The sequence below is a fragment of the Providencia manganoxydans genome (assembly GCF_016618195.1).
GTDB classification, from domain to species: Bacteria; Pseudomonadota; Gammaproteobacteria; order Enterobacterales; family Enterobacteriaceae; genus Providencia; species Providencia manganoxydans.
This window is the reverse complement of sequence record NZ_CP067099.1, coordinates 3575630-3633300: the sequence shown is the minus strand read 5'-3', so window position 1 is coordinate 3633300 and position 57671 is coordinate 3575630. Positions and strand designations below refer to the sequence as shown.

Below are 57671 nucleotides of genomic sequence, written 5' to 3'. Positions count from 1 at the left end.
ACTCTTGTTGATCGTGATCTGACCCTATATGACCCACATATTATCATGGAATATCTTGATGAGCGTTTCCCTCATCCTCCATTGATGCCTGTCTATCCGGTTGCGCGAGGTACAAGTCGCCAACTGATGCATCGTATAGAAAAAGATTGGTACTCTTTGATGAGCAAAATTGAGAAGGGTACTGCACAAGAAGCGGATAATGCACGTCGCCAATTGGCTGAAGAACTCATCGCTGTTTCTCCTGTTTTTGCTGAAATGCCTTTCTTTATGAGTGATGAATTCAGCTTAGTTGATTGTTATTTAGCGCCACTATTATGGCGTTTGCCAGTACTTGGTATTGAGCTAAAACCATCTAGCAGCAAACATCTGCAAATGTATATGCAGCGCGTTTTCGAACGTGACGCATTCTTAGCTTCATTAACTGAATTAGAACGCGAAATGCGTCTTTCGGCACGAGGCTAAGTGGCATGATGGAAATGGCGCCTATGACACCTCGACGCCCTTATCTATTACGAGCACATTATGAATGGCTGCTCGATAATGATATGACACCGCATTTGGTGGTTGATGTCACAGTTCCAAATACCCTCGTTCCAATGGAATTTGCGCGTGATGGACAAATTGTTTTGAACGTCGCCCCACGTGCTGTAGGCAACTTTGAGATCACCAATGACGAAGTCCGCTTCAATGCGCGGTTTGGCGGCGTACCTCGTCAGGTATATGTTCCGATGGCCGCGATTATTGCAATTTATTCACGCGAAAACGGTGCGGGTATGATGTTTGAACCTGAAACCGCTTATGAAGAGCAACAATCTGCGGAGCTTGAAGTGGTTGAGAGCAATCCGGCAGAAGGTATCACGTTAGTTCATGAGTCTGAACCCGAGAGCGATGAACATTCATCATCTGATGATGAACCAACGCCACCCCCGAAAGGTCGGCCGTCTCTTCGAGTTATCAAGTAGTATTGGGTCTCAAAAATGTTAGGCAGAGGATACCCCTCTGCCTTTTTACGTTAAACACCCATAAAACACAATATACCATCAGCGGCTTTACGGCCTTCTGCAATCGCAGTCACCACTAAATCAGAGCCTCGAACGATATCACCACCAGCAAATATTTTCGGATTTGATGTTTGATAAGACATCAATTCATCACTATTGGCAATGATACGCCCTTGATTATCTAACTGAACGCCATGATCAGCGAGCCATGGCATCGCGTGTGGGCGGAAGCCAAATGCAGTGATGACGGCATCAGCAGGGAGTAAATATTCTGAGCCTTCAATAGCTTCTGCTTGGGCTCGTCCTCCGTTGGTGGTAACCATCTGTGTTTTGATGACCTTTACGCCACAGACATTCCCTTGTTGGTCAACTTCAATACTGATTGGCTGTAAGTTAAATAGAAATTCAGCACCTTCTTCACGGGCATTTTTCACTTCTCTTGGTGAGCCAGGCATGCTTGCTTCGTCACGACGATAGGCACAGCTGACTTTTTTAGCGCCTTGGCGAATAGCTGTTCTTACGCAATCCATCGCTGTGTCACCCCCTCCAAGTACGATAACTCGTTTATTTTTAAGGTCGATATAAGGCGCATCAGGTTGATTGTCGAATTCCATCAATTGACGTGTATTGGCAATAAGATAAGGTAAGGCATCATGAACACCTTTAGCATCTTCGTTAGCTAATTGTCCTTTAGTCGATTGATAAGTGCCTGTGCCAATAAATACCGCATCATATTCATCGATTAGGCTATTTAAAGAGATATCTTTTCCAACTTCAGTGTTGAGTTTGAATTCGATCCCCATTGAAGTAAAAATTTCTCTTCTGCGGATCATAATTTCCTTTTCGAGTTTGAACGCTGGAATACCAAAAGTGAGTAATCCACCGATTTCTGGGTGGCGATCATAGACCGTGGCTTGCACACCATTGCGCGCTAATACATCTGCACAAGCGAGCCCTGCGGGTCCTGCTCCAATGATTGCTACACGTTTGTTTACTGGGACAACATGGGATAGGTCTGGGCGCCAGCCCATAGCAAATGCGGTATCGTTTATATAACGTTCGATATTACCGATGGTAACAGCACCAAAGTCGTCATTTAACGTACAAGCACCTTCGCAGAGACGATCTTGGGGACACACTCGCCCACAGACTTCAGGTAAACTGTTTGTCTGATGAGAAAGCTCCGCAGCTTCGATAATACGTCCCTCATTCGCTAATTTGAGCCAATTAGGAATGTAGTTATGAACAGGACATTTCCATTCACAGTAAGGATTGCCACAGGAAAGGCAGCGATCGGCCTGTGTTTGTGCTTGAATGGCACTGAACGGTTCATAAATTTCAACAAATTCAATTTTGCGTACGTTCAACGTCTTTTTTGGCGGATCAACGCGCTGTAAGTCGATAAATTGATAAACATTTTGGCTCATTTTTCTCTCCTTACTGTGCTTGAACGCGTAATTCGGCGGCTGAACGACTACGGTGTCCAAGTAGTGCATTGACGTCACTTGATTTTGGTTTGACTAATGCAAAACGGCTTACCCAATTTTCCCAGTCCGCTAAAATGGTTTCACCACGAGCTGAGTGAGTTAAGCGAACGTGTTCGGTAATTAGCCCGCGTAGGTGTTCTGCATGGATGGGTAAATCATTCACTGATAATAACTCAACCATTTCATTATTGACTCTACGCGAAAAATTTTCTTCCTCATCAAGTACATAAGCAAAACCGCCAGTCATCCCTGCACCAAAGTTGATCCCCGTGTTTCCGAGTACACACACGATACCGCCTGTCATATATTCACAGCCATTATCGCCAATGCCTTCAATGACCGCGGTTGCACCTGAATTACGAACGGCAAAACGCTCGCCTGCCAGTCCAGCGGCATACAGTTTACCGCCTGTGGCACCATATAAACAGGTGTTACCTGCAATGGTGGTTTTATGGGTTGCAAATGAAGAACCAACCGGTGGGCGGATCGCGATTATTCCCCCTGTCATGCCTTTGCCTACATAGTCATTAGCATCACCGGTTAAAATCAGTTCAACACCACCTGCATTCCATACACCGAAACTTTGCCCTGCGGTACCTGTAAAACAAAATTGTAATGGCGATGCTGCAAAACCTTGATCACCAAAGCGGCGAGCGATTTCACCTGATAAGGCAGCACCGATTGAGCGGTCGGTATTCATAATGTCATAGAAAAAGGTTTTTGATTGTTTTTTATCCAAATAAGGTTTGGCATCATGCATAATGCGTTGATTAAGTCGCCCCTCATCAAAAGGAGGGTTGTTTTCGGTACAAAAAACGGCAGCGCCGGCATGAGGTTCACTAGTTTCTAATAGGCTCTGTAGGTTAATTTTGCTTTGTTTTGCCGTTGTGCCTTCAATAATTTCAAGCAAATCAGTACGACCGATTAAATCAGTGAGTTTGGTAACACCCAATTTAGCCATAAGTTCGCGTGTTTCTCTGGCAATAAAGCGGAAGTAGTTGATCACACGTTCAGGCAAGCCATGATAGTGGTGTTGGCGCAATGTATCATCTTGAGTTGCAACACCTGTAGCGCAGTTATTGAGATGGCAGATCCGTAAATATTTGCAACCAAGGGCAACCATTGGGCCAGTCCCGAAACCAAAACTTTCAGCACCTAAAATAGCCGCTTTGATGATATCTAACCCTGTTTTTAAGCCCCCGTCGGTTTGTAAACGGATTTTATGACGTAAGCCATTAGCGACTAATGCCTGCTGAGTTTCAACAAGGCCGAGTTCCCACGGGCATCCTGCATATTTAACGGATGATATAGGGCTAGCACCGGTTCCGCCATCGTAACCTGCAACAGTGATTAAGTCTGCATAGGCTTTTGCAACTCCTGTTGCAATAGTGCCGACACCTGGCTCAGATACCAGTTTTACGGAAATCAATGCATTAGGATTGACTTGTTTAAGGTCAAAAATCAGTTGTGCTAAGTCTTCGATTGAATAAATATCATGATGTGGTGGCGGTGATATTAATGTTACCCCCGGCACTGAGTAACGTAAACGTGCGATATAAGGGGTGACTTTATCACCGGGTAATTGACCGCCTTCACCCGGTTTTGCACCTTGTGCCACTTTAATTTGGATAACGTCTGCATTCACTAAATAGGCAGGGGTCACACCAAAGCGACCTGAAGCCACCTGTTTGATGCGTGAACGTTTTTGTGTGCCATAACGAGCAGGATCTTCACCACCTTCACCTGAATTGGAAAAGCCGCCCAGCGTATTCATTGCGATGGCTAATGCTTCATGCGCCTCTGGGCTTAGTGCACCAATCGACATCGCGGCAGTATCGAAACGTGAGAACAAGGCTTCTTCGGGTTCAACATCATCCAAAGAAATCGCCTTAGTGTTGGTTTTTAAGTTCAGTAGATCACGAAATGTCGCCGCAGGGCGGTTATTTACCAATTGTGCATATTTTAGATAATCAGCGTAATCGCCGCTATGCACAGCTTGTTGCAGCGTTTTCACGACATCAGGGTTATAAGCGTGGTACTCGCCATTATGCATATATTTGAGTAAGCCACCTTGTTCTATAGGTAGCCGTGGTAACCATGCTTTACGTGATAAATTAAATAAATCTAATTCAAAGTCACTAAAGCTAGCCCCACTAATTCGGCTAACAACGCCATCAAAACACAATTGGGTGACTTCTTCATGTAGCCCAACAGCCTCAAATAACTTAGCACAACGGTATGAAGCAATTGTCGAAATGCCCATTTTCGACATGATTTTATATAGTCCCTTGTTGATGCCATTGCGATAATTTAATAGCACTTTATTGAGTGGCTTATCAAATAATTGGCTTTCGGACATGGCAGCTAAGGATTCATAGGCTAAGTAAGGATAAATGGCAGTTGCACCAAAACCGAGCAGTACGGCGAAATGGTGCGGATCTCTCGCGCTGGCGGTTTCAACGATTAGGTTAGCATCACAGCGCAAATTATTTTCGACTAAACAATGCTGTATGGCTCCCACAGCCATAGCTGCTGGGATTGGTAGGCGTTCAGGCGAAATTTGGCGATCAGAAAGGACTAACATGACTGCGCCGTCTCGTACTTTTTGTTGCGCCTCTTGACAGAGTTGTTCAATCGCTTGTTTTAAAGAGTAAGCCGAAGGCTGATAAGTGATTTCAACCGTTTCTATTTTGTAATAACGGCTATCTTGTTGATGTAATTGTTGAAAATCAGAATAGAGTAAAATGGGAGATTTAAAACTGAGCCGATGAGTTTGACCTTCAGCTTCACAGAACACATTCATTTCACGACCAATACAAGTGGCAAGTGACATGACATGTGCTTCCCTTAGTGGATCTATCGGGGGATTGGTTACCTGAGCGAATAGCTGCCTAAAGTAGTCATAGAGTACACGGGGGCGCTGCGAGAGTACCGCGAAAGGTGTATCATCACCCATCGAACCAGTTGCTTCTTGACCATTTTCACCAAGCACCCGAATGACTTGCTCAAGTTCCTCGCTGGTATAGGCAAATTGTTTTTGATAAGTAGCCAGTGTTTGGTTATCCATCGAACGTTGCCCTACCGCATTTTGCTCTTGTTTCATTGATTCATATGGCGTTAAACGGATAACGTTTTTTTCTAGCCATAACTTATATGGATGGCGGCTTTTTAGATCATTATCTGTGTCTGCACTATGAAGGATCCGTCCTTCTTGGGTATCGATCAGCATGAGTTCACCGGGGCCAACTCGGCCTTTTTCAACCACCTCATCCGGTTGGTAATCCCAAATCCCGACTTCAGAAGCACAAGTGATGAGTCTATCTTTGGTGATCACATAGCGTGCTGGACGTAAGCCATTTCGGTCGAGGTTACAAGCAGCATAGCGCCCATCGGACATAACAAGACCCGCAGGGCCATCCCAAGGCTCCATATGCATTGAATTAAAATCAAAGAAAGCTTTGAGATCATCATCCATATCAGGGTTATTTTGCCAAGCGGGTGGAACTAATAAGCGAATAGCACGGATCAGATCCATTCCGCCGTTGAGTAGTAGCTCTAGCATGTTATCGAGAGAGCTGGAGTCCGAACCAGTTTCGTTAACAAAAGGCGCAGCTGTTTGTAAATCAGGGATCAGTGGCGTGCGAAATTTGTATGAACGCGCCCGTGCCCATTGGCGGTTACCTGTGATGGTATTGATTTCGCCATTATGTGCTAAGTAACGAAATGGCTGTGCAAGAGGCCAGCGTGGTACGGTATTGGTTGAAAAACGCTGATGGAATAGGCAAATCGCTGACTCCATGCGTAGATCAGCTAAATCAGGGAAAAAGCGAGGTAAGTCCGTCGCCATACACAGCCCTTTGTAAACCGTTACAAGGTTTGAGAGGCTGCAAATATAAAAATCGCTATCGGTGATCCGTTTTTCTATGCGACGACGAGCCACAAATAAGCGTCTTTCAAGATCACGAGGGCGCCAGCCTGCGGGCGCGTTAATAAATAATTGTTCTATCTTTGGAAGGCTAGATAGGGCGATACTCCCAAGGATATCTCGATTAATAGGAACCTCACGCCAGCCTACGATAGCAAGGGTTTCATCTAAAATTTCTTCTTCAATAATACGGCGGCAGTCAGCCGCAATGGTTTCATCTTGGCTGAGGAAGATCATACCTACGGCGTAGTTGCGCGCTAAACGCCAGCCATGTTCTTCAGCAACTAAGTGAAAGAAACGATCGGGTTTTTGTAATAGTAATCCACATCCATCACCGGTTTTTCCATCAGCAAGGATTGCTCCTCGATGCTGCATTCTAGCCAGAGCGTGGATCGCCGTTCTGACAATTTTATGACTAGGTTCGCCTTCTATATGAGCGATTAGGCCGAAACCGCAATTGTCTTTTTCTAGTTTTCGATTATACAGCATGTGAATCTTCTCCCATCGTCATCGCTTCTTGACTACAACATTGCTTATCCATTTATTTATTTGTTGACTATTAACCGTGGTCTATCTTCTGCGCACACCAAACAACAGCGTCAATAAGCCGCTGTTTTTCATTTTTAATAAAAATAAACAGTAGTGGGGATAATGATTATGTATACGTCATCATAAGAGAGGGCAGTACACGGTAAGGTTTTAAATTAGCGAGATTCTTTTTCTAGGTCAAATCATGCGTAATAAACATTATTTGCGATATAAAATAATGTCATTTGTTTGATTATGAAAGAAAAAGTCACTAAAAATGCTTTTGTGATAAAGGTCTTGTTTTCCGAAATACTGTGATACACATCACTATATAACTTAGGTTTTTTAATGCATCTCTATTGATTTTTACTTATTAATTAAGTTTATATGTTGTGTTTTTAATTTTAATTGGTTTTTTATTTTGTTTTTTGCTGTTTTATAAAATTAATAATACAGGTGATGGATATGAAAAATACTTATGCCATTGAAAGTTAAAAGATATCACCGTGTTATGATAGTCTATATGGGTTAAGTCATGTTAGGTAACGCCTTATTTTATTTTGGAATATAGACGTTCTTAATATCAGTTATATGAATCGAACATGGTTAAAGTGGGTATGGATAGCAAAAGTCCACCTTGATTGATGCGCAAGATCGACATTTTTTATCAACAGTTATTCGAGTTTGCGTTAATTGATATATGATTCAGCAAGGAACATATTGAGGGGTGGTTATGAAAGTGCTTCGTGGTCTTGCGCAGTATTATGTCGATCTCATGATGAAGCTTGGCTTAGTCAGGTTTTCTCTTTTGCTGGCATCTGCATTAGTTGTGCTGGCAATGATAATGCAAATGGCCGTCACAATTGTATTGCGAGGTCAAGTTGATAGCCTTGATTTGGTAGGCTCTATTTTCTTTGGTTTAATTATTACACCATTAGCCGTTTATTTTTTATCCGTAGTTGTCGAGCAACTTGAAGAGTCTCGGCAACGCCTCTCCCGCATGGTGGATAAATTAGAGGTGATGCGGAAACGTGATGCAGAACTGAATACCCAATTACAAGGAAATATTGAGCAATTAAATCAAGAAATTATTGAACGTGAAAAAGCTGAGAGCGCTCACCTCGAATTATTGGAACAACTGAAGCAGGAAATGAAGCATCGAGAGCAAACCCAAGTTGAGTTGGAGCAGCAATCGGTGCTGTTGCGCTCATTTCTTGATGCATCTCCTGATCTGGTTTATTACCGTAATGAAAATAATGAGTTTTCGGGGTGTAACCGTGCGATGGAGCTACTGACTGGTAAAAGTGAAAAACACCTTGTTGGTTTAACGCCATTGGATATTTACGATGTCGAAATTGCTTCCAAAGTTATGGAGACTGACGAAAAAGTCTTCCGTCACAATGTTTCGTTAACTTATGAGCAGTGGCTGGTTTATCCTGACGGGCGAAAAGCCTGTTTTGAATTACGTAAAGTGCCTTTTTATGATCGTGTAGGTAAACGACATGGGCTTATGGGCTTTGGGCGTGATATTACAGAGCGTAAGCGCTATCAAGAAGCGTTAGAGAACGCGAGTAGGGATAAAACCACCTTTATTTCCACCATCAGCCATGAGCTGCGTACGCCACTTAATGGCATTGTTGGGTTAAGCCGTATTTTGCTCGATACTGACCTGACAACTGAACAAATGAATTATTTAAAAACTATCCATGTCAGTGCAGTCACGTTAGGTAATATTTTTAATGACGTTATTGAAATGGATAAGATTGAACGTCGTAAAGTGCAATTGGATAATCAGCCTATTGCGTTACCTGAATTTGTTAATGATCTCGAAAACTTAAGTGGCCTTTTGGTACAACCGAAAGGGCTCAAATTTGTTATGGATGTGGCAGCTGGATTACCTGAAAAAGTGCTGACAGACGGTACACGTTTACGACAAATTTTATGGAATTTGATTGGTAATGCCGTCAAGTTTACTCAGCAAGGTGAAGTCAAATTAAGTATTTGGCGGGAAGGAGAGAATAAACTGTTTTTCCGTGTTCAAGACAGTGGTATTGGTATCCCAAAAGATGAGCTGGATAAGATTTTTGCTATGTATTATCAAGTGACTGATAGTGCTGGTGGTAAACCTGCAACAGGAACGGGAATCGGTTTATCGGTATCACGTCGCTTAGCACAAAATATGGGTGGAGACATTCAAGTCGAGAGTGAGATTGGCGAAGGTTCAACGTTTACCCTTTCGATTGTCGCGCCAGTGGTTGAAGAAGAAATCATCGACTCACAAGAAAATGATGATGATTATCCATTGCCTGCATTGCATATCTTGTTAGTTGAAGACATTGAGCTGAATGTGGTTGTGGCATGCTCTGTGCTAGAAAAATTGGGTAATACTGTGGATGTCGCCATGAATGGTAAAGAGGCGTTATCATTATTTGCACCGGGTGAGTATGATTTAGTGTTACTGGATATTCAACTGCCAGATATGACTGGTATGGATATTGCCCGTGAGTTGAACCAACGTTATAGCAAAGATGATTTACCGCCATTAATTGCTTTGACCGCAAATGTGCTGAAAGATAAACAAGAGTACTTTGATGCAGGAATGGATGGTGTTTTAAGCAAGCCTCTATCGGTTACAGCGCTTAAACAGGTTATTGAGCAATTCTGGGGTGAACATGCGCAAGAAACCTCTCAGGATAGCTTACAAGAGGTTTCTATGGAGAAAAACGATACTATTTTAGATTGTGAGATGCTCGAGCAGTACATGGAGTTAGTCGGCCCTAAGTTAATTTATGATGGTCTTGAAGTGTTTGAGAAGATGATCCCAGGTTATTTAGCAATTTTAGACTCAAACATGGTGGCTAAAGATCAGAAAGGAATTGTTGAAGAAGCGCATAAAATTAAAGGTGCTGCTGGCTCAGTTGGTTTGAAAAACTTACAAAAAATTGCGCAACAAATTCAATCTCCTGAATTGCCTGCTTGGTGGGATAATGTTCAAGAGTGGGTTGATGAGTTGAAGCAGGATTGGAAGTCAGATATAGAAACTTTGAGAAACTACGTTGATAGACGTACAAAAAAATAACCCCAACCGAAGTTGGGGTGCGCGAATACTGCGCCAACACCAGGGAAAACGTTGATCTACCTATGGTTTTCTTTCTGGGCAGATCTTTGGAATCTGTTTACTGCTTTAGAGAATAACACCAAGATACCAAATATTAGCGATTTTGTTACAAGATTCATTAAAATCTGTGATGAAGATTGATGTTTATTCCCTTTTTGCGGTACAGAGATAATTTACTACAAATGGAGCAAGATATGAAATCAATTGCGGTTATTTTAAGTGGATGTGGTGTTTTTGATGGAAGCGAGATCCATGAATCAGTATTAACTATGCTTTCTTTGAGTAAAAATAATGCTGAAGTCCATTTTTTTGCACCTAACGAAAGTCAAGCTACTGTTATTAATCATGTTACCGGTGAGGCAAAAACAGATAATCGTAATCAAATGGAAGAGGCTGCTCGTATTTCACGTGGAAAAATAGCGCCTTTGTCTTCCGCAGAGGCTGATAAGCTAGATGCCCTTATAATTCCTGGTGGTTTTGGTGCAGCAAAGAATTTATGTGATTTCGCTACACGTGGAAGTGAGTGTGAAATTAATAAAGAACTATTAAGTTTAGTGCGGCAAATGCATCAGCAAAAAAAGCCACTAGGTCTGATGTGTATTGCTCCGGTGATGTTACCTAAGTTACTAAACACTTCAGTTGAATTAACGATTGGTAATGATCCGGAAACGATTGCTCAGATTGAAAAAATGGGCGGTAAGCATATTACCTGTAGCGTGGATAATATTGTAGTAGATCATACTAACAAAGTCGTAACAACACCTGCTTATATGCTGGCGCAATCAATCTCAGAGGCTGAAATAGGGATTAATAAACTCGTTGAGAAAGTATTAGAAATGGCGTAATTCACTCTATGATGAAACCTATTTCTCGATTATGGCACTGGTTAAAGCGAATTTTGCTTTCATTAATCGCTTTTTGGTTTTTAACCGTTATTGCGTTTAAATTCTTGCCAGTGCCATTTTCGGCTGTCATGGTAGAAAGGCAGTTGTCCGCATGGAAAACATTAAATTTTTCTTATGTCTCTCGTTCCGAGTGGGTTGATGAAAATCACATTTCTCCTTACTTATATTTGGCTGTAATCGCAGCAGAAGATCAAAATTTCCCTCATCATTGGGGTTTTGATCTTGAAGCAATAGAGAAAGCTTATAAGCATAATATGAGTAAAAAAACCACAATAAGAGGGGCGTCTACTATCTCTCAACAGACGGTGAAAAACTTATGGTTATGGGATGGACGAAGCTGGATAAGAAAAGGATTAGAAACTGCCATGACTCCTATTATGGAGCTTTTGTGGTCTAAAACACGGATATTGACAGTTTATTTGAATATTGTGGAGTTTGGTGACGGTGTTTTTGGTGTAGAAGAGGCATCAAAACAATTTTTTAAAAAGTCAGCAAATCAACTAACTATGGAAGAAGCTGCCTTATTAGCTGCTGTTTTACCAAATCCTCATAAGTTTAAAGTTAAATCACCGTCTTCTTATGTATTAAAGAGGCAAGCGTGGATCTTGAATCAAATGTACCTTCTTGGTGGTAGGAATTATCTGAAAAATAATGGCGTGGGTTCGATACAATAAAAAAGTCATGAATTTTTACTCATGACTTTTTATTTTATAACAATATATTATTGTTTATGATTAATTAAGATAAGTGAATGCAGTCGTTACTCGACGAACACCATCTGTTTCACTGGCAATTTTTGCCGCTGCATCACCTTCCTGTTTGGTTAGAACACCTAACAGGAAAACTTCACCATTTTCAGTAATGACTTTGACACTCGATGATTTCACAGCGTCACTGGTCAGGATTTTAGATTTAACCTTAGTGGTTATCCATGTATCTTTTGATGCTGTGCCTAAATCAACGGGCTCACCTTGACGCACTTCGTTGTAGACGGCACTGGTTCCCTCAACATTGGCTGCGATTTGTTTAGCGCGCTCAGCCCATGATAGATCAGGGCTTTGCCCCGTCAGTAGAACATTGCCTTTATAGGCAGTCGCAATAATCCGTGCTTTACCTGTAATCTCTTTATCTTTATTCAATTGACCGCTAACACGAGCTTCTAGTGTGCCATCATCAACCTGTTGACCAACGGTACGTGGATCTGTGGCGCTTTTGGTGGCAACGGCAGCTGAACCCACTACGGCAGCACCGATACAGCCTTGTAGCATTGTCATACTCATGAGTATGGCTACTATTGGGAGTAATCGCATTTTTGCTCCTTAATCATCCTGATGGGGGAAAAGTGTATTATCTATAAGATCACACAAACAATTCACTGTAAGAAGGTGGACCTCTTGGATCCTGACACTGCGTTGCGATGGGATGCGAATTTCAACATCTTGAGGTCCTAATAGACCTGCAAGTTCACCGCCATCGTAACCTGTCAGTGCAACAATTGTCATATCACGCGTTACTGCTGCTTCAACGGCTTTGATAATGTCACTGCTATTACCATGAGTTGAGATCGCCATTAAAACATCACCATGCTGACCGAGAGCTCTAACCTGTTTAGCGTATATTTCTGTTGGCTGTTTGCTACCAGAAATCGCGGTTAAAACGGCATTGTCTGTGTTTAATGCAAGCGCAGGAAGGCTTGGGCGCTCAGTTTCAAACCGATGGATCATACTCGTCGCAAAGCGTTGTGCTGTTGCCGCTGATGCTCCATTGCCGCAGCACAAAATTTTGTTACCGTTAAGCAGTGATTGAACCATCATCATTGCTGCACGTGATATAGCATCTGGCAGTGCTTCTGCCGCCGCTATCTGAGTTTGAATACTTTCAGTAAAACAGACTTTAATTCTATCCAGCACTTGCTTATTTTCCTGTGAAATTAACCAACATGTTCACTATCGTTAAAGGCATTCTGTATCCATTCAAACTGACTATCAGTAATCGCACAGATATCAAAACGACATGCGGTAGTTTCGAAGCTTTCTTGTCTTTCAGCAAGCCAATATTTCGCAGTTGCGAGCAGTTTTTTGCGTTTGTGCGCATCAACTGACATTACTGCGCCTCCATATTGCTTGTTTTGACGAAAACGGACTTCTACAAATACCCAACCAGACTTATCTCGCATAATAAGGTCAATTTCACCATGCCGATTTCTGGTGTTTCGTTCAACAAATGTTAACCCCTGTTGTTGCAGGAAGGCCAATACTTGATTTTCATAGTATCGACCAGTTAACCATTGTAATGTTTTTTTAAGTGGTTTCATGACGTCCTTGTCTGAAAAGTTAGCAATCATCCTAATTGCTAGGCAAGCTTATTTTGCCAATTTGATTTGACCTTGACTGAATTGCAACCAAGGAAGATCACGATACACAACACAATTATTATCGACGGTTAAGGCACCAGAAGCGCCTTGAAGGCGGAATTGAGTGTTATGTTGCAGTTGATCGTAGTTATTTGCGAGTGACCAAGCATCTATTCCCAAAGAATAGAGACGTAACAACGAATAATCATTCCCTAATTTCTGCTGTGCTTGTTTACGCAAATTATTATTTGCTCCCGCTAGCAGAGGGATATCACTGAATTTGACGCCATCCATTTCAAAACGATAATCAGCACCATTTCCAGCTTGATTGCTACGAGAGCTTGCATAAATATCAGGGCGTTGACGGCTACTAATCGCCATTTCGATCATAGGTTTGATCAAAGTGAGCTCATCACGTGTTGCGACGATATACACTGCATCGATAGAACCTGATGAAGCAATTTGAGGTTCAGGTTGAGAAATGGCAGGGTAATCTTGACCATCAATCGATTGTGCTTTTGGTTGGCTATTAACGATAACAGGCGTACCTGTCATGCGAATACCTGCTCCACGGTTTATGGATTCTTTTAATGAAGCGGTAGAGCCAAAAGATTGCATCAATACTGTTGAGCCACCTTTAGATTGCCACTCTTGGGTAAAAGCTTTCGCTATACGCTGACCAAAGTCATTGGATGGCACTAAAATTAGTGGGACCCTTTTGCCATCAGCCATCATATGACTTGCTGCATTTTTGGCTTCGTCTTCAGGGGATAACGAAAAATAACATAAGTTTGGACGAGGTTGCAGTTTATCAGCATCTAATTCATTTAATGCTAATACACTCAGTGGTGAGCCTGATTGCGTAATGGCTTGAACTTCAGGTTTTAGCAATGGACCTACCACTAAATTAAAGCCTTCAGTCTGTGCTTGTTGTAGCAACTGAGCAAGCTGTTTACCATTAGTATCAAAGACTTTGACGCTTTCATTATTAGTTGGTGTTGCTGCAATGCTTAATGAAGAATCAACGATCTCATTATCATTGGTTGTGCTGCTATTACCTGTTACGGCAGCGACTTCCGCATAAATCTGATCTAATACATCGTTATTATTGGCGGGTTCAGCAGTAGAAGTAGATGCAGCTCTGGTTGCAGGAGCTTGAGGTAAGCCTTTTTGGGCATCCATGAAACCTTGCATGATGGCTTCACCAAATACTTTACCTTGACCGCTCATTGGCAGAAAAAGGGCAATTCTAGGGGTTTTCCCAACAGGAGGCTGTGTAGATTGCATTAGCTGATTAGGGGGAGTCTGTGCCGCAGGGTGTCCCGCATAGCGAACTTTCCAATCATCGACACCTGCTTTGAGCGCCGCAGCATCATCACGATTATTAAGATAAATATCAAGTAAATCGACCCAACCGGCTAATGTTGTTTCATCTGAACCAATCCCATCAACCTGCTCAGGGGTCATTTGTGTTAACATTTGCCATGTGCCATCAATATTGGCTTGGTGAGCTGTTGGCTCGGTTAGCAATGTTTCTTGGCTAATATAAGCGCGTAGGACATCAATGGATGGCTTACCCTGTGCAGAATCAATGATAGACTGATAACGACTCACTTCAGAGCTAATTTGTTCAGGTGTCGTTGGGGTGATTGGTGCTTTATTATCCCCTGTGAGTTGGCAGCCTGACAGTACTAAAGTAGATAGCATTGCTGTGCAGACTAACCCTTTTTTTACATGCAAAAAAATTGAAGGACGCATACTGTATCCAGTGGTGTATTTTCAGTTGCTTAATTTTAAACCGGCTATTCGGATGAAACAATGAATCAACCTAATCAAGCAGTGGTTATGGCATCCACGCTGTATATTGTGCCTACCCCTATCGGTAATATGGGCGATATCACGCAACGTGCGCTGGATGTTCTTAAACATGTTGACCTTGTCGCTGCCGAAGATACGCGGCATTCAGGCATGTTATTACAAAACTTTGCCATCAATGCACGTATGTTCGCCTTGCATGATCATAATGAACAGCAGAAGGCAGATCAATTAATTAACAGACTTCAACAGGGCGATAGTATCGCATTAGTTTCCGATGCAGGTACACCTTTAATTAATGATCCCGGCTATCATTTGGTCACTCGTTGCCGTGAAGCGGGTATTCGTGTTGTCCCGTTACCCGGCGCTTGTGCTGCAATTACGGCGCTTAGTGCAGCAGGTTTACCTTCTGATCGCTTCTGCTATGAAGGTTTTTTGCCCGCAAAAAGTAAAGGCCGTAAAGATGTTCTTAAGTCGCTTGAACATGAAACGCGTACATTAATTTTTTATGAATCAACGCATCGTTTACTCGATAGTTTAGCAGACATGGTTGAAGTGTGGGGAGCTGAACGTCACGTTGTATTGGCTCGAGAAATTACCAAAACGTGGGAATCGATAGAGGGCAAGCCTGTTGGTGAGTTGCTAGCATGGGTTAAAGAAGATGAAAACCGCCATCGCGGGGAAATGGTTCTGATTGTTGAAGGCTATAAAGCGAATATAGAAGAAGACGACATTTCACCTGATGTGATCCGCACATTAAATTTATTGCAGCAAGAGTTGCCTCCTAAAAAAGCGGCAGCAATCACGGCTGAAATTTATGGTTTGAAGAAGAATCGCCTTTATAAATTGATGCTTGATCAAGCAAACGCAGGGGAATAGCAAGATAAACCCCTATACATAGGTCGCTAAAGTGCCTATAATCCGCTTCGGAGTTGGCCAGACAACCGCTGCTTTATCGTAGTCCCTTCGGGGGAGACGGATAGAGGGGAGGAAAGTCCGGGCTCCACAGGGCAGGGTGCCAGATAACGTCTGGGAGGCGCAAGCCTACGACTAGTGCAACAGAGAGCAAACCGCCGATGGCCTGTTTACAGGATCAGGTAAGGGTGAAAGGGTGCGGTAAGAGCGCACCGCGCGGCTGGTAACAGTTCGTGGCACGGTAAACTCCACCCGGAGCAAGACCAAATAGGGGTTCATATGGTGCGGCCCGCATTGAACCCGGGTAGGTTGCTGGAGCCAGTGCGCAAGTGCTGGCCTAGATGAATGGTTGTCCACGACAGAACCCGGCTTATCGGCCAACTCCAATTTTTTCGTCATACTTCAAGCTGTGGCTGTGTTGGCTTCACTCAGCCACCCTAGTCACATACTTTTGTATGCTCCTAGGGATGTCTTCGTTTTGCCGCCTTGCCACAACTCGAATTATTTAGAAAAAATTCTCAGTTATTTTTTATGGGTTAAAAAAGAATAATTTCTTACTTCTTACGGCTTTTTAAGGTTACTTAACGGCTTGTTTAACCATTTCTAGTAACTTACGCACATCGTCTGGGCGGGTGTCGCCGCTTTCTTTATCAATGATTGAACTGTAAATGTGTGGAATGATCTTTTTCACGCCAGCATCGAGGGCAATTTGCAAGATTTGTGGGAAATTCTCTAAATCAATGCCGCCTGTTGGCTCTAAAGAAAAATCATATTTAGCACAGGCTTGTGCAACGGCTTTATATTCTTCAATGTAAGTTAATCCTTTCATATTGAAGAACTTGATTGAACTTGCGCCCATATCTTTTAACATCATAATGGCAGTTTCAACAGGTACAATACCCTCTGGGGATTGAGAACTCAGTGGGCCCGTTGAGATTTTCACCATACCAACAGTGCCACTTGGGGAGACTAAAGCATTGACGAACGTTTCATCTTGTCCAAGTAACGCACGGCTAATCGGTGCGCCAGTAAATACTTGGTTAACATGCTGCGGTTGGATTTCTTTAGAAATTAATGAAACCATAGTTGATTGGTTTGGATCACCAGCCCCTAAGCCAACAGACAAGGCATTGTCTGTCTCTTGTGCATAGATACGCATGTCCGCAATGGCACTGTCTAAATCAGGGTAGTTTTTTGATAAAACCCCAACAACAACATAAGTTTCAGCCGCTTGATAGATATCTTTGGCATTTTGATGGCTGCCAGCAAGTACGTTTAGGCAAACACGGTTTTGATAAAAGTTTGGTGACAATTTCATCTTACATTCCTTTTACTAACAAACGGATACGCTCTGCAATAACGTCAAGTTGTTGATTGCTAACACTGCGAATATCGGCTTCCACTTTGCCTTCATTGGCTTTGTATTCACGGAAGTAGATCGCGGTATCCCCTTGTTTTAATTCATGCATGATTTGGTAGGTGGTTTTACCAATCATTTTTTCATCGAAGCTAATTTCAGCACGGGCAATATCACGGCCAGCGGCATCCCATACAATACGCGCTGAAATTGCAGGGATCGCATTGAGTTCTTCAATAAAACCACTCATGCGTTCCACCATTTCAGCCCCTGTTTCTTTGGTTGCCGTTAAGTATTGTTCAATCGCCAGTGTTAATCCTAAAATGCCTTCTTTCCCGACTTTCATGGCTCGGCCAATGCCTTGGCTTTGGCGTTTTACCCATTCAACATAGGTTTTTTTACCCACAACGAGGCCGCTGGTAGGTCCTTCAATCGCTTTGGCACCACTGTAAATCACTAAATCAGCACCTGATTGATAGTAGCTAGTCAGATCTTCTTCTGCGGCAGCGTCAACAATCAATGGGACATTGTGTTGGCGTGCAACAGCGGCAGCTTCATTCACGCTTAGCATACTTTTCTGTACCGTATGGTGAGACTTGATATACAAAATAGCTGCGGTTTGTGGGGTGATCTTCGCTGAAAGTTGAGCTGAGGAACATTCATTAGCAAAACCTGCCTCAATCACCTTACCGCCGCCAAGTGTCACCATGGTATCGACGGGGGCTCCGAAGTTAACGTTGTGACCTTTTGGTAGCACAATTTCGCGTGGGACCACTTTAGATGATGAGTGTAAATTTAACAGCAAGTCATCGTCATCACGCACAATCACCGCAGCAACAGCTTGTGCAATACCGGCGGAGGCGCAAGAGACGACAACGGCACTGTCAACATCCAGTAATTTTGCGATGTAATCGCCTGTTTTATTCACTAAATCTTTAATTTCAAAATAGTGATTAAGGCCATAAGTGACACGTTCAACCACTTCGGGGGTTGGGGTTGATACGCCAAGAATGGTCATGCGGCCAGAGGCGTTAATCACGTGTTTTAGCTGATACTTTTCATAAATCGATTGCATGTTCAGATTCGCCTTCTGCATGAATAATATGTTTGCCACCAATAATTGCTGCGATAGGTACAAAACGTTGTGTCCCTACACGATGTTCACCTTCTGCATCGGTCAGCTCAGTGCGTTCTTCTTTGAGATCAAACAGTGTGATGTCAGCATCAAAGCCCGGTTTTAAATAACCTTTTGCCGGTAAAGCTAACAAGTCAGCCGCTTTTTCTGTTACACAGCGCAAGATTTTTTCAGCACTAAAGCCCATGCACAGAAACTTAGTCATGACAAAGGCAAGGCTGTAAACAGGACCGTTAACACGGTTGCGATGGTAGATATCAGAACTAATGATGTCAGGGTAGGTGCCAATGCGCATGGCTTGTTCTGCCACTTTGAAACTAAAACTTTCACCACCGTGTCCTACATCAAGGATCACACCGCGCGCTAAGGCACGAGCAATAGACGGTTTTAAGTTTCCTTGCTCGTCCAAAATACGATTGGGTTTCCCATTGAAACAGTGGGTAATAATATCGCCACGCGTCAGTAAATCGGCAATTTCGTCAATATTCGGTGGGTTATTACCAATATGTACCATTAATGGTAGTCGGTGCTTTTTCTGCATCTGTTTGGCTTTGATCAGCGGCTCAATTCCATTGTCACCGACAACACTTTTACTCATCCGTGCTTTCATGCCAACAATGAATCCTTGATGGCGTTCAATCGCCTGTTGAAAGCAGGTTTCATTGATATTGTTCATATCAGACAGTTCGTTTTGGGCAATAATGCCAATACGTGAGATGTTTAATAATGAAAACACATTGGTTTGAGATTTTTGTGTGAGCTGATAAAACTTGTCGATATCGTCAGCACCGACACTACCTGCATCAACCAGTGAGGTGACACCACCCGCAGCACCTGCTAAGTCTGGGTCATCGAAGTAGATAGGTGACTCGGTAAAACAGTGAGCATGTGAATCAATCCATCCCGCACTGACGTAGGTTTCCCCTTTTAGGTCAATCCATTTTTCAGCTTGTTGGTTGCAGGCCAACTCAGGGCCTGCTGCTTCGATTTTTCCATCTTTGATAAGAATATCAATGAGTGTGCCATCGATACGCTTACCCTGTTTGATGATTAAAGAATACATAATTACCTTCTTTGTTATCTTGTCATTAGGCTGCGAGAGGGAAGAAATATCCAAACAGCATCGCACCTAAAATTGCGCCACCAGCGACCGGTTTTTGCCATACATAGAAGATCAGTGCACCAATCAAAGAACCGATACCAATAGGAATTGATGCGGCCATTGCGGCTAGGATAATCAATGGACCTAAGAAACGGCCTGATGTATTACCCGCACCCATCATGATGTCTGCACCAAATGTTGAGTTGGCTTGCGCGATAGTAAATTTACGAGCGAATACAATGATCAAACCGATAATGAGTCCAAGAATTAATCCTATTATCAGTGAGATCCAAAAGTTAGTGACTAAAATGTCCCAACCTGCTGCAAGGAACAGCGCAGGTACACCAAGGCCGATACCGGTTTGCAGGGCACCACCGATATCCAAGATACCGACTAATGACCCTTCGATAATACGAGCAAATAGGAAGCTAGCACCAAACGCAGCAACTGCACCGTAAACACCTGTATCTAAACCTGCTTTTAACATGGCCACGAAGGCAACTTCGTTAAATGCCCCAAACCCGTAAACGACATACATATGAGTACCGGCAAAGATCCCTGCTGATAGCAACCCAACAAAGATTGGGAAAGACCATTCCGCGTACCAAAAGTCTTGTTTGTTGATTTCAGTTGTCATGATTATTTCCCGCTCAGCAGTCCATGGATGTATTCAAGCCATAGAGGTTTATCCAGATGGAAAGAGGTGATCATTTTCAGGTCGAATTCACGGAAGAAGCCACTCAGAACAAACAGTAGCACGACAGTGATCATCATTGTGCGAGTAACACGGTTCCAGCCGTTGTCATCAACGCCTTTACCGATAAGAATACCGAGAACCAGACCAGGGATGGCGTTGCCCATGATCAACTGTGCACATCCACCAAACAGGGTTGCCCAAAAGCCAGAACGACGACCTGCATCCATCGCAGCCAACCAGAAAATAACTGGCATCACGGTATTAACCAGCAGGTTTGCCGCCGGTACTAACACGTTGATCGCCGTAGTTTGTAGCGCGGCAGGAACCGCTGATGCAGTGGTGTTTAAGAAGGCAACCACCAAAGCACCAATCACGGTACAGGCAATGGCCATTTTTTTAGGATTGTGCAGAGTTTCTGCGACGTTGCGGTTTTTAGATAATAGGGCAGCCGCACCCCAGTTAGGGATAATGCGGTGATCTACGTCTTGCGTGAATGCCCCAGCAGCAACGGATGATGCCCATGCGTTGAAGAAAAAGCCTAAACCAAATGAAAAGTGAGAAGCAGGGTCGCCTTCACAAGCATTAAGTTCGCCAAGTGTACGGAATGCCCCCATCCCTTGAACAGTAGGAGCGTGGAACATTCGAGCTGCACCCGCACCAAGGCCAAAGCCGCATAGGCCGCCAATGATGAGGGACATACCCAATATTTCTAAGAAAGATGCAGTTTCACTCATGGAAATGCCTCCAGACCTGTATTGTTTTTATTGTTCTGTAAATGGTATTTCGTTGACAGAAAGTAGGGTGACATCTAGCGAAACGTCGAGCACCACACGAAAATGTTCACGTTTACGGGGCAGAAAAACGAAAAGAAATTTTTCTGTCCGCGATTGTGAGTGTGCACTCACAACGGCAACATCCTTGGGCTCAATTCGCAGGATAATGTCATTGCTTTCTTTCAGTACGGTGCGTTGAATGGAGTTCAGGGCATCAGCAATCGCTTTTTGCTTACTGTCGCCTTGACCCGAGACTCGCACAACCGTTTCGATAGATTTCTTCATTTATGCGTCGCCGTATTTTTTGATATAGGCTTTAACCAAGCGCTCGCCGAGTTCTTCTTTATCCATAAAACCGAAACCTAACACGATGCAACCTTCTGCAATCGCGGTTTCGCCTTCTTCGATTGAACGCATACCGTAACGTGCTTTGTAACCATATTTAGTTTGAGCAGTGATTGCGCCTGCACCGCCACTACCGCAGAAAGAGATCCCCAAGTTAGCTTGTTCTGCATTCATCACGTCGCCTAATTTCATATCAGCAGCGACACCTGGCACAACAACGGCTTTACCGCCAGCTGCTTCAACACCAGCAGCGACTTTTTGGCCTTTACCTAAACGATCTCCGATAGCAACAACAACTTGTTTCATAGTGATTTTCCCCAAAAATTAATCATTCGAACGGATTACTTCAAAGTGAACTGAAAGTAAAAATGTCTCCTCTGGTGCCAATCCCGGCAGGGTATCGACAACACGTTGCGACAGCGCAATAGAGTGTTGTGAGATTTCATCGAACAGACTGATATCCACTTCAGGTAATGCTTCGCCTGTTTTTGCTCTTGCTACCATGGCTCTTAGATGAGACTCCAACATCTGTTGTTGTACATCGGTGGTGTAGCAATTTTCCTGTTTAAGCCAACCACTAATGACGGCTAACAGCTCCTGTGTTACTTCATCGATGTCGAGGTTATGTTCTGACATCTTGAAAACGACAACTGATTCACTCATAACTGTTTAAAATCCAAGGTAATAATGCAATTAAACTGCTTGTTCCTTCATGATGAATACCTTAATCGGTTCTATGTGGCTTGTGCAGGCATGGAATTTCCACTTAAAAGTGGAAATAAATTGGAAGTGGCTAAATGTGATTTGTGGTTATTGATTGAGCTAAATGGAAAATAAATGGAAATAACATCTATTTTTGATGATTTAAAATCAGTTATCTTAAATTGGGTTGTTGATAATTAGATTTAAATTCAGTTGGTTAGCTATTTTCTGATTGTGCTGGAAGTCACAAACTGCAATTTTGCACTAAGTGGAAACGAAAAAGTGGAAATAGCGCATGAGAGAGCGTGTTTATTTCCACTTGGGAGAATATTGACTAAAAACGACCGGTTTTACTAAAAAACAAAATGATAGAATTGCGGTTATGATCACGCAAAATAATGCAATTGCTATTTTTCCGATAGTAAGTGGAAGTAAAAACAGAATAGGTGTATTGCGTTAAAAATAGGCAATACACCGCGATAGGAAAAGAGATTAAAGGATACGCGCTAAGCTGTCTTTGGCTATCACTTGGAATTCGTTGAAGTTTTTAACTGTTACTAATCGGCGAGTGGTTTTCTCTTTCACAAAGGTGACAAATAGATCGTAGATAGCCATTGCTTCTTCATAATCAGCTTTACTGATCGCCAGTAAGAAAATGACATACGCATTTTCTTTGGTGTCTTTATTCCACTCGATACCTTTAGGCGCCACAATTGTTACGACCACTGTTTTGTTAGCCAGCAATCCCAGTGAATGTGGTAGGGCGATGCCTTCACCAAGTAGAGTAGAGACAATAGACTCTCGCTCTTGTAGCGAAGGGTAAAAATCAGCAGTGACATAGCCATCTTGTTGTAGCTTTTGGCAAACGGTTTGGAATAACGTTTCTTGACTGATCTTATCGTTAATCACCATAAAGTAACGTTCATCAAAGAAACGCTCAATAATATATGGGCGAGTTTGATCCATCATGGCCAGTCGACCGACTTGTTCTAATTGATAAGGAGTCGGAAAGGGCGCAATTTTAATCACCGGTTTATTTTTTTCAGAGATACGCACGGTGGTGATCACAAAATCTTCTTCTACTTGATCTAGGGATTCATACTCTTGCAGTGTCAGACCTCGGCTAAACTTCAGTTGTGGGAATTCACGCATGATTTTTGACTCCACCACCCGAAAAGTTGAGTTCCCCGCATCAGTCACCACAAGCACTTCAGTTTGCCGAATAGAGCCTGCGCCATAGTTTCTTTCTAAGCTAACACCAATATGCACGGCAAGGTAACCCAGTTCATCTTCATTAATGGGGTAAGGAAGTAATTGTTTGCTCGCACTGGTTAGTGCACTTAAGGTGACATCATAGGCGAAGGGGTAATATTGTTTTATATCACTCAGGAGCGGGTTAGGTGTGATGATATGATATTGAAGTCGAGTGATCAGTGCCGCAATATGCGTGTTAAGATCACGCTTGAGTTTTTCATCATTACGTAAGTCATAGTTATATAATTCATTAATATAATTAAGAATGTATTCAACTAACTCACTGTGGCTACCACTTTTTTGCTGAGCAACATCTTGATTGCTGATCCGCTGGGCAATGATTTGATCATGAAGGTAGCTGAGCTCTGGACTGGAGAGATCGCTACCAAGGAAATAAATCAATCCTTTAGATACCTCATCACAGGCTTTACGTAAGGTTTCTTCACTATCATGATTCTTGATAATGGAGGTCAGCTCATGACCACGTGTAATACGTAAAATAGTCACTGCACAGTTAAATACTAAGTAGAGATGGCCTTCATTACTGAGACGAATATCAAAGCGATTCATGCTGTTATGTAGCACTTTATCGATATAGGTTAAATCAAGGTTATCTAAGCATTCAGGCTGGAAAGTGGCTAAGTCATGATTTAGCTGTTGTGAAAAGCGACGCCATAACGTTTCAGTCATGCAGGCTCGGATTGCCCATTCGCTACCGTTAAGGCGGATCCCTTGATGTGGAATGCTTTCTAATAGTATTTGGTATTTTTGTAGATGTTCCCTGACGATACTCATATCTTGCTGTAGGGTTCCACGGCTGATAAACCACTCTTCAGCAATATCATCCAATTTAACGGGTAAGGAAAGCATCAATAATTTTAATAGTAATGCATCGACGCGCTCTTTGCTGGTGCGGGGGATGCCATTTTCAGCTTCATTTTGTTGTGTTAGTTTGGCGAAAAGCGCTTCATCATCGACTTTTAAACAATAACCGCGACCACGCTCATAGATAATATGGGCGCTATAATTTTGTATCAACTCATTAATTTCATTGATATCAGAACGAATTGTCCGTGTTGAAACGGAAAAACGCTTTGCTAGTTCATCTTGAGGAACAACCTCATCAAGGATACAGGCAAAAATTTGATTAAGTCGTTGTTGAATGAATAAAGCCACGAAAACACCTTTTAAAGCTTAACAATAGCTGATTAACCAAAATATTATACTCGTCATAGTTCAAGTTATAGTGCATCTCATTGAGGTATGGCGACGTCGCTCATTCTCACCAGTCACATACTCGTGTATGCTCTTAGCGACGCGTTCGCTTGTCGCTTAGCTGCACCTCAAATTATTTAGAGTAGATGCGAATTTTGGCGGACGATGAGCTGGACTCTACCATAAGGTGACTAATTTACAGAGTATGTCGGATCATAAAATTGCGAATATCATCGCAAAAACGAGAAGGTATCGTAAGCAGAGCATTTTTGGAGGGGCAAAGAGAATTTTGCCCCTATTAGGTTGGTTATTCGCCAATATCAATCAGTAATGCACGTATTGTGGCTGGAGAAGAAAGTGTTAACTCATTTTCATCTTGAATAAATACACCGTCATTACAACGTAATTCAAGTGTATCCCCACTACCTGCTGTGAGGCTGGCTCCACCATGGATCGATTGGAGATAAGCATTTTTACCTTTCAACTTAATATGTTGTGGGCTATCAGAGCCAATATTTAGCTGGGTGATCCAAATTTGTTGACGTAACTGTAAGCTATTGTTTTCACCAGTAGGCGAGGCAATGAGCATATTACTGTCATCAGGCACTGCAATTTTTTGAGCGGGATAGTACTCCTGCTCAGGGCAAGCATTTAGCCATAATTGCAAGCGGGTTAATGGCTTTTCGGAACAGATATTGTGCTCACTGTAGCTTAAATCAGGGCGGGGTGAAAATCGGATGCATTCGCCTTCACTCACCTCTATTCGATTACCTGCGCTATCTCGGTATTCCGCACTACCTTGTAGAACTAAGTTAACAAGATCAACATGCGGGTAAGTTTTGGGCTGAAAAGCACTTTCAGGTGCAATCACTTCCTGATTCAATACTCGTAATGTTTTAAATCCCATAAAGTCAGGATCAAAATAATGGCCAAAGGAAAACGAATAGCGCGCTTGTAGCCAACCGTAATCAGCTTTTCCGCAATGGTTAACGGCTCTTAGTGTCATCATGGTGGTTAACCCCTCTTTTCGTTTTAACAAAAATATACAAATCTATACAGTCATAATAAATAGCTGGACGTCGAATTGTTAGCCAGTTAATCTGTTGCCTTCATTCAAAATTCCTGAAAGAGATATTCCATGAGTAAAGAGAGAGCATTAACACTTGAATCATTAAGGGTGATGGATGCGATCGACCGTCGCGGTAGCTTCGCGGCTGCTGCTGATGAATTGGGTCGTGTACCCTCAGCACTCAGCTATACAATGCAAAAATTGGAAGAAGAGCTCGATGTGATCCTATTCGATCGTTCTGGACATCGAACAAAATTTACGAATGTCGGCAGAATGTTGTTAGAGCGTGGTCGAGTGTTACTGGAAGCAGCTGATAAACTCACCTCAGATGCTGAGGCGCTAGCTAAAGGTTGGGAGACTCACTTGACCCTTGTTTGTGAAGCATTGGTTCCGGCCTGTGATTTATTTCCTTTAGTTGATAAATTGTCTGAAAAATCCGACACACAACTTTCTATTTTAACCGAAGTTCTTGCAGGGGCATGGGAGCGCTTAGAAAGTGGTAAAGCGGATATTGTGATTGCGCCAGATATGCATTTTCGCTCATCTTCTGAGATCAATTCGAAATCGTTATACAGTATCAACCATGTGTATGTGGCTAGTCCTGATCATCCTATTCATCAAGAGCCTGAACCACTTTCTGATGTTACGAGAGTCAAATATCGAGGCATTGCGGTTGCTGATACCGCTCGCGAAAGACCCGTGATCACCGTTCAACTATTAGATAAACAACAACGGCTAACAGTTTCGACTATCGAAGATAAACGTAATGCATTATTAGCAGGTTTAGGCGTCGCGACGATGCCTTATCCATTGGTGGAGCAAGATATTCGAGAAGGGCGCTTGCGTGTTGTTAGTGCAGAGTATAGCCATCAAACCAATATTATTATGGCGTGGCGCCGAGATAGTATGGGGGAAGCCAAATCGTGGTGTTTGCGTGAGATCCCAAAACTGTTTGCCAATAAAAACAAATAATCGCACATAAAAAAGCCCCCAAACCGGACAGAGTATTGGGGGCAATGGCTAGGATGAATATTGCGTCATACTGCAAATTACAGGGGGTGGCAATTAGCTTGCCGAATTATGCTTTCCCTTGAATTAGTTAGAGTATAAGAGGGCATAATGATGATTGTATTACCATTTTTTGTTTAATAAATAGTCGATACTGAATTTCCCTGGGCCAGTCACAGCAAGGAGTAAGTAACCTCCCGCAATCGTCATATTCTTCATAAACATCAAGCTATTTGGTCCAACGCTAAAATCAATATGGAACAGCAGAGCGGTTAAAACAGTAAACCCAGCCGTGAAAATAGCCACTGTTCGTGTTAGGAAACCAAACAGAACGGCTAGTCCACCACCCAGTTCTAATAAAATAGTTAAAGGTAATAAAAACCCTGGAACACCCATTGCTTGCATATATTGTTGGGTGCCTTCATAAGCGTCACCTAATTTGCCATACCCAGCAACAATAAACAGAATTGGCATCATAATACGAGCAAGTAATAAAACACCATTTTCTAAATTTTTCATTAAGATTCTCCAGCTAACTTGGTCAGCAAATGTCTAATAAATTCAATATTTGTCACTATATAACGTTGTTTTTAGCACTAAATGATTAGAAATCATTTGATGTACGTATAGTAATTATTTATTAGTTCAATAAAAAGCAAAGGATATTAACAAAGATGGACAAAAAATTTGAAGTATGGGTTTTGAACGAATAAAACCTGAGGCGATCACTTAAGTCGCCTCAGGTTTTTTTAAAGGGAGAGATTATTTCTGATTAGAATTGACAGCGCCCCGGATAGTACGGATGACACCCCAAGTAGCGAGCGCTTTTTTGCCTAAAGAAAAAATTCGCTTTGGGCGCTTAATGGTATAGATAGACAGTAAACCCGCAGCCGCCATAAAAATTGGCCTAAAAGTGACGATAACTTTCCATGTGCGATCATAAGGCTCAGTGACTTGTAACCAGTCATCAGAAGCGGCAGATAACGCAGTACGTTGTTGATCAATTTTGTCGATCAGGTGCTGTTTTTTTTCGACTAGCAATTGGCGTTTACTTTTGTTCATTATCTGATCCTACCAAAGCTTTTGAGTCCTTCTTTAATTGTTCGCGGGTTGCACCAAGTAAAGTCGACTGTTTCGCTTTTTTGAGTGTCCAAATAGCCCCAATAATGGCTAACAAAATAAGAACACCCGTGGTAATCGCTAGAGCTTGATAGCGATAAATAGGATCAACTGACCAAAAGATCAGACCAAGCAGACACATTAATCCAAAGGCGGTAAATAGTAGAGTGATACCCGCCATTAAAATAAGTTGAATTAGGGTGGTTTTTTCTTCCTCTAACTCAACCGCAATTAATTGAATGCGGGTTTCTACCATTTGTACTGCGATGCCAGCAATGCGCTGCAAGGTAGCTAGGACCCCTTTACCGGGGCCTTGACGCTCTTGTTGTTCCATATGAATTAACGTTTAGCGAGCAATACGCCGAGAACAACGCCAACAGCTGCACCAATACCGATACCTGTCCATGGGTTTTCGCGAACATAATTATCTGCACGACCGGCAATTTCTTTGGTTTGCTCAGTGATTTTTTCACCAGCTTGGCTGAGTTTAGCGCGTGAAGATGACAGGGCATCTTGTGCTTTATGTTTTAGGCTCTCTATTTCTTCTTTTGATTTGTTTCCGGTATCGTTGAGCATCGCTTCTAAAGAGTCTGCCAGTGCTTTGAGTTCTGCGCGTAGTTCTTCTGATGAATGGTTCGATGACATGGTGGAGCCTCCGATAAGTTAATTAATCAATATACTCGTCATACTTTAAGTTGCAGGTTTGTTCACTTGTCGTTTACCTGTACTTCAAATGATTAGAGTATAGAAAAATATAATGCCAGTCTTAACAATAACTATTTTTGCTATAAGTGCAATGAATGATTGCCTATTTATTGATTAAATTAATGTAAAAGCGTATTTAATTTTAAATAAGAAGAAATGTTGTGAAATTTTTGTTAGTAAATTGTTATCGCTAAAGGGGGGCTAAGGGTTGGCAATAAATCAAAGATAAAGCGAGAGGTGGATTGCCCTCTCGCTTAATAGTGAACTTATTTCTTGGTTGATAGCTTTTTCTTGACGACCACTGCGATACTGCCGATAAGACCAAGGATCAATAGTCCTACAGGGATCAACATCAGCACATTCATAATGTGGTGTTCATATTGCAGAAATATCGGGCTTTTACCAAAGCCAAAACCAATTGCAGTTAGGATCAGCACCCAAAGTAGGCCACTTAGCCAATTAAACACTTGAAAACGACCATTTTGTAGGCCTGCGAGCCCTGCGATTGTCGGTAATAATGTCCTAACAAAAGCTAAGAAACGACCTATCAATAGTGCTGCTAGGCCATGACGATGAAACAGGCCGTAAGCGCGTTGGTGGTAGTGTTCAGGGAGGTGTGCTAACCAACCTTTTACCAACTTAGTATTACCCAGCCATCGTCCTTGAATATAGCCAACCCAGCACCCTAGACTTGCGCCAGCTGTCAAAATAACAATCGTCAATGGGTAACTCAGTGTACCTTTTGCAATGAGAACACCAACAAGGATCAGTAAACTGTCACCTGGTAGGAATGCGGCAGGGAGAACCCCATTCTCAAGAAAAAGAATTGCAAATAACATAAAGTAAATCGCCCAGACCAACGCAGGATTGGATAGGGTTGCATAGTCTTGATGCCAAAGGGCAAAAAATAGTTCTTTAACTAATTCCATTAATGTTTCCTAAACGGCAATAACAGCAACAATCTTATTGTTGAGCAGGGAGACATGGATTATGCGAATACCTAAGTGAAAAGTCATGTTCCCTCAGGCTGTTAGTTTAAAGCATGCCCACTTTAACAAAAGCGAAAATAACTAAACAGTAAATTCTTACTCTATTTTTAGAATTCATTTAAGTTTTTCATTGAAGGGATCCTATGAACAAATTGTCTTTCGTGCGGTAAGTGACGTCAAAATAGATACTATCAGTAGTTTTTAAGCTAAAAATGATAAAAAAGTGTTTTTTCATTATGGATCATTTCCTCAAAAAATTTATTGAAATATTGAAGGCTAATGATTGCATTTTAGGACTAATTACCCTATCTTACTCGTTATAGCAAAGGGGAGTAACTTCTTCTTGTCGGTTTATCGTCATTACGGTGCACACATTGCGCCCGGTAGCCGAGCACCACAATTTCCTGATCCTAGGGCTTTTGTGTTGTAAGTGAGACCTTGCCAGAAGGCGAGGTTTGCACGTTGTTTATAACCAAAAAGTGGTCACTTTAGGTTCAAACAGTTTAAAGCGGCTGGCGTCTTCTGAGATGTCAGCCGTTTTTTGTTTTTTAAGGAAATCATATGCACTCTGTGGGTAATCCTGTTTTATGGGGTAGTTTTGCGGCCATAATCTTGTTCATGTTGCTTGTCGATTTGTTTTGGCAAGGTAAGCACAAAGGACAAGCGATGTCGATGAAACAAGCTGCGGCTTGGAGTATTCTTTGGGTCACTTTATCACTGATCTTTGCTGGTGGGTTCTGGTGGTATCTCAACGACACTGTTAGCGCTGAATTTGCGAATAGCCAAACAATGGCATTTTTAACGGGTTATCTACTAGAAAAAGCACTTGCGGTTGATAATGTATTTGTGTGGTTAATGTTGTTCGGCTACTTTGCGATCCCTGCTAACCTACAAAGAAGAGTATTGGTCTATGGCGTGCTCGGTGCCATCGTACTGCGTACGATTATGATCTTTGCGGGTAGTTGGCTAGTCACCCAATTTAGCTGGATCCTATACCTATTTGGCCTGTTTCTGTTGTTTACCGGACTTAAAATGGCGTTTGCCAAAGAAGACGATTCCCCCATTAATGATAAGCCATTAGTCAAATGGGTACGTTCACATTTACGTATGACCGATGAGTTGCATGGCGAGAAGTTTTTTATCAAACGCAATGGTGTGTTATTTGCAACACCGTTGATTTTAGTACTGATCTTAGTTGAAATTAGTGACGTTATATTTGCTGTTGATAGCATCCCTGCAATTTTTGCTGTCACGACTGACCCATTTATTGTACTCACATCAAATCTATTTGCGATTTTGGGTCTGCGTGCAATGTACTTCTTGCTCGCCGGTGTTGCTGAAAAATTCAGTATGCTTAAGTATGGATTAGCGGTGATTTTAACCTTTATTGGCGTCAAGATGCTATTAATGGATGTTTACCATATTCCAACCGCGATTTCGCTTGGTGTGGTGGCTGCCATTTTAGTGATTACTTTGATTATCAATACGATCGTCAATAAACGAAACGCCTCTCATTATTAACATTTAACATCAATTTAAAATTAAAGCACTCATAATTAGTATGAGTGCTTTTTTTATTTAATTGATTGAAAACCATCATACATTTTATCATCCCCTATCCTACTATAAGAAACAAAATACAGTTAAGATCACAGATATGTAAATATATTGTTAAAACAAATAAATTATTGTCTATATTTAAACTAATAGCCTTTTCAGAAGACAATTATTCCTTATACTGACAAGGCAAGCACATTTTATTCCTAATAATGATAAATAATATATGGGTCTTCTATGGAAACGAACAGAATGGGGTTATGGCAGGCCGTAACAAGAGGCAGTTTAGTTAAACAAATACTTGTTGGTTTAATTGCGGGTATTTTATTGGCATGGTTATGGCCAACAGGAGCAAAAAACGTTGCACTGTTGGGGGATTTATTTGTTAGTGCGTTAAAAGCGGTTGCGCCAGTCTTAGTTTGGGTACTGGTTATGGCATCGATTGCTAATCACCGTAAAGGGCAAAAAACTAGTATTCGTCCAATCTTAGTATTGTATATATTAGGTACCTTCTTTGCCGCATTGGTTGCGGTAATGGGATCCTTTTTATTTCCATCAAACCTTGTTTTAGCCGTTGGTGATACTCAACTTACGCCTCCAAGTAATATTGCTGAAGTGCTTAAGGGTTTATTAATCAATATTTTTGCTAATCCAGTCGATGCACTGATCAAAGGTAACTATATTGGTATTCTTGCTTGGGCAATCGGTTTAGGGATTGCTTTACGCCACGCAAGTGACGCAACTAAGAGTATGATCCAAGACTTCTCAGAAAGCGTCACTCAGCTAGTAAGAGTGGTGATCCGTTTAGCACCTCTTGGTATTTTCGGACTGGTTGCGTCGACCATTGCGACTACAGGGTTTGCTACTCTAAAAGGCTACTTCCATGTATTGGCTGTATTGATTGGTTGTATGTTGGTCGTAGCGCTGATTGTTAACCCAATCATTGTTTACTGGAAAATTAAACGTAACCCTTATCCGCTGGTTTTTGCTTGTCTACGTGAGAGCGGTGTTACCGCCTTCTTTACCCGCAGTTCGGCAGCCAATATTCCAGTAAATATGGGAATGTGTCGCCGTATGAACCTTCATGAAGACACTTATTCAGTTTCGATTCCATTAGGTGCAACCATTAACATGGGTGGGGCTGCGGTTACGATTACAGTGCTGACATTAGCAGCCGTACATACATTAGGTATCCCTGTTGATATTCCAACGGCATTATTGCTGAGCATAGTCGCCGCGGTGTGTGCTTGTGGGGCATCTGGTGTTGCTGGAGGCTCATTATTGTTGATCCCATTGGCTTGTAATATGTTTGGTATTTCCAATGAAATTGCTATGCAAGTGGTCGCGGTAGGAGTGATGATTGGTGTGTTACAGGATTCCGCAGAAACTGCACTTAATTCATCAACTGACGTATTATTTACCGCCGCGGTTTGTTTGTCTGAAGATGAAAAGTTAATTGATCCAGAAGCTCAATTTTCACAGAAAGATCCGTGAATGATGAAATAAACCCACTTTTATTTCTAAATAATTTAGGGTGCAGCGAGATGTTAGCTGCACCCTATCTTAATATAGGGTGTTGTGCTTGGTATCGGTGGCGAACACCTTATAACCTTATAATTGATAGGCGACTTGCATGCCTTGCTCTATTGCCCTTCTTGCGTCTAACTCTGCGGCAACATCAGCACCACCAATCACATAAGCGTTGATACCACGTTGTGATAGCTGCTCTTTCAAAGGGCGATAAGGTTCTTGCCCTGCACAAAGAATAACATTATCAACAGGTAAGCAGCGTACTTGATCTTGATGTCGAATATGCAGCCCATCGTCATCAACGCTCATATATTCAACGCTATTTAGCATTTTTACACCTCGTTTCATTAATGATAAGCGATGTACCCAACCTGTTGTTTTCCCCAATCCAGCTCCAACTTTACTGTTTTTACGTTGCAGCAAATAAAGTTGTCGAGGAGATTGTATTGGGGGGGATGAATGTTTGAACAATCCACCAGCGGAATGAATATTGGTATCGATATTCCATTCTTGATTGAATAATGGTGGATTCAAACTACTGCTTTGGCCTTTTTGGCTTAAATATTCCGCGATATCAAAACCAATACCACCAGCACCAATAATCGCAACAGAGTGGCCAACAACGCGTTTACCGAGCAAAACATCAATATAAGATAATACTTTTCGATGATTTACCCCTTCCAAATGAATGGCCCGTGGCACAACGCCCGTTGCAATAATGACTTCATCAAAATCTATTAAGTCATTAATATCAGCTTGGTGATCAAGGCGAACATCAATATTCAGTAGTTCGAGCTGGCGGCAAAAGTAGCGGATCGTTTCATAGAATTCTTCTTTTCCAGGGATCTGCTTCGCCATATTAAATTGGCCACCGATCTGATCTGATTTTTCAAACAAGGTCACTTTATGTCCGCGTTTAGCTGCATAAATCGCACATGATAGCCCCGCAGGGCCGGCACCAACGATAGCAACAGATTTCAATTGCGTGGCTTTTTCATTTGGATAGTCAAGTTCTCTAACGGCTTGTGGGTTAACAAGGCAAGAGGCGAGTTTGCCGTTAAAAATTTGATCAAGGCAGGCTTGGTTGCAACCGATACAGGTATTGATTTCATCGGCACGATTTTCCTGTGCTTTACGTACAAATGCCTCATCAGCAAGGAATGGGCGTGCCATGGAAACCATATCGGCTTGCCCGGTGGCAAGGATCCGTTCAGCAACAAAAGGGTCATTGATCCTATTCGTTGTGATCAGTGGGATATTGACGTGCCCCATTAATTTTTCAGTTACCCAGCTAAATGCACTGCGTGGTACTTGTGTAGCGATGGTTGGGATCCTAGCTTCGTGCCACCCGATACCTGTATTAATCATGGTTGCACCTGCTTGCTCGATAGCTTTGGCTAGATAGAGAACTTCTTGCCAATTAGAGCCATCTTCGACGAGATCAAGCATCGAAAGTCGATAAATAATAATAAAATTCGCCCCTACGTGCTGGCGGATTTGGCGAACAATTTCCAATGGAAAACGAATTCTGTTTTCGTAGCTACCACCCCATTGATCAGTTCTATGATTAGTTCGTTTAGTAATAAATTGGTTAATTAAATAACCTTCTGAACCCATAATTTCAACGCCATCATACCCCGCTTGTTGTGCAAGTTTTGCCGTGTTGATGAAATCATCAATAGTTTGAGTTATCTCTTGTTCAGTCAACGCTTTGGGTGCAAAAGGGGTAATTTCAGCTTGAATGGCACTGGGAGCAACGATATGTGGGTGAAAACCATAGCGACCCGCATGTAAAATTTGTAAGGCGATTTTACCGTCGGCTTGATGAACTGCCTGAGTGATCGCTTGATGAAAAGGTAGCTGCTCAGGGCAATTAAGTACGGCACCATGGGCTGTTAATGCACCTTCTTTATTTGGTGCAATTCCACCAGTAATGATCAAACTAACGCCATTTTCTGCGCGTAATCGATAGAAATTAGCTAAGCGTTGACTACCTTCAGGGTGCTCTTCAAGGCCGGTATGCATTGAACCCATTAAAATACGGTTCTTTAATACAGTGTGCCCCAAATCGAGAGGGGAAAAAAGATGTGGGAAATTGCTCATATTTTGCTCCCTTAAGGGGTCTTATTCTACTCTAAATAATTCGAGGCGCAGCTAGGCGACAAGTGAACGAGCCGCTAGGAAATGTGACTCGTGCGAGTGAACGTAGTCACCATACCTTAACGCAAAGCGCTGCAACTTGAAGAATGACGAGTATGACAGGTCAGAGGAGTTAACTGTAGCTCAATAAAATGGTTAATAGAAAAATATGTTAAAAAAATGTGATATTTATCATGTGTTTTATTTGTATATAGTTAGCGTCAATGATAATTACATATTATTTTATACTTCTGTCACAATTCACCTGTAGAAATAGTCAGAGCGTTCAATATAGAGGTAAACCATGAAAAATATATGTCAGGTGATTGAACTTGAAGGGAAATTTGTACGACTTGAGCTATTATCTCATCAATATGACCAGCAATTTTCCCATATTATACAACGCGATGGTCTACACAATTTATGGTATACCTCGGTGCCTGAGCCTGAAAATGTCAGTAAAGATGTTGATAGGCGGCTCGGACTTTATCAAAAACAAGAAATGCTGCCATTTGTTGTGATAGATAAAACAACAGGCAACCCTGTAGGTATGACGGCTTATAATAAAGTCGATCATGAGACTCGTAGGGTTGAAATTGGGGCGACATGGTATAGCCGAGAAGTTCAACGTACAGCCATTAACACCGAGGCAAAATTTTTATTATTGCAATATGCCTTTGAATCTCTAGCTTGTGTTGCCGTGGAGCTTAGAACTCATTTTTTGAATCAGCAAAGCCGTAAAGCGATTGAGCGTTTGGGGGCAAAACTCGATGGTATTTTAAGAAGCCATGTTTATACACGGACGGGAGAACTACGCGATACCTGTGTTTATAGCATTATCTTGTCCGAATGGCCGTCGATCAAACGCCATTTAGAGTGGCAAATGGTTAAACCACGGTAGTGATTATGGAGCACATCTTCTAATGCGCTCCATGTACTTATGCTGTTATAAGTATTCGTGCATTGGTTTAGTCATAAAGACATTATTTGGCATTTTCTCTGTTGTAATGAAGCCCGCAGGGCTTTTGATCAGTGCAGGTATGCGATTAACCAGATTAGCACAGGTCAATTCGACCGTTGCTGGGTTATTCACTTCAATGGCTGTATTTGGCTCACCAATAAATTGCCAACTATTTTTATCACACTCATTTGCCGTTAATATTTTTCCAATGCATTCTGTTTCTAAGGTTATGCCTTCAGCAGTTTCGGTGATCACAAGCGCAGATAAACCTAAGACATCACCTTTTTTAACCGTCATTTTTAAGGTATCTGAATAGATATCTTCGGTAGCAATTTGAGGAACACAACGCTGAGTTTGATTGGTTATAGTCAGCCCTAAACGGCTAGCTAACCAACCGTTTTGTGTCCACATATAAGGTGGAGCATATTCGCCACTTTCTATTTTTTGTGAGATCTCTGCATAAGGAAGATCATTATAGTTACCAATTTGCTGATTAAACTCAGTCACAGTTAATCCAGCACCGTGGCCTTTTGCGAGTGCTATCCCATAATCTTCAACGTTGTAGCAGCTAGAGCCTTTGATCTTGGTTAGCTTATGCATAGAGCCGGCCAAGGTATCAATCAGTACCCCCCAGTACATATCTGGATAACCACTGCCTGCTAGGGTACAATTAGTCGTTTTTGCCAGTTGATCGAGTTCTTTAGTTATTTCAGGTGATGAATTCCATGGATAAAGGGCTTCTTCGCCAGTCGAAATCGCATTGATGCCTAGGCGAGCAAAGAGGGAAAATGCGTCATTTAAGTCAGCCATGGTACTCAACGTTGCGATAACGCCGACGTCAGGTTTTAAACGAGATAATGTTGCTTCGGCTTCATTCAAGGGCTGAACTTTAACTCCTGTTAACTCAGTACCCGATATTTCACCAATATCTTTGCCAATAACCGCCTCATTGATATCAAAAGCCGCTACGACTTCAGCGCCATGTTCTTGTAGGTAACGGATCAAGAACTTGCCCATTTTTCCACAACCGTATTGAACAGCACGTACTTTTTTCATCGTTAAGATCCTGTTGTTAATCATCTACCTACATACTCACCTAATGTAGATAAATATTATTGTTTTATATCAATTAATTATGCTGTTTCGATGTTTAAACTATAAAACAGATTCTGTTGGGGCTTTATCAGGAATATTTCATTTTTTATAAATTATTTACTGTAAATATATGTTGGAAAAGTCTCTTATAAACGCAAATACAGCAAGAAAAAAGCATCATTATTTCATTATGAATAATAGTTTTTGATGATGCTATCTTGCTGAACGATAAGGCTGTGTAAGTGATTGGATAGAAAATCGCCATACAGTTTGGAAAGACTAGACCTGAGATAAAACAGCACGTATAATCGCTCCCACTTTGGCCCCTTAGCTCAGTTGGTTAGAGCAGTCGACTCATAATCGATTGGTCGCTGGTTCAAGTCCAGCAGGGGCCACCAAATTTTAGCTGTTAAATCAGCATATTAAGCCACTTTGAAAGAAGTGGCTTTTTTGTTTTTATCGCTTATTGACGACAAAATGTCGACACGGTTTTATTATCGTGTGAGTAAAAGAAGGTGATCTTGATAGTTGAAGGTACTGATCACTCGGCTAATATAGCCATGTATTGTTTAACCAAGCGTACCTATGCGTTCTGCAATTAAAGGCATTAATTTTGAACTATCTACATCGGTGACAATTGTGCATTTAGGTTTGGTAACTTTATTTTTTGTACTATTAGTCACTAAGCTATGACCAAATAGGGTCTTGGATCCACATTCAATATAAATATTCCCTTCTACGGATGAAAATATCTCTGGCTGAATAAGATAAGCAATAACACATGGGTCATGTAGAAATGGATCAAACTCTGCATATTTGCGAGACATTGCTGCGGTAATTTGAGCAATATGGCCTTGTTTTTCTAATGAGTTACAAAGACCAGATCGAATATCAGCTTTTGTGGTGACATCAAGACCCAACATGGTGACATGGTGGGCATTTTCAAAAACGATATGCGCAGCGTGTGGATCGACATAAAAATTAAATTCCGCCGCTGGCGTGACATTTCCTTGGGTGAATGCCGCTCCTCCCATCAATACGATATCTTTTATATTATCGGCTAACCTTGGTTCTTTGATCATTGCTATGGCTATATTGGTTAGAGGGGCTATTGGGCAGAGTGTTATTTCACCAGGGTTTGACATCACAGTATCAATGATAAAGTCGACTGCGTGGCCTGAGTGTTCAGGGTAATTTGATTCAGGTAAAGGAATACCCGCCAGACCGTCTTCGCCATGTACATCTGTGTGATTGCTACATTTTGTCATAATTGGATGTGAGCAGCCTTTAACTAAGGGAATATCAGGCCGTTTTACCAATGCTAGCAGTCGTTTCGCATTATTATGAACTCTATCTAATCCAACATTTCCCGCGACAGTCGTAATGCCAACTAGCTCTATTTCAGGTGAAGCAAGTGCTAAAAAAATCGCGACGGCATCATCAACGCCTGGATCACTATCAATAATAATTTTATGCATCAGTAGCTCCTCAGTTTATATTTATACAAGATATCCAGCATAGCAATTAATAAATAATTGGGTGATTAACCATAAATTCGATTTTTTTATTGTTAATCTATTACTTTTACTGTGATGGGGGTGGAAAAATATCTTTTTTGCGGCAGATTTATGATTTTTGGAATACTAATGCTTTTATTTCTATCATGAAACTGACATTGTGAAAAAATACGATATTACTCAAGTTTTAAGTTGTAGTTTGGATAAGTTAGAGCAAATAAAACTTTATTTTTCTTCACTTAATCTAGATTAGAATTAAACGTTTGATTAATTATTAAGGAATTGGAACTGCTTCATTTTTATGACTATAAAAAATAGGGTTTTTATTTCTTACTATCTAGGGAAACATTGTGGTATCATTAAAAAAATTAATAATATCAATGTGCTACTTTCGGTTTTTATGGTTGTTAATGCGAGTGCTATATCCAATTGAATGATTCGTGATCATGGTCAATTTCTTCTGTATTACCATACCCACTCCTTGGGATATTTAGTTTTCATCATCAAGCAGATTGCCATTAATAGATACAAAAACACTAGCCACGATAAGAAATGGCTAATGTTTTATTAGAGATTTTTAGTGGCTAGTTAATTCTTTTTAAAAAGCATGCGACTAATATCGCAGAGCATATAGAGCATAGCAACGCAAAACTAATAAAGACGACCATATTTGTAGAGTTGACTAAGATATATCCACCAATTGCAGGGCCGAGCGCCATCCCTCCACCAATAACTAGATTGATGTTATTCATTAACCTACCACTAGTATCTAATTGAGAAACCGTTGCCATAATAAAAGGTAAGACAAAGGTCCAAGTGAATTTAAACAAAAATGCGGCAATGATAAAGCGAGTAACTACAGGGGAATCGAGTAACAATAAAATGCTGGCAATTAATAATCCATAACCTAAAAAAACTAATTTATTGGTTTTAAACTTACTGGCGATAGCTGCTGCTATCATTGAACCAATGATCCCCAATACGGTCGCAATAGCTAAAACTCGACCATTTTCTTCGGCGCTTAAGCCACTTTTTTCACCAAATAGACCAATAAAGGTCCAAACTTGGCTAAGACAGATATAGAAAACTAAGATAGCGATGATCGCCATTGTCTTATTAGCAACGTTATTTTTAGTATTGACCATAGCTGCATTTTGCGGTTGCTCCTTTTTAACTACTTGATCTGGAAATGCTTTAATTAAAGGAAAGGATACAATCATCAAAGCCGCTAAAATAAAGTAAACAATACGCAAGCCAAACTGTTCAAATAATGGTGGTAGCGCAAGTAGCCCAAGAGTACCTAATATTAATTGTCCTAGTACCCAAAAAGCATACATGCGACTTGGGTTTTCGGTTTTCCCTGCGCAAGAAAGACAGATGATCATTAAAGTACCGCCAGCTAGAGATGCGATGATACGAAAAATAAATAGCGCCGCATAAGTGGTTGTAAATGCAGAAATCAAATTACCAATAATAAAAACAATAATTGATAACACCGCAATTCTTTGCCAGTTAATACGGTTGATCCAATACCAAGCAGGGATAGTCGCAAAGCTCATGGCGCCTAATTCCGCGGAGAATAGATAACCGATTTTATCAGCAGAGAGCTGCCATTGGGAGGCCAGCTGACTGGCAACAGCAGGCGCTGTCATTAAAATGCCTGGAGCAATCGCTGCAAAAATAATAATTGCTAACAATAAATTCAGCGAAGATTTTAGAACAATTTTTTGGGGAATATCATTGACTTCTTGTGTGTGCAGCGATTCGTTCATTTTGGCACCTCGTCAATATAATAAGTATTGCCAGTAATATATGTTAATAAAAAGTTAACATGCATTGATGATTTTAGAGCTAAATTACCTAAAGTGACTATCATTCTTAAGAACGAAAATCAGATGGTTTTTTGTTTTTAAACGACGATTTGTTGACTATGGAAATAACAGCTGAGCTAGTGAGCCCTAAGTAGAACTCACTTATAGATAGAAGTTAAAAATTAGAAGGAGATTGGTTTTCGAGTGCAAAGCAGGCTTTCTCTAAACCTCCTTTACATGCGAGTTCAAAATAATATCGAGCCGCATAGGGGGATGCGTTTTCAACTTCTCCTTTTTGCATTAACCAACCAAGATTATATTGTGCATATGTGTTACCTTGCTCGGCTGAGAGCATAAACCATTTTTGTGCTTGTTCTGACTCTTCAGTACATTGACTCAATAATTTAATATTGTTATTCAAATTAAGATTTTCACTATTTAATTTTTTTAGTGCATCCTCGACTTGCTGTTTTATCTCTTCTTGCTGCTTTAATTTTTGCTGTATGTTCTTCATATTCAATAAAAACAATAGATCATTATTAATCTTATTTAATTTTACTTGTAGAAGCTATCTTTCTTGTTGTTGTAAACGAATTTTATACTGACGCTCATTGATGGTTAATGCTTGTATTTGTCGATTAAGCATTTTTAATTTCAATTGTGGTAACTGAATGCTACTTAGGTTGCTATTATAAGGCTAATTGTTTTCCATACCTTGCTTTTTTTCTTCATAGTCATTAGCAAACTTTAATAGCCCAGGCAGCTGATTTAGGTTTTCTTGTGATAACGAAGAAAGTGGTAATGTTGAGAAAAATACTAAGGCATAAATAGTATGGTAAATAACTCCATTCATAATAAACTCTCGAAGATTTGTTAGATGATCTTCATTTAATGATGTGTTTTTTCTATGGGGTATAATAAGTATCAATTAAATTCAACTGTATCAGAATATAAATTAAAAAATAAAATTTCTATCTTTCATAATCCTGAATAATTATATTTATTTAAATAATATTATGGATTTATGGATATTGCAAAAAAAATCATATCTTAATACAATAATTTGATTTTATTGCGTTTTTTAATGATAGAATTGAATAATATTTATCTATGTAAAAACGATTAGGTGCTAATACTTAAAATCTGAATTTCTATGAATATAAGAATTAAAAACCTATTTTTTATTCTTTTTTTGATTTATTTGGGTTATGAATCCATTCTTATTTGTGTGTTCTTAATTTGAATGTTTTTTTGACAGCATTAATGTGTTTCCCCATGTAGGTATACACTTATTTTGAATATTTAATCTGTGGAGGTAACTGCTTGAGGAATATTACTTTATTTATTTATTTTTTTTTTTTTTTTTTTTTTTTTTTTTTGGGGGGGGGGGGACGCGAGTGAAGTAAATTTAATTCGAACCAAGCAAGGCAGGAAATAATTTTGTACAAGCAGGCTTTAATAAATAAAGTTGGTTGTATCAGGAATTAGGAGCCTAATATGATAGTGGAACAAGAAGTGTCAAAAAGTATTTTTATGGCAGCAGTACGAAAAGAAATTTTTCGCTTAAGGAAAAAAAGGCTTAACAGGAAAGCAGTTAGCTAAAAAATCAAATGTCTCACAGAAACAAATATATCGATATGAAAGAGGTGTATGCAATATAAATGTAGATATACTTTTTGTTATATTGCATGAATTAGATTGTAGTTTAAGTAATTTCTCTAGTTCTGTTTATTTAAAAATTAATGATACGGAAAAAGATGTAAATACTCATTATATTAATTTAGGGGCAGTCCTAGATAACTAAGATCATCTAGGATAGCTCCATAAGAAAAAGCAGACTCAGTCAGTACAAACAAGAACGGTTACTTAAGCTATTTATTGCAGGCTCCACGGCCCGTATTGCCGCAGAATTGGTTGGTGTCCACAGAAATACAGCTGCTTACTATTTTCATCGGCTCAGAGTGCTGATAGCTGAGCACGTTGATAAGCACACTTGGTTTGATGGCGAGATTGAACAGGGTGAAAGCTATTTTGGTGGTCGTCGCAAAGGTCAGCGTGGTAGAGGGGCAGCTGGAAAAGTGCCTATCTTCGGTCTTCTCAAGAGTGGTGGCAAGGTTTATACTCAGGTCATACCTGATGCTAAATCACGGACATTACTGCCAATGATTGAGTCAAAAATTTACCCTGACAGCATCGTCTACACAGATAATTTTTCCAGTTATGATGTACTGGATGTGAGCGATTTTAAGCATTACAGGATTAATCACAGCACCCAATTTGTCGACAAAAAGGAGCGGCAAAATCATATCAATGGTAGTGAGAATTTTTGGAACCAAGCGAAGCGTCATATGCGTAAATTTAACGGTATTCGGAAGGCTCATTTTGAGCTGCATCTAAAGGAATGTGAGGGGCGATTTAACACACCTCATACAAAACAACAATTAACTATGCTAAAACAGATAGTTAAAAGTAAAATTTAAACCTTACTAGGACTGCCCCTAGAATTATATTATTATTAATAGTATTTAATAATTTATTATAGGAGTGATAATCATAAAAATCTAAATAAAACGTTTTTTTGTAATATGTCAAAAATATTCTCTAAATGTGTAAAGACATCATTAGCTACTCAATTGGCTTCATAATAAAGTGAGATGTAATGGGTTATTTGATTTAAAATAATTAATTATACTTAATTTCTTCTTGTTATAACGAGTTGAACCATGGAAAAACAAATCATAAGTACACTCATTGGATTAACCTTTCGAGGCAACGATGATGTCAAGATTGCAGCGATCTCAGCATTAGGGGATTATAAAGCGACAATCGAACAACAAGAAGCGGTTGTGAGGTTAATTGATTTATGCAAAGATCCAAATAAAGACGTCGCTATTTCATCTATTCGATCACTAAGTAAACTGTCTGGACATTTTGGACAATCATTAGATCGAAAAGATTAATATCATTAATTAAATTAATAAAACTTTAATGAGTAATTAATCGATTTTTATTTTTAAAAGTAAAAGTGAATGCATTAAACGAATGAATCCTCGGTGAGTATATTAATAATAATCTATATTTGATTACTAAAACTTTAAAGCATTATTTATATTGATGTGTTTATTATTGTTGTTATTCAGGTATTATACTTCTTATTATGTCATTAAACATTTAACTTGCTTTATTTTGATTATCAAAATAAGACTATATAAAGTTTGGTGAGTTTGTGATAAAAATAAACATAGCTACATATACTCTGAATAATTCGAGGTACAGCTTACTAATAACACTGTAATTTGAAATATGATGGGTAAAGTTATGCACGATTAATACACTATAGAGGGTCTATAATGAAAAAGATTGTTATCTCTAGCATTTTGGCTGCAATGGCAGCATTTTCTGTTAATGCGATGGCTGCCGATTCAAACGTGGTTACGCCTGAGAAGATGACTTGCCAAGAGTATATTAACCTCAACCCACAAAGCTGGGCGCCAGTTGCGTTATGGATCACGAATGCCGAGACTCAATTTAAAGGGGGTGATTACGTTGCTCTGACTGAGCAAAGTGTTGCTGAAGCACCTCAAATTGTTGAATTCTGTAAGAAGAATCCAGAAGGGACTCTGCAAGATTATTTAGCATCAAAGAAATAAGCTAAATTTCACTGATTAAAGCCTTATTAATTAGGTGTTTGCTTTTACTATAATCAAAAGCAAACACCAGATATTAAGTGTCAAATAGGGTTTTTAACAGGAGCAGTTATGATCAGTCATCTATCTTTGATGATTGAGCAAACTCCAATGAGCTTACTTTTCACATCATCCCGCCCACTATTTTTTCTATTCACTCATTAACCATCGATTTTTCTATGGCAATTTTTACGTATTTGCCCTGAAAATTTTCATAACAATGATAATAGTTCTTAATTGTATGTGTATTATCAGTTAAGATTAGCCTCTATATTGTTAAGTGGCTGACTTACTAAAAACATAACGACATATTAGGATCTTAGATTAATGAAAATTAAGCATCTTTGGGTACTCTCTCCGTGCCTTGCTTCATTTATTGCACCAGTTACATTCGCAGCAGAAAACAAACAAGATGAAATGACTGTATCAGCAACTCGCTCTTACCGCAGTGTGTCTGAAATGGCGCAAACGACATGGGTAATAGATAACGCTGAAATTGAACAGCAAGCTGAAGGTGGCAAAGAGTTAAAAGATATTCTGTCACAGCTGATCCCCGGTATGAGTGTCAGTGGCCAAGGTCGTACTAATTACGGCATGAATATGCGTGGGCGCTCAATGATTGTGATGGTGGATGGCGTACGTTTAAATTCTTCGCGCAGTGATAGTCGCCAATTAGATTCTATTGATCCGTTTAATATTAATCACATTGAGGTTATTTCTGGGGCGACTTCTCTATATGGCGGAGGTAGCAGCGGTGGATTAATTAATATTGTCACCAAAAAAGGCCAAGAAGAGAAACAAGTTGATCTGCAAATTGGCGGTAAAACTGGTTTTAATAATGGCAAAGATCATGATGAAAATGTTGCTGCGGCAATGAGTGGTGGTAATGAAAACGCCCACGGTCGTTTATCTGTTGCCTATCAACGTTATGGCGGTTGGTATGATGGTAAAGGCAAGGCAATTAATATTGATAATACACAAACGGGTCTACAGTTTTCTGATCGCTTGGATGTAATGGGCGCAGGGGTTATTAATATTGATGATAATCAGCAGTTACAAGCCACGGTTCAATATTATAAAAGTGAGTCCGATGGAAAACATGGCCTTTATTTAGGTAAAGATTTTGCGGCGGTGAAAGGCCAAGGCGAAGCTTACAATAGTAGTAAATTAAACTCAGATCGTTTACCCGGTACTGAGCGCCATATGTTGAATTTACAATATTCAAATGGCGATCTTTGGGGGCAAGATTTTGTTGCTCAAGTTTATTATCGGGACGAATCACAAAAGTTTTATCCATTTCCTACTTTAAATAAAGCAAAGGATGTGACCAGTATTAGTGCTTCCGATCAAAAAACCAATTTCTATGGTACTAAGCTGACGTTTAATAGTGAGCCTGTCGATAATTTGACGCTGACTTATGGTGCTGACGCTGAACACGAACAATTTCGTGCTAACCAAATGTTCTTTAACTTAGATAAAGCAAAAGAATCAGGCGGCATGGATTTGAAAAAAGCCTATCAAGTTGGGCGTTATCCAAGTTATACCACAACCAATATGGCTGCTTTTTTACAGAGTAGTTACGATATTAATCCAATATTCACCTTAAGCGGTGGAGTGCGTTACCAATATACTGAAAACAAAGTTGATAGCTTTGTTGGGTATGCACAACAACAGCAAATTGCTGAAGGTAAAATTAAATCTGCTGATGCAGTACCGGGTGGTAACACCGATTATAACAACTTATTATTTAACGCAGGTCTATTAGTTAATTTAACGGAAGATCAGCAAACATGGTTTAATTTCTCTCAAGGTTTCGAAATCCCTGATATCGCTAAATATTATGGCACAGGGAAATATGCGCCAACAGCTGATGCGAATGGGCATTTGGCATTAGAAAATAGTGTGAATATTAACGACACTAAAGTGAAAGGTATTAAAGTTGACTCTTATGAACTAGGGTGGCGTTATACCGGTGAAAACTTGCGTACACAAATTGCTGCTTATTATTCATTATCAGATAGAAGTTATGACATTAATAGCACAGATATGACGATTTATATGAAGTCAGATAAACGTCGTATTTATGGTGTGGAAGGAGCGGTTGATTATTTCTTTGATGATAGCGATTGGAGTGTGGGTAGTAACTTTAATCTGCAAAAATCAGAAACTAAAGTCGATGGCAAATGGGAAAAATGGAGTGTCAAATTTGCTAGTCCATCAAAAGTCACGGCATATGTTGGCTGGGATCCTAACGACTGGTCACTGCGTTTACAAAGTCAGCAAACCTTCAATATGTCTGATGCCGATGGTAATAAACTCGATGGTTATAATACCGTGGATTTCTTAGGCAGTTATTTATTACCAGTTGGCAAGGTCAGCTTTGCAGTTGAAAACTTACTGGATGAAGACTACACCACAATTTGGGGGCAGCGTGCACCTAAGTTATATAGTCCTAATTATGGTGCGGCAGACTTGTATACCTATAAAGGTCGAGGCAGAACATTTGCGCTTAATTATAGTGTGACGTTTTAAGTTGAATGTTAGATGAGTCATCTTAATCATTGATGGCTCATTTTTACTTAATGAGGTTGTCCAATGAAATGGCTATTAACTGGGCTACTATGTTTAGCCAGTATGATTGCATCAGCTAAAACACCAACAGTCGTTACGGATTTGCAAGGCCGCAAGATAAGCCTAGAGCTTCCCGTCGATAAATTATTTTTGATTGATGGACGAGATGTTTTGTCAGTCGATATTGCGGCAGGGCAAGAGGGGGTATCACGTATTATCGGTTGGAGTGATTCCTTAGAACAATATGCGCCGGATCTAAAACAGGCTTATTTTTCAGCGCTTCCTGAATTAGCAAAAATACCGACATTAAGAAAAACGCGCGAAACTGGCATTCAAATTGAAAAGCTACTTGAGCTAGCGCCTGAAGTAGTATTAATGCATAAATCTAATTATGCCGCGATGCGCGACAGCCAATTTATGCCACAATTAGAGGCGGCTGGGATCAAAGTTATTTTTATTGATTTCCGTATGGATATCGCCAATAACACGCCAAAAAGTATTGTGTTATTAGGTGAGCTATTAGGGACTCAGGAGCGTGCAAACAATTTTGCAAAATTGTATCAAGAAAAATTAGCAGCAATTGAAGGGCAGTTGAAACAACCTTATCCATCAGTATTAATTGAGGCAAATGCCGGTTTATTTACTGATAGTTGCTGCCAACTTTATGGACGTTCTGGTTTTGGCGTGCTTGCTAGCCTTGCGGGTGGTAAAAATCTTGTTGAAGACAGTTTCCCTGCAAAAGGCGCCGAAAGCTCGATTGAAAATATTATTAGCTTAAATCCTGACTTTTATTTGTTAACCGGAGCAGATTGGCAGAATTTTAATCGCCGCTCAACCGCAGTTAAGTTAGGTTATGGGGCAGATGCAACCGTTGCTAAAAAGCAATTAGCTAAATTAGTCGAGCGCCAAGGAATTTCATCGCTGACAGCGGTAAAAGATAAACATGTTATGGCGATTTATCACAATTTCTATAATAATCCGATGAATATTTTTGCAATTGAGGCAATGGCCAAGTTTATGCACCCGCAGACTTTTGTAGCTTTAGAGCCAGAGCAAAATTTGCAGGAATTCCTACGGCAGTTTACTGCGATTAAAACTGATGGAGTGTTTTGGATATCCCTCTGATTTAATGCCGTGTTGTATACAACATGGCTGAGGTTGCTGACGAAGCGGGATAAAAGCGTGGTTTTTCCCGCTTCGTGTTATCAGCCGAAAATCAATAAATTGATTTTCCTCGTTTATTTCAAAACCCCCTAACGACTGCCGCCAAATATGATATGTTTGTCAACAGTCTGTGCCGTGTTGTATACAACACGGCTTTTTTACAAAGTAAATCTTTCCACTAAATAATCAATAAATGCACGTGTTTTTGCAGCCAGTGCAATGGTACTTGGATAAAGTAATTGTATATTTTGTGTGGGGAGATTGTACTCCGGTAATATTCTGAGCAAACGGCCTGATTGAATATCTTCATCGACCAACCACGAAGGGCAAATAGCTAACCCTAATGATGCGATTGTCATTTGATGGATAACCGCCGCAGAATTGGATTCATATTGGCTTTTAATGATGGGGAGTGTTTGTTTTTCACCTTGCTGATCTTGCAAAACATATTGAGTATCTTGCCAATTTAATAACGAGTGTGTAATCCAAGGTACTTGGGCTAAATCCGCAATATGGTTGATTGGATATCTTTTGATAAATTGTGGTGATGCAACAATATAGATGGAGTATTCACCTATTTTTCGCGTTTTCAGTGAAGAACTTTTTAAGTTACCTAAACGTATTGCTAGGTCTAATTTTTCTGTCACTAAATCATCTAATGAAGAGTTAAAACTGTATTGTAATCGTAGTTTTGGGTAAAGGCGGCAAAACTCAGGTAGCAAAGGTAAAATATAACGCTGCCCAAATTCATTGGTTGATGAAAAACGTAATAACCCTGTCACACTGCTGCCTAAGTTTTGACTTCTTTCAAAGGCTTCCTCGATATTTAATTGAATGCGTTTGAAGTCATCATAAAAATGCTTTCCTGCTTCTGTAAGCGCGATATTCCGCGTATTACGGGTCAATAAACTGACATTTAATTGACTTTCGAGCTGCTTGATATCAATGCTTACCATGGAACGGCTGAGCCCTAATATATCCGCTGCTTTGGTAAATGATCCGGAATCAACCACTTGAAGGAATGTCGCTATTTGCTTGAGATTTTTCTGCATAATTACAATGATTGTTTGTTTTTATTAAACAATGAGTTTAATCCTCTTGCATCGACAAAGGAAGGGGCTAACACTACTCTTTGTCGCCGGAGGTTGTTATGTCTTATCGATATAAAATTGCGACAATATTTTTGTTAGGGTTCTTTATTGATTGTATAAACATTTTTATGTCAGCAATTGCATTGCCTGATATTGCTCAAGTATTTTCAACCAGTCAATCAATGGTTGCTTGGGTAGCAAATAGTTATATTTTAGGTTTAGTATTAATTATGCCTATTAGTTTATGGCTAGCAGGGCGGTTTGGTAATCAAAAGCTATTATGTTTTTCTATGCTGTTATTCTCAATCAGCGCTTTATTGTGTGGTTTGAGTTATTCGATTTATAGTTTGATTTTTTGGCGGTTTATTCAAGGGATATCTGGAGGATTATTGATCCCTGTGGGTCAGGCGTTAGTTTTTGCCTTATTTCCAAATAAAGAACGTCATCGTATTTCCACTATGATTATGACAGTTGCGTTGATAGCCCCTGCGTTTTCACCTGCGCTAGGTGGAATGATCATTGATAGCCTATCTTGGCGTTGGGTGTTTTATGCGAATTTGCCTTTTTCATTACTCGCTGCGGCTTTGGCGTGGTTATGGATTAATAATAGTGAACGACAGCGAAGGGAAAAACCAGATGTATTCGGTTTACTGCTAGTGACTGTCAGCTTGCTGTTGTTATTGTTATCATTTTCTCTTTATAACGATTATCACAACTTATCGCTAGCTATAGGAAGTCTATTTTTCTCCGCAATTATCTTTGCTTTTTATATTAAGTATGCGCAGAAATGTGCAGCGCCCATTTTAAACTTTCAGCTATTGCGCAATAGTAATTTACGTAATGCTTTTATTGTCTATTACGCGGTTCCGGGGGTATTTACTGGAGTTAATTTACTCAATATTTTTAACTTGCAAACTAATTTGCATTTTAATGCAGGCCAGACAGGTATGTTCATGTTGCTATATGCGGCTGGCGCATTAGTTTCTATGGTGAGTGGTGGTTATTTATATCATCATATTGGTAAAAAGCGTTTATTTTTCATTGGAATATTACTACATAGTATAGGGATAGCGCTGTTATTTACTGTCTCTAGCCGTACTGATCTTATTCAACTGGTTATTGCTTATTTACTAATGGGAGCAGGTGGTGGAATAGCCGCTAATACCGCGCAGATTAGTTCATTGTTGGATTTTTCGGGTAAAGATTTATTGCAGGGCAGTGTGTTATGGAATATCAATCGGCAAGTCGCTTTTAGTGTCGGCACCGTAGTGCTGATTTCCATTTTCAGTCTAGTGAGTGCACAGAGTGATTTACTTCGTTATCAGTACACCTTTTTTATTGCAGCAATACTGAGTTTGTTGTCGTTAATTTTTATTCTTAGAGAGAAAAGCGCATGAGTAATATGAATAAAGCAGTTCAAAGTGTTATCGAGTTGCATGAGTTAATTGAAAATGTTTTTACGGGTCATAAGCCTGATGATCTAAATAAGCTATTAGAGAGCTTCGATAGCAACTTTAAAATGGTTACTATGGGCGGTGATTGTATAGGATTGGCGCAGGTAAATGCATTGTTCAGTAATAATATTGGAGCTAAGCCTTCTTTGAAGATCACCCCTGACAATATCGAACCTATTTTGGAAGTTGGTGAATATTGTTGGTTACAGTATCGTGAATTACATGAGTTAGATGATTCTCGATTGCTACGAACTTCTACGGTTTGTATTCGAATACAAGACGAGCAATGTTTCTGGACTTATTTGCATGAAACGCCAATAGTCAAAAAATAGTTTATTTATTAGTTGGTTAGGTTTTATTTCGTATGAAACTAGCCAACTATAACTTAATTACATCATTCACTTCTCTGCTCCCTTTCTGACTTTTTTGCTCTTTTTTCGATAAAAATCTGCCTTTGATAGCTTTGAACAAGGAAAATTTGTGATCGAGTTATTGTTTTAAATAAATACTTAACCGGTTAACCGGTTAAGTTGGCTTTTAGGGTTTACTGCAAAAAACATTGTTGTATGATGAAACTCATAAACTAATGCTGATCACATTGAAAAGTTAATAAGAGATTTCTAAATGCACCGTGCTAAGTACCAACTAATCAAAGATGAGTTACTAGAAGAGATAAATTCGGGTTTGTTTAAACCAGGGCAAAAATTCTATAGTGAATCAGAATTAAAAAGCCGTTATGGCGTGAGTACAGCGACAATTTTACGTGCGATTCAAGAGCTGGTAAATGAAGAGTATATTGTTCGTTATCAAGGAAAAGGATCTTTTGTTTCTAAAGCAAAACGTAATGAGAGAATTATTTTTTCTGAAACCGATAATCAGTTAGTGGGTATTCAATCGATTAAAATGGTTTCTTGCACGTTAGAAAATGAAACTGAAATTTTAGATAAGTTAAAAATTCAACAAGATGGGCAGTATTATAAAATTGTGAGAGCACGTTATAACAATAAAAAACCATTTGCTATTCAAGTTTCACATATTTGCTCTTCTTATATTAAAGATGAAAGTCTTTTAAAAAGCGGTTCTTATCAGTCTCTGTATGAATTATTAAGAGACAGTAATAACTTAGATATGTATTCAATGCCTTTTACACAAACTATTGATATTACAAAGGTGATACCACAACAGTTTAGTGATTATTTGCAATTAGCCGAAGATACCCCTGTGGTATTAATGAGACGTTTGACCTTAAATAATGATAAAGAGGTTATTGAATATGTTGAAACTTATAAAACAATTGATACATTTCACATTGAAATAAGAAATACCTAGAAGGAATATTTATGACAAGTATTCTACTGATTTCTCATGAAGGATACGCAAGTGGAACTAAAAAAGCTGTCGAACTGATATTAGGAGAACAAGATAATGTCGATTATCACGAATTAACCGGTGAGAAAGGCATTGAGATATTTAAAGACGAACTTAACATAAAAATTAATCAATTAATAAAAGATAAAAATAATCTAATTATTGTTTCTGATTTAAAGAATGGTACCCCTTACAACTGTGCATTATCAATAATTGCTAGTAATGATTTATGGGACTATACGCATTTATTTACAGGGATGAATTTAAATTTAATTCTAGAAATTATTATGGCTGATGAGGAAGTATTAAAAGAAGAATCTCAGAAACAAATTCTTTTAACAGCAAAAGAAGGCCTATTTCAAATGAATAAAAAAACATGGGATAAACAATGTAGTGAACAAGAGGAATAATTAAATGGAACATATTCAGTTTTGGCAAATTATTCTTTTAACACTTTATTCTGGTTTTGCAATCTACGATGGAAACAATACAACATTAGGTTTAGTTAAGCCAAGTATGGCGGGTTTCTTTGCTGGCCTAATTATGGGGGATGTCACAACAGGTTTATTTATTGGCGGCACATTAAACTTGTTGGTTTTGGGTGTAGGTAACTTTGGCGGTGCATCTATACCTGATTATATGACTGGGGCGGTGCTAGGCACCACTTTCGCTATCATGAGTGGCGAAGGCGCTGAGTTCGGTGCAACTATTGCAGTACCTATTGGCTTATTGATGGTGCAATTGGATATTTTAGCGCGTTTTACTAATACCTTTATTCACCATAAAGCCGATTCGTTGATTGAACGCGGTAATATCAAACTGGCATCAAGAATGAACTTAGTTGGGCAGTTACCGATTTCTCTATCTCGCATGATACCGGTATTCCTTGCATTAGTTCTTGGTTCCGCATTTGTGAATAATGTTGTACAGCATGTTCCAGAGTCCATTATGAATGGATTAAAAGTCTCGGGAGGTATGTTACCTGCATTAGGTATTGCGATATTGATGCGTTACTTGCCAATTAAGAAAAATATATCATTCCTGATACTTGGATTCTTCTTAGCCGCCTATTTATCAGTACCTATCTTAGGTGCGGCAATAATCGGTTTAGCTGTCGCGATTTATATCTTTAATGCAGACAATCAAAAAGCTCAGCTAGCTCAAAAAACAAGTGGGGATATGGGTGATGAATAAATCAATTAAAAAAGTATTCTGGCGCTGGTTTTTATTTGGGCAATGTGGCTGGAACTATGAAAAAATGCAGGGTTTGGGCTATTTGTACAGTATCTATCCTTTCTTAAAAGAAAAATATAAAGATCCCGAAGAATTAAAACAAGCAGCAAAAGTACACAGTCAGTTTTTCAATACTAATAATACGATGGCACCAGCAATTTTGGGTGTAGACCTCGCATTAGAAGAAAAGAAAGGCTTAGAAAGTAAAGATGCGATTGTCGGTGTCAAAACTGGTTTAATGGGTCCACTGGCGGGTATTGGTGATACGTTATTCTTTGTCATACCAACAACGATTATCGGTTCGATAGCTTCTTACATGGCATTACAGGGCAACCCAGCAGGATTATTACTATGGGTGATGTTCTTCTTTATTCGTTTACTGTTTATGCGCTATAGCATTGGTAAAGGTTACCAAGAAGGATTAAACCTATTAGGCTCTCTAACCAATAGTTTAAATAAAATTACTCGTGCAGCCAATATATTAGGGTTAACTGTTATTGGGGCATTAATACCTTCGGTAGTAAAAGCTAAGTTAGGTTTTGAATTCCATTATGGTGAAATTTCATTAAAGCTACAGGATGTCGCCAATCAATTAATGCCGGGATTAGTGCCATTACTCGTTGTTTTATTAACTTATTGGTTACTCGGTCTTAAAAGAATGAACTCTACGCGAGTGATATTTATTTTAATGTTTATTGGTGTGGTTGGTTATAACCTTAATATTCTTAGTTAATTAGGATGCTGTTATGAAAGGTATTGTACATATTCGCGTTGATGACCGCTTAATTCATGGGCAAGTTGCGACTCGTTGGGTCAGTCACTTTAATGCAAATCGTATTATGATCATTGATGATGCGGTTGCAGCCAACGATATTGAGAAAATGATGTTACGCAGTGCGGCACCAGATGGATGTAATACGTCGATTCTTGCTCGTGAAACGGCATTTAATAATATTAGCCAAGGTAATTATGAAAACCAAAAGGTGCTAATTTTAGTTAAAACACCTGAGATTGCTTTGCAGATGTTAAATAGTGGCTTAGCGGTTAAACAGCTAAATATCGGTAATATGTCGAACAAGGATGATAGAAAACAAATTAAGCGCTCAGTCAGTATTAGTGATAGCGAATTGGAGATTATTCGTGAGCTATTAGAAAGAGGGGTGAGTGTGACAGCACAAATGACCCCTGAAGAGCCTGATACGGATATCAGTACTTTTCTTAAAGGGATGTAAGGTTGTTTTATGAGCGATAATCAAAAAAAGTATTATGAAAGTGTGATTAATACGCTTGAACGCGTGTATTTAACTCAGCAAAACACTATCGCTAAAGCGGCAGAAATTTTTGCACAATGTGTTCGTCAAAAAGGAGTTATTTACGGCTTTGGATCGGGGCACTCTTTTGCGGCGGCGGTGGAGCTTGCAGGTAGAGCAGGTGGCCTAGTTAATACACGTGCTATTGAACAATTCTATGGCCACATGGGATGGTTAGATTCAGTGGCTGGTACTGGCGATGTTTTTGCTAATTTAATTGATATTCGCCCCAATGATTGTTTTGTGATGGTTTCTAATTCAGGGACTAAGCCGTTACATATTGAGTTAGCAAAAAATATTAAAGATAAAGGTAATGATCTGATAGTGATTTCCAGTGGTATTTCATCGGTAGATCCTGTTGATGCAAACTTAGCGGGTATTAATGGCGTTGCCGATGTGGTGATTGATAATCATAGCCCAAAAGGGGATTGCACGATAAATATTGATAACGGAAAAATCATGACAGGGCCGGTCTCGTCGATGACTAATGCTTATATTGTTAATAGTATTGTGATCAAGTGCATTGATATTCTCTTGCTGGACGGCATTGAGCCACCTGTGATGAGAAGCATTAATCAACCGGGCGGTAAAGAATATAACCAAAGGTTATTAACTGAGTATCGTGAGCGGATATTTACAATCTAGGAGCGATTAATGTCTGATTACCCATTTATACATCATTTGCCAGCGCCATTAACTCGAGAAGAAATCGCTGATGAACTGAGTTTGCTGTGTAAAAAGCTAAAACAGAATATGGGAAAATTTGCTGAACAGTTCCCTTCTGCGTGTGCTCAAAATAATCAATATCGAATTAAAGGTAATGATGATTGGACGAATGGTTTTTGGACAGGGATGCAAGCCATTGCTTATGAATTCACGCTAGATGATGATTTTCTGAATGGTGTTCGTCGTAATATTGCCAGCTTTGAACAGCGATTAACAAACCATTTTATCCTTGATCACCATGATATCGGTTTTTTATACAGTTTATCTGCTGGCGCTTATAAGGAAATCATGGGCAATAGTGATGTTGATGCGATGATTGTTGCTGCTGCTGACGTCTTATTGGCTCGCTTTCACCAAGATGCTGGTTTTATTCAAGCATGGGGAAAGATGAATGAAGAGCAAGAGTATCGTTTGATTATTGATTCACTGATTAACTTACCTTTGCTGTTTACTGCGAGTCAGATAAGTGGTGATGATAAATATCAACAGGCAGCTAAACGGCATTTTAATCATGTGGTTCAGAATATTTTTCGTGATAACTACTCTAGCCATCACACTTACTATTTTGACCCTGAAACTAAATTACCGTCACACGGCCGCACCTTTCAGGGCTTCAGTGATAGTTCTTGTTGGGCCAGAGGGCAAGCGTGGGCGATCCTTGGTTTACCGCTAAATTGGCGCATCGGCAGCATTTGGCCCGATGGATCGTTATATGAGCGTATCTGTGATTATTTTTTTGCTCATTTACCTGAAGATGCCATTCCTTATTGGGATCTCAGTTTTACTGCGGCAGATCAGCAATCAAGGGATACATCAGCATTAGTTATCGTGGTTTGTGGATTACTTGAAGCACAACGCTTCTTTCCACATAAAAATTACACAGTATTAGCAAGCCAATTATTAAATTCAGTAAAACAATTTGCATCAGCAAGCCATGATAAAGATTGTGAAGGTTTATTAAAACATGGTGTTTATGCATATAGCCATAATAAAGGGATAAATGAATGTAATTTATGGGGCGATTACTATTATATGGAAGCACTCTATCGATTATATAACCCGAGTTGGAAAGGATATTGGTAATGAGTCATATTAATAACTATTTAAATATTGTAAAAGATAAACTGACATTTTTAGCTGAAGACCAACAACAAAATATAAATCAAGTAGCCAATAAACTTGCTGATGTTATCCGTCAAGGTGGTATTATTTATTTCTTTGGTTGTGGACACTCACATATTTTTGGTGAAGATGTATTTTATCGGGCGGGTGGGTTAGCACCTGTTAGACCAATTTTAATTGAGCCATTAATGCTTCATGAAGGCGCTGCTCGCTCATCTAAATTAGAAAAACAAAATAATTATATTTTACCTTATTTAGTTGATTATAAAATTACTGAAAAAGATGCATTAATTGTTATTTCAACATCGGGGATCAATCCTGTGCCAATTGATGTCGCACAGTGGGGCCGGCAGCATGGCGCTTATACCGTTGCCATTACTAGCTCTGTATACGCTGACACTTTTCAGTCTAAGCATATATCAGGTCAACATTTACGTGATTGTGCCGATCAGGTTATTGATAATAATGTTCCTATCGGTGATGCAGTATTAAAAGCCAGTGAGCAGGAACCTCCGTTTTCGCCGATTTCGTCTATGCTAGGTATTTTTCTTGTACAAGGAATATTTGCGGAAGTGATATTTAATCTTAGTGAGGAACAGTGCAGTTTACCTATATTTTTAAGTGGTAATATTCCTGATTCAGATAAACATAATTTAGATTTAATTAATCAATATGGAGGGCGCATTCCTGAATTAATTAATGGTCTATAAAATAGTAAAACAAAATAATCAAAAATATTAATTGCTATATTCTAAATAATTCGAGATGCAGCTAGGCGACAAGTGAGCGAGTCGCTGGGAGCCTACATAAGTAGGTGACTAGTATGAGTGAACGTCGTCAATAACGCCGCAACTTGAAGTATGACGAGTATATTTATGCAATAGAATAACCTATTGCTAATAATTCTAATAAGTTTAATTCGATGGTGAAATCCATGTTAAAACCTACACTAAAAAACACAGCATTTAAAAAATCGATTTTATTCTTAGCATTAATAGGTGTTATACAGTCAGCCAACGCCGATGGGAAATTAATTGCTATTAATGAATCAAATGATTCTGATTTTTATCGTGCTATTTATACTGATGCTTCACTTGATGTTAATTCAAATCTTTATGTCAGATATCGAGCGGTTAAAAGTAAAAATACAGGAAATTATGGCTTAGGGGCTGGGGGAATTAAAAACCAAACAGCCTTATTAGCTCTTAATTATAAATCAGGTTATTACAAAGATGTGATTGGTTTTGATTTTTGGGGCGGAGCCAATATTAAACTAGGTAATACTGTTGGGCAATCGGAAATTCTTTATTATAACTATAGTTGTAATGGTGATGGACAATTTTCACCTTGTGAAGAGTCAAGCGCGAGTGTGTCAACGGCAGCGGTAAAATTGAAATATGGTAATGATATTGCCAAATTCAAAATGTCAGCGGGGTTTACCCCGATAAATTCAGGAACGATAAAAAGTAGTTGGGGGCTAAACCCTCACTCTTATCGCGGTTTTGACAGTGCATTATCGATTGATAATTTCACACTAACTTATGCATGGGCTGATAGATTTAAAAACGATTGGAGTCGTGACTTTAAACCGATGACCACAACATGGCATCAAAATAATGCCGCTGGCCTTAATGATAATGGCAACATTATTAAAAAAGGTCATGTGATTGACTATATTCACACTGTCGGTGCGGTGTATGACTTTGGTCATGCGAAGATAGATGCGGGCTATGGTGAAGGTAAAGACTATCGTCGCAACTGGCAATTACAGTTGGAACGTTCAGATAATTTATCTACAGACACTTCATTGCAGACTAAA

Annotated in this window: 55 protein-coding genes, 1 tRNA gene and 1 other RNA gene (2 of these 57 running past the window's edge); 29 read left to right on the top strand and 28 right to left on the bottom strand. The window is 39.9% G+C overall.

The annotated features are described in order from the left end of the window. On the top strand, window positions 1–462 hold the 3' portion of the coding sequence (gene sspA, locus JI723_RS16495) for a stringent starvation protein SspA (protein WP_070929018.1). Its footprint begins 180 nt before the window's first position; only the last 462 of its 642 coding nucleotides appear in the window; the start codon falls outside the window, past its left edge; the stop codon is at window positions 460–462. 5 nt (window positions 463–467) lie between these two features. Further along, a complete protein-coding gene (gene sspB, locus JI723_RS16490) occupies window positions 468–962 on the top strand; it encodes a ClpXP protease specificity-enhancing factor (protein WP_081335975.1) in 495 nt (164 codons plus the stop codon). A gap of 50 nt (window positions 963–1012) precedes the next feature. Here the strand turns inward: sspB and JI723_RS16485 are convergent, their stop codons facing one another. Next, complete coding sequence (locus tag JI723_RS16485; protein WP_272580711.1) at window positions 1013–2428, bottom strand: FAD-dependent oxidoreductase; 1416 nt, start codon at window positions 2426–2428, stop codon at window positions 1013–1015. Window positions 2429–2438: 10 nt separating this feature from the next. Further along, window positions 2439–6902 (bottom strand): glutamate synthase large subunit, encoded by a 4464-nt coding sequence (gene gltB, locus JI723_RS16480; protein ID WP_337979565.1) that lies wholly within the window; start codon window positions 6900–6902, stop codon window positions 2439–2441. Between the two features lie 772 nt (window positions 6903–7674). Between gltB and arcB the strand changes: the two genes are divergently transcribed. The 3 genes from arcB (at window position 7675) to mtgA (ending at window position 11638) form a co-directional block, all read left to right on the top strand. Further along, window positions 7675–10020, top strand: coding sequence for an aerobic respiration two-component sensor histidine kinase ArcB (gene arcB, locus JI723_RS16475; protein ID WP_140180919.1), 2346 nt, complete (start codon window positions 7675–7677; stop codon window positions 10018–10020). 233 nt (window positions 10021–10253) lie between these two features. Beyond that, window positions 10254–10904, top strand: a complete 651-nt coding sequence (elbB, locus tag JI723_RS16470) for an isoprenoid biosynthesis glyoxalase ElbB (RefSeq protein WP_272580709.1) — start codon at window positions 10254–10256, stop codon at window positions 10902–10904. Between the two features lie 8 nt (window positions 10905–10912). Continuing rightward, the gene (gene mtgA / locus JI723_RS16465; protein WP_070928927.1) at window positions 10913–11638 is read left to right on the top strand and encodes a monofunctional biosynthetic peptidoglycan transglycosylase; all 726 of its coding nucleotides are present in this window, start codon (window positions 10913–10915) and stop codon (window positions 11636–11638) included. A gap of 60 nt (window positions 11639–11698) precedes the next feature. On the opposite strand, the gene dolP is transcribed toward mtgA, so the two are convergent. Genes dolP through JI723_RS16445 form a run of 4 tightly spaced genes read right to left on the bottom strand, consistent with a single transcriptional unit; the run spans window position 11699 to window position 15075 of the window. Beyond that, entirely contained in the window at window positions 11699–12274 is a 576-nt protein-coding gene (gene dolP / locus JI723_RS16460; RefSeq protein ID WP_070928926.1) for a division/outer membrane stress-associated lipid-binding lipoprotein, read from the bottom strand. A gap of 9 nt (window positions 12275–12283) precedes the next feature. Then, on the bottom strand, window positions 12284–12874 hold the full coding sequence (gene diaA, locus JI723_RS16455; RefSeq protein WP_070928925.1) for a DnaA initiator-associating protein DiaA: 591 nt from the start codon (window positions 12872–12874) through the stop codon (window positions 12284–12286). 20 nt (window positions 12875–12894) lie between these two features. Beyond that, window positions 12895–13278, bottom strand: coding sequence for a YraN family protein (locus tag JI723_RS16450; protein WP_272580708.1), 384 nt, complete (start codon window positions 13276–13278; stop codon window positions 12895–12897). Window positions 13279–13326: 48 nt separating this feature from the next. Next, entirely contained in the window at window positions 13327–15075 is a 1749-nt protein-coding gene (locus JI723_RS16445) for a penicillin-binding protein activator (protein ID WP_337979564.1), read from the bottom strand. A gap of 60 nt (window positions 15076–15135) precedes the next feature. Between JI723_RS16445 and rsmI the strand changes: the two genes are divergently transcribed. Both rsmI and rnpB read left to right on the top strand, forming a co-directional pair. Further along, a complete protein-coding gene (gene rsmI, locus JI723_RS16440) occupies window positions 15136–16011 on the top strand; it encodes a 16S rRNA (cytidine(1402)-2'-O)-methyltransferase (protein ID WP_272580706.1) in 876 nt (291 codons plus the stop codon). A gap of 49 nt (window positions 16012–16060) precedes the next feature. Beyond that, window positions 16061–16436, top strand: an RNA gene (gene rnpB, locus JI723_RS16435) — RNase P RNA component class A. 188 nt (window positions 16437–16624) lie between these two features. On the opposite strand, the gene dagF is transcribed toward rnpB, so the two are convergent. From dagF to JI723_RS16385, 10 genes are all read right to left on the bottom strand, one after another. Then, window positions 16625–17365, bottom strand: coding sequence for a 2-dehydro-3-deoxy-phosphogluconate aldolase (gene dagF, locus JI723_RS16430; protein WP_070928921.1), 741 nt, complete (start codon window positions 17363–17365; stop codon window positions 16625–16627). 1 nt (window position 17366) lies between these two features. Continuing rightward, on the bottom strand, window positions 17367–18479 hold the full coding sequence (locus JI723_RS16425) for a DgaE family pyridoxal phosphate-dependent ammonia lyase (protein WP_272580705.1): 1113 nt from the start codon (window positions 18477–18479) through the stop codon (window positions 17367–17369). Continuing rightward, complete coding sequence (locus tag JI723_RS16420; RefSeq protein ID WP_070928919.1) at window positions 18463–19602, bottom strand: amidohydrolase/deacetylase family metallohydrolase; 1140 nt, start codon at window positions 19600–19602, stop codon at window positions 18463–18465. The genes JI723_RS16425 and JI723_RS16420 overlap by 17 nt, the downstream gene beginning before the upstream one ends. Before the next feature lie 25 nt (window positions 19603–19627). Then, on the bottom strand, window positions 19628–20278 hold the full coding sequence (locus JI723_RS16415; RefSeq protein WP_337979563.1) for a DUF4310 family protein: 651 nt from the start codon (window positions 20276–20278) through the stop codon (window positions 19628–19630). Between the two features lie 2 nt (window positions 20279–20280). Then, window positions 20281–21072: a DUF4311 domain-containing protein gene (locus tag JI723_RS16410; protein ID WP_014657591.1), complete on the bottom strand. Its 792-nt coding sequence runs from the start codon at window positions 21070–21072 to the stop codon at window positions 20281–20283. A 27-nt stretch (window positions 21073–21099) separates the two neighbouring features. Beyond that, window positions 21100–21396: a DUF4312 family protein gene (locus JI723_RS16405; RefSeq protein WP_008912675.1), complete on the bottom strand. Its 297-nt coding sequence runs from the start codon at window positions 21394–21396 to the stop codon at window positions 21100–21102. Beyond that, window positions 21397–21762, bottom strand: a complete 366-nt coding sequence (locus JI723_RS16400) for an SFCGS family glycine-rich protein (protein ID WP_070928917.1) — start codon at window positions 21760–21762, stop codon at window positions 21397–21399. An 18-nt stretch (window positions 21763–21780) separates the two neighbouring features. Beyond that, a complete protein-coding gene (locus tag JI723_RS16395; RefSeq protein ID WP_070928916.1) occupies window positions 21781–22119 on the bottom strand; it encodes a transcriptional antiterminator in 339 nt (112 codons plus the stop codon). 531 nt (window positions 22120–22650) lie between these two features. Further along, window positions 22651–24588 carry a BglG family transcription antiterminator gene (locus JI723_RS16390; protein WP_272580704.1) on the bottom strand — a complete coding sequence of 646 codons (1938 nt, stop codon included), beginning with the start codon at window positions 24586–24588 and terminating at the stop codon, window positions 22651–22653. 346 nt (window positions 24589–24934) lie between these two features. Then, entirely contained in the window at window positions 24935–25636 is a 702-nt protein-coding gene (locus tag JI723_RS16385; protein ID WP_070928914.1) for a pirin family protein, read from the bottom strand. A 129-nt stretch (window positions 25637–25765) separates the two neighbouring features. Here JI723_RS16385 and JI723_RS16380 point away from each other — a divergent pair, with 129 nt between their 5' ends. Next, entirely contained in the window at window positions 25766–26668 is a 903-nt protein-coding gene (locus JI723_RS16380; protein WP_070928913.1) for a LysR family transcriptional regulator, read from the top strand. Window positions 26669–26827: 159 nt separating this feature from the next. Here the strand turns inward: JI723_RS16380 and JI723_RS16375 are convergent, their stop codons facing one another. The 5 genes from JI723_RS16375 to JI723_RS16355 form a co-directional block, all read right to left on the bottom strand. Further along, window positions 26828–27223 (bottom strand): DoxX family protein, encoded by a 396-nt coding sequence (locus JI723_RS16375; RefSeq protein ID WP_140180897.1) that lies wholly within the window; start codon window positions 27221–27223, stop codon window positions 26828–26830. Between the two features lie 243 nt (window positions 27224–27466). Beyond that, complete coding sequence (locus JI723_RS16370) at window positions 27467–27766, bottom strand: YqjK-like family protein (RefSeq protein WP_272580703.1); 300 nt, start codon at window positions 27764–27766, stop codon at window positions 27467–27469. Then, window positions 27753–28157: a phage holin family protein gene (locus JI723_RS16365; RefSeq protein WP_070928910.1), complete on the bottom strand. Its 405-nt coding sequence runs from the start codon at window positions 28155–28157 to the stop codon at window positions 27753–27755. The genes JI723_RS16370 and JI723_RS16365 overlap by 14 nt, the downstream gene beginning before the upstream one ends. Before the next feature lie 5 nt (window positions 28158–28162). Further along, window positions 28163–28468, bottom strand: coding sequence for an ElaB/YgaM/YqjD family protein (locus JI723_RS16360; protein ID WP_070928909.1), 306 nt, complete (start codon window positions 28466–28468; stop codon window positions 28163–28165). A gap of 326 nt (window positions 28469–28794) precedes the next feature. Continuing rightward, on the bottom strand, window positions 28795–29457 hold the full coding sequence (locus tag JI723_RS16355; RefSeq protein WP_070928908.1) for a DedA family protein: 663 nt from the start codon (window positions 29455–29457) through the stop codon (window positions 28795–28797). Between the two features lie 621 nt (window positions 29458–30078). On the opposite strand from JI723_RS16355, the gene JI723_RS16350 reads away from it, so the two are divergent. Next, a complete protein-coding gene (locus tag JI723_RS16350; RefSeq protein ID WP_070928907.1) occupies window positions 30079–31038 on the top strand; it encodes a TerC family protein in 960 nt (319 codons plus the stop codon). A gap of 273 nt (window positions 31039–31311) precedes the next feature. Continuing rightward, window positions 31312–32568 (top strand): serine/threonine transporter SstT, encoded by a 1257-nt coding sequence (sstT, locus tag JI723_RS16345; RefSeq protein WP_272580702.1) that lies wholly within the window; start codon window positions 31312–31314, stop codon window positions 32566–32568. Between the two features lie 117 nt (window positions 32569–32685). On the opposite strand, the gene JI723_RS16340 is transcribed toward sstT, so the two are convergent. Continuing rightward, window positions 32686–34707, bottom strand: coding sequence for an NADPH-dependent 2,4-dienoyl-CoA reductase (locus JI723_RS16340; protein WP_337979562.1), 2022 nt, complete (start codon window positions 34705–34707; stop codon window positions 32686–32688). Window positions 34708–35047: 340 nt separating this feature from the next. Between JI723_RS16340 and JI723_RS16335 the strand changes: the two genes are divergently transcribed. Beyond that, a complete protein-coding gene (locus JI723_RS16335; RefSeq protein ID WP_337979561.1) occupies window positions 35048–35644 on the top strand; it encodes a GNAT family N-acetyltransferase in 597 nt (198 codons plus the stop codon). 45 nt (window positions 35645–35689) lie between these two features. Here the strand turns inward: JI723_RS16335 and JI723_RS16330 are convergent, their stop codons facing one another. Further along, entirely contained in the window at window positions 35690–36760 is a 1071-nt protein-coding gene (locus JI723_RS16330; protein ID WP_140180891.1) for an NAD(P)H-dependent amine dehydrogenase family protein, read from the bottom strand. Window positions 36761–37120: 360 nt separating this feature from the next. Here JI723_RS16330 and JI723_RS16325 point away from each other — a divergent pair. Continuing rightward, window positions 37121–37197: transfer RNA gene (locus JI723_RS16325), tRNA-Ile, on the top strand. A gap of 171 nt (window positions 37198–37368) precedes the next feature. On the opposite strand, the gene JI723_RS16320 is transcribed toward JI723_RS16325, so the two are convergent. The 4 genes from JI723_RS16320 to JI723_RS16305 all read right to left on the bottom strand — a co-directional run bounded on the left by JI723_RS16320 (window position 37369) and on the right by JI723_RS16305 (window position 40980). After that, window positions 37369–38277, bottom strand: coding sequence for a nucleoside hydrolase (locus JI723_RS16320; protein WP_140180889.1), 909 nt, complete (start codon window positions 38275–38277; stop codon window positions 37369–37371). A 623-nt stretch (window positions 38278–38900) separates the two neighbouring features. Beyond that, window positions 38901–40088, bottom strand: a complete 1188-nt coding sequence (locus JI723_RS16315) for an MFS transporter (RefSeq protein WP_140180887.1) — start codon at window positions 40086–40088, stop codon at window positions 38901–38903. Between the two features lie 214 nt (window positions 40089–40302). After that, window positions 40303–40641: an SEL1-like repeat protein gene (locus JI723_RS16310; RefSeq protein ID WP_319067407.1), complete on the bottom strand. Its 339-nt coding sequence runs from the start codon at window positions 40639–40641 to the stop codon at window positions 40303–40305. Between the two features lie 183 nt (window positions 40642–40824). Then, window positions 40825–40980, bottom strand: a complete 156-nt coding sequence (locus JI723_RS16305; RefSeq protein ID WP_319067406.1) for a hypothetical protein — start codon at window positions 40978–40980, stop codon at window positions 40825–40827. A gap of 774 nt (window positions 40981–41754) precedes the next feature. Between JI723_RS16305 and JI723_RS16300 the strand changes: the two genes are divergently transcribed. From JI723_RS16300 to JI723_RS16275, 6 genes are all read left to right on the top strand, one after another. Next, complete coding sequence (locus tag JI723_RS16300) at window positions 41755–41931, top strand: hypothetical protein (protein WP_319067466.1); 177 nt, start codon at window positions 41755–41757, stop codon at window positions 41929–41931. 19 nt (window positions 41932–41950) lie between these two features. Next, a complete protein-coding gene (locus tag JI723_RS16295; protein WP_272580743.1) occupies window positions 41951–42607 on the top strand; it encodes an IS1595 family transposase in 657 nt (218 codons plus the stop codon). A gap of 243 nt (window positions 42608–42850) precedes the next feature. Next, complete coding sequence (locus tag JI723_RS16290; RefSeq protein WP_272580696.1) at window positions 42851–43087, top strand: HEAT repeat domain-containing protein; 237 nt, start codon at window positions 42851–42853, stop codon at window positions 43085–43087. Window positions 43088–43477: 390 nt separating this feature from the next. After that, window positions 43478–43777 carry an HdeA/HdeB family chaperone gene (locus tag JI723_RS16285; RefSeq protein ID WP_272580695.1) on the top strand — a complete coding sequence of 100 codons (300 nt, stop codon included), beginning with the start codon at window positions 43478–43480 and terminating at the stop codon, window positions 43775–43777. A gap of 363 nt (window positions 43778–44140) precedes the next feature. Continuing rightward, entirely contained in the window at window positions 44141–46345 is a 2205-nt protein-coding gene (locus JI723_RS16280; RefSeq protein ID WP_140180368.1) for a TonB-dependent siderophore receptor, read from the top strand. Between the two features lie 63 nt (window positions 46346–46408). Next, entirely contained in the window at window positions 46409–47509 is a 1101-nt protein-coding gene (locus JI723_RS16275) for an ABC transporter substrate-binding protein (protein ID WP_337979560.1), read from the top strand. Between the two features lie 197 nt (window positions 47510–47706). On the opposite strand, the gene JI723_RS16270 is transcribed toward JI723_RS16275, so the two are convergent. After that, on the bottom strand, window positions 47707–48600 hold the full coding sequence (locus tag JI723_RS16270) for a LysR family transcriptional regulator (RefSeq protein ID WP_337979559.1): 894 nt from the start codon (window positions 48598–48600) through the stop codon (window positions 47707–47709). 98 nt (window positions 48601–48698) lie between these two features. Between JI723_RS16270 and JI723_RS16265 the strand changes: the two genes are divergently transcribed. From JI723_RS16265 to JI723_RS16215, 11 genes are all read left to right on the top strand, one after another. After that, entirely contained in the window at window positions 48699–50036 is a 1338-nt protein-coding gene (locus JI723_RS16265) for an MFS transporter (protein ID WP_272580693.1), read from the top strand. Beyond that, window positions 50033–50425, top strand: coding sequence for a hypothetical protein (locus JI723_RS16260; protein WP_272580692.1), 393 nt, complete (start codon window positions 50033–50035; stop codon window positions 50423–50425). The genes JI723_RS16265 and JI723_RS16260 overlap by 4 nt, the downstream gene beginning before the upstream one ends. 292 nt (window positions 50426–50717) lie before the next feature. Beyond that, on the top strand, window positions 50718–51422 hold the full coding sequence (locus JI723_RS16255) for a GntR family transcriptional regulator (RefSeq protein ID WP_140185850.1): 705 nt from the start codon (window positions 50718–50720) through the stop codon (window positions 51420–51422). A gap of 11 nt (window positions 51423–51433) precedes the next feature. Beyond that, complete coding sequence (locus tag JI723_RS16250) at window positions 51434–51871, top strand: PTS sugar transporter subunit IIA (protein ID WP_140180377.1); 438 nt, start codon at window positions 51434–51436, stop codon at window positions 51869–51871. Window positions 51872–51875: 4 nt separating this feature from the next. Beyond that, the gene (locus tag JI723_RS16245) at window positions 51876–52655 is read left to right on the top strand and encodes a PTS mannose/fructose/sorbose/N-acetylgalactosamine transporter subunit IIC (RefSeq protein ID WP_070928878.1); all 780 of its coding nucleotides are present in this window, start codon (window positions 51876–51878) and stop codon (window positions 52653–52655) included. Then, entirely contained in the window at window positions 52648–53427 is a 780-nt protein-coding gene (locus JI723_RS16240) for a PTS system mannose/fructose/sorbose family transporter subunit IID (RefSeq protein ID WP_070928877.1), read from the top strand. The genes JI723_RS16245 and JI723_RS16240 overlap by 8 nt, the downstream gene beginning before the upstream one ends. A gap of 13 nt (window positions 53428–53440) precedes the next feature. Beyond that, a complete protein-coding gene (locus JI723_RS16235; RefSeq protein ID WP_070928876.1) occupies window positions 53441–53926 on the top strand; it encodes a PTS sugar transporter subunit IIB in 486 nt (161 codons plus the stop codon). 9 nt (window positions 53927–53935) lie between these two features. After that, window positions 53936–54649, top strand: coding sequence for a sugar isomerase domain-containing protein (locus JI723_RS16230; RefSeq protein WP_318706361.1), 714 nt, complete (start codon window positions 53936–53938; stop codon window positions 54647–54649). 9 nt (window positions 54650–54658) lie between these two features. Beyond that, entirely contained in the window at window positions 54659–55813 is a 1155-nt protein-coding gene (locus tag JI723_RS16225; RefSeq protein ID WP_337979558.1) for a glycoside hydrolase family 88 protein, read from the top strand. Then, window positions 55813–56562, top strand: coding sequence for an SIS domain-containing protein (locus tag JI723_RS16220; protein WP_319067403.1), 750 nt, complete (start codon window positions 55813–55815; stop codon window positions 56560–56562). Before JI723_RS16225 ends, JI723_RS16220 begins: the two co-directional genes overlap by 1 nt. Before the next feature lie 224 nt (window positions 56563–56786). After that, window positions 56787–57671: the 5' portion of an OprD family outer membrane porin gene (locus JI723_RS16215; protein ID WP_319067402.1), read on the top strand. Its footprint extends 552 nt past the window's final position; 885 of the gene's 1437 nt are visible here — the first part of the coding sequence; its start codon is at window positions 56787–56789; its stop codon lies beyond the right edge, outside the window.

Coding starts and splice junctions, on each gene's coding strand:
- JI723_RS16290 (WP_272580696.1), top strand. CDS start 42,851: ATGGAAAAACAAATCATAAGTACACTCATTGGATTAACCTTTCGAGGC.
- rsmI (WP_272580706.1), top strand. CDS start 15,136: ATGAATCAACCTAATCAAGCAGTGGTTATGGCATCCACGCTGTATATT.
- JI723_RS16250 (WP_140180377.1), top strand. CDS start 51,434: ATGACAAGTATTCTACTGATTTCTCATGAAGGATACGCAAGTGGAACT.
- arcB (WP_140180919.1), top strand. CDS start 7,675: ATGAAAGTGCTTCGTGGTCTTGCGCAGTATTATGTCGATCTCATGATG.
- JI723_RS16320 (WP_140180889.1), bottom strand. CDS start 38,277: ATGCATAAAATTATTATTGATAGTGATCCAGGCGTTGATGATGCCGTC.
- JI723_RS16410 (WP_014657591.1), bottom strand. CDS start 21,072: ATGAGTGAAACTGCATCTTTCTTAGAAATATTGGGTATGTCCCTCATC.
- JI723_RS16230 (WP_318706361.1), top strand. CDS start 53,936: ATGAGCGATAATCAAAAAAAGTATTATGAAAGTGTGATTAATACGCTT.
- JI723_RS16315 (WP_140180887.1), bottom strand. CDS start 40,088: ATGAACGAATCGCTGCACACACAAGAAGTCAATGATATTCCCCAAAAA.
- JI723_RS16360 (WP_070928909.1), bottom strand. CDS start 28,468: ATGTCATCGAACCATTCATCAGAAGAACTACGCGCAGAACTCAAAGCA.
- JI723_RS16485 (WP_272580711.1), bottom strand. CDS start 2,428: ATGAGCCAAAATGTTTATCAATTTATCGACTTACAGCGCGTTGATCCG.
- mtgA (WP_070928927.1), top strand. CDS start 10,913: ATGATGAAACCTATTTCTCGATTATGGCACTGGTTAAAGCGAATTTTG.
- JI723_RS16420 (WP_070928919.1), bottom strand. CDS start 19,602: ATGTATTCTTTAATCATCAAACAGGGTAAGCGTATCGATGGCACACTC.
- JI723_RS16335 (WP_337979561.1), top strand. CDS start 35,048: ATGAAAAATATATGTCAGGTGATTGAACTTGAAGGGAAATTTGTACGA.
- JI723_RS16225 (WP_337979558.1), top strand. CDS start 54,659: ATGTCTGATTACCCATTTATACATCATTTGCCAGCGCCATTAACTCGA.
- dolP (WP_070928926.1), bottom strand. CDS start 12,274: ATGCGATTACTCCCAATAGTAGCCATACTCATGAGTATGACAATGCTA.
- JI723_RS16240 (WP_070928877.1), top strand. CDS start 52,648: ATGAATAAATCAATTAAAAAAGTATTCTGGCGCTGGTTTTTATTTGGG.
- JI723_RS16245 (WP_070928878.1), top strand. CDS start 51,876: ATGGAACATATTCAGTTTTGGCAAATTATTCTTTTAACACTTTATTCT.
- JI723_RS16275 (WP_337979560.1), top strand. CDS start 46,409: ATGAAATGGCTATTAACTGGGCTACTATGTTTAGCCAGTATGATTGCA.
- JI723_RS16280 (WP_140180368.1), top strand. CDS start 44,141: ATGAAAATTAAGCATCTTTGGGTACTCTCTCCGTGCCTTGCTTCATTT.
- JI723_RS16445 (WP_337979564.1), bottom strand. CDS start 15,075: ATGCGTCCTTCAATTTTTTTGCATGTAAAAAAAGGGTTAGTCTGCACA.
- sspB (WP_081335975.1), top strand. CDS start 468: ATGATGGAAATGGCGCCTATGACACCTCGACGCCCTTATCTATTACGA.
- JI723_RS16385 (WP_070928914.1), bottom strand. CDS start 25,636: ATGATGACACTAAGAGCCGTTAACCATTGCGGAAAAGCTGATTACGGT.
- JI723_RS16265 (WP_272580693.1), top strand. CDS start 48,699: ATGTCTTATCGATATAAAATTGCGACAATATTTTTGTTAGGGTTCTTT.
- JI723_RS16340 (WP_337979562.1), bottom strand. CDS start 34,707: ATGAGCAATTTCCCACATCTTTTTTCCCCTCTCGATTTGGGGCACACT.
- JI723_RS16355 (WP_070928908.1), bottom strand. CDS start 29,457: ATGGAATTAGTTAAAGAACTATTTTTTGCCCTTTGGCATCAAGACTAT.
- dagF (WP_070928921.1), bottom strand. CDS start 17,365: ATGAAATTGTCACCAAACTTTTATCAAAACCGTGTTTGCCTAAACGTA.
- sstT (WP_272580702.1), top strand. CDS start 31,312: ATGGAAACGAACAGAATGGGGTTATGGCAGGCCGTAACAAGAGGCAGT.
- elbB (WP_272580709.1), top strand. CDS start 10,254: ATGAAATCAATTGCGGTTATTTTAAGTGGATGTGGTGTTTTTGATGGA.
- JI723_RS16285 (WP_272580695.1), top strand. CDS start 43,478: ATGAAAAAGATTGTTATCTCTAGCATTTTGGCTGCAATGGCAGCATTT.
- JI723_RS16260 (WP_272580692.1), top strand. CDS start 50,033: ATGAGTAATATGAATAAAGCAGTTCAAAGTGTTATCGAGTTGCATGAG.
- JI723_RS16330 (WP_140180891.1), bottom strand. CDS start 36,760: ATGAAAAAAGTACGTGCTGTTCAATACGGTTGTGGAAAAATGGGCAAG.
- JI723_RS16415 (WP_337979563.1), bottom strand. CDS start 20,278: ATGACAACTGAAATCAACAAACAAGACTTTTGGTACGCGGAATGGTCT.
- JI723_RS16365 (WP_070928910.1), bottom strand. CDS start 28,157: ATGGAACAACAAGAGCGTCAAGGCCCCGGTAAAGGGGTCCTAGCTACC.
- JI723_RS16370 (WP_272580703.1), bottom strand. CDS start 27,766: ATGAACAAAAGTAAACGCCAATTGCTAGTCGAAAAAAAACAGCACCTG.
- JI723_RS16380 (WP_070928913.1), top strand. CDS start 25,766: ATGAGTAAAGAGAGAGCATTAACACTTGAATCATTAAGGGTGATGGAT.
- JI723_RS16405 (WP_008912675.1), bottom strand. CDS start 21,396: ATGAAGAAATCTATCGAAACGGTTGTGCGAGTCTCGGGTCAAGGCGAC.
- gltB (WP_337979565.1), bottom strand. CDS start 6,902: ATGCTGTATAATCGAAAACTAGAAAAAGACAATTGCGGTTTCGGCCTA.
- JI723_RS16425 (WP_272580705.1), bottom strand. CDS start 18,479: ATGCAATCGATTTATGAAAAGTATCAGCTAAAACACGTGATTAACGCC.
- JI723_RS16395 (WP_070928916.1), bottom strand. CDS start 22,119: ATGAGTGAATCAGTTGTCGTTTTCAAGATGTCAGAACATAACCTCGAC.
- JI723_RS16310 (WP_319067407.1), bottom strand. CDS start 40,641: ATGAAGAACATACAGCAAAAATTAAAGCAGCAAGAAGAGATAAAACAG.
- JI723_RS16450 (WP_272580708.1), bottom strand. CDS start 13,278: ATGAAACCACTTAAAAAAACATTACAATGGTTAACTGGTCGATACTAT.
- JI723_RS16235 (WP_070928876.1), top strand. CDS start 53,441: ATGAAAGGTATTGTACATATTCGCGTTGATGACCGCTTAATTCATGGG.
- JI723_RS16305 (WP_319067406.1), bottom strand. CDS start 40,980: ATGAATGGAGTTATTTACCATACTATTTATGCCTTAGTATTTTTCTCA.
- JI723_RS16350 (WP_070928907.1), top strand. CDS start 30,079: ATGCACTCTGTGGGTAATCCTGTTTTATGGGGTAGTTTTGCGGCCATA.
- JI723_RS16270 (WP_337979559.1), bottom strand. CDS start 48,600: ATGCAGAAAAATCTCAAGCAAATAGCGACATTCCTTCAAGTGGTTGAT.
- JI723_RS16220 (WP_319067403.1), top strand. CDS start 55,813: ATGAGTCATATTAATAACTATTTAAATATTGTAAAAGATAAACTGACA.
- JI723_RS16255 (WP_140185850.1), top strand. CDS start 50,718: ATGCACCGTGCTAAGTACCAACTAATCAAAGATGAGTTACTAGAAGAG.
- JI723_RS16375 (WP_140180897.1), bottom strand. CDS start 27,223: ATGAAAAATTTAGAAAATGGTGTTTTATTACTTGCTCGTATTATGATG.
- JI723_RS16400 (WP_070928917.1), bottom strand. CDS start 21,762: ATGAAACAAGTTGTTGTTGCTATCGGAGATCGTTTAGGTAAAGGCCAA.